37 protein-coding genes and 1 pseudogene (1 of these 38 running past the window's edge) are annotated in these 44,488 nt (G+C 39.5%); 18 read left to right on the forward strand and 20 right to left on the reverse strand.

Annotated elements, in window-relative coordinates:
• On the reverse strand, positions 1-699 hold the 5' portion of the coding sequence (gene fumC / locus HMPREF0013_RS12925) for a class II fumarate hydratase (protein ID WP_002115609.1). 696 nt of this gene lie to the left of the window's left edge; 699 of the gene's 1,395 nt are visible here — the first part of the coding sequence; its start codon is at positions 697-699; its stop codon lies off the left edge, out of view.
• A 116-nt stretch (positions 700-815) separates the two neighbouring features.
• Positions 816-1,823 carry a UDP-glucose 4-epimerase GalE gene (gene galE, locus HMPREF0013_RS12930; protein WP_002115594.1) on the reverse strand — a complete coding sequence of 336 codons (1,008 nt, stop codon included), beginning with the start codon at positions 1,821-1,823 and terminating at the stop codon, positions 816-818.
• Between the two features lie 65 nt (positions 1,824-1,888).
• Between galE and tusD the strand changes: the two genes are divergently transcribed.
• Genes tusD through HMPREF0013_RS12950 form a run of 4 tightly spaced genes read left to right on the forward strand, consistent with a single transcriptional unit; the run spans position 1,889 to position 3,283 of the window.
• Positions 1,889-2,257 (forward strand): sulfurtransferase complex subunit TusD, encoded by a 369-nt coding sequence (gene tusD, locus HMPREF0013_RS12935; protein ID WP_005803478.1) that lies wholly within the window; start codon positions 1,889-1,891, stop codon positions 2,255-2,257.
• 44 nt (positions 2,258-2,301) lie between these two features.
• Entirely contained in the window at positions 2,302-2,652 is a 351-nt protein-coding gene (locus tag HMPREF0013_RS12940; protein WP_002115699.1) for a hypothetical protein, read from the forward strand.
• A 17-nt stretch (positions 2,653-2,669) separates the two neighbouring features.
• Positions 2,670-2,954, forward strand: coding sequence for a hypothetical protein (locus HMPREF0013_RS12945; protein ID WP_002115665.1), 285 nt, complete (start codon positions 2,670-2,672; stop codon positions 2,952-2,954).
• Positions 2,955-2,971: 17 nt separating this feature from the next.
• Positions 2,972-3,283 (forward strand): TusE/DsrC/DsvC family sulfur relay protein, encoded by a 312-nt coding sequence (locus tag HMPREF0013_RS12950; RefSeq protein WP_002115694.1) that lies wholly within the window; start codon positions 2,972-2,974, stop codon positions 3,281-3,283.
• Positions 3,284-3,285: 2 nt separating this feature from the next.
• On the opposite strand, the gene HMPREF0013_RS12955 is transcribed toward HMPREF0013_RS12950, so the two are convergent.
• Entirely contained in the window at positions 3,286-4,149 is an 864-nt protein-coding gene (locus tag HMPREF0013_RS12955; RefSeq protein ID WP_002115647.1) for a DMT family transporter, read from the reverse strand.
• Positions 4,150-4,272: 123 nt separating this feature from the next.
• Here HMPREF0013_RS12955 and HMPREF0013_RS12960 point away from each other — a divergent pair, with 123 nt between their 5' ends.
• Positions 4,273-5,661 (forward strand): PLP-dependent aminotransferase family protein, encoded by a 1,389-nt coding sequence (locus HMPREF0013_RS12960; protein WP_002115639.1) that lies wholly within the window; start codon positions 4,273-4,275, stop codon positions 5,659-5,661.
• Between the two features lie 16 nt (positions 5,662-5,677).
• Here the strand turns inward: HMPREF0013_RS12960 and HMPREF0013_RS12965 are convergent, their stop codons facing one another.
• The 12 genes from HMPREF0013_RS12965 to HMPREF0013_RS13020 all read right to left on the reverse strand — a co-directional run bounded on the left by HMPREF0013_RS12965 (position 5,678) and on the right by HMPREF0013_RS13020 (position 20,885).
• Positions 5,678-6,160 (reverse strand): winged helix-turn-helix transcriptional regulator, encoded by a 483-nt coding sequence (locus tag HMPREF0013_RS12965; protein ID WP_002115697.1) that lies wholly within the window; start codon positions 6,158-6,160, stop codon positions 5,678-5,680.
• Positions 6,161-6,376: 216 nt separating this feature from the next.
• The gene (locus HMPREF0013_RS12970) at positions 6,377-7,612 is read right to left on the reverse strand and encodes a molybdopterin molybdotransferase MoeA (RefSeq protein WP_002115656.1); all 1,236 of its coding nucleotides are present in this window, start codon (positions 7,610-7,612) and stop codon (positions 6,377-6,379) included.
• Positions 7,612-8,535: a bifunctional molybdenum cofactor biosynthesis protein MoaC/MoaB gene (gene moaCB, locus HMPREF0013_RS12975; protein WP_002115707.1), complete on the reverse strand. Its 924-nt coding sequence runs from the start codon at positions 8,533-8,535 to the stop codon at positions 7,612-7,614. The genes HMPREF0013_RS12970 and moaCB overlap by 1 nt, the downstream gene beginning before the upstream one ends.
• A gap of 23 nt (positions 8,536-8,558) precedes the next feature.
• Positions 8,559-9,047 carry a molybdenum cofactor biosynthesis protein MoaE gene (locus HMPREF0013_RS12980; RefSeq protein ID WP_002115677.1) on the reverse strand — a complete coding sequence of 163 codons (489 nt, stop codon included), beginning with the start codon at positions 9,045-9,047 and terminating at the stop codon, positions 8,559-8,561.
• Between the two features lie 3 nt (positions 9,048-9,050).
• Positions 9,051-9,305, reverse strand: coding sequence for a MoaD/ThiS family protein (locus tag HMPREF0013_RS12985; RefSeq protein ID WP_002115720.1), 255 nt, complete (start codon positions 9,303-9,305; stop codon positions 9,051-9,053).
• Entirely contained in the window at positions 9,306-10,346 is a 1,041-nt protein-coding gene (moaA, locus tag HMPREF0013_RS12990; protein WP_005803484.1) for a GTP 3',8-cyclase MoaA, read from the reverse strand.
• 229 nt (positions 10,347-10,575) lie between these two features.
• A complete protein-coding gene (locus tag HMPREF0013_RS12995) occupies positions 10,576-12,849 on the reverse strand; it encodes a molybdopterin-dependent oxidoreductase (RefSeq protein ID WP_005803486.1) in 2,274 nt (757 codons plus the stop codon).
• A gap of 148 nt (positions 12,850-12,997) precedes the next feature.
• Complete coding sequence (gene mobA / locus HMPREF0013_RS13000) at positions 12,998-13,627, reverse strand: molybdenum cofactor guanylyltransferase (protein ID WP_002115739.1); 630 nt, start codon at positions 13,625-13,627, stop codon at positions 12,998-13,000.
• The gene (locus tag HMPREF0013_RS13005; RefSeq protein ID WP_002115596.1) at positions 13,624-16,404 is read right to left on the reverse strand and encodes a nitrate reductase; all 2,781 of its coding nucleotides are present in this window, start codon (positions 16,402-16,404) and stop codon (positions 13,624-13,626) included. The genes mobA and HMPREF0013_RS13005 overlap by 4 nt, the downstream gene beginning before the upstream one ends.
• An 18-nt stretch (positions 16,405-16,422) precedes the next feature.
• Positions 16,423-18,045, reverse strand: a complete 1,623-nt coding sequence (gene nirD / locus HMPREF0013_RS13010) for a nitrite reductase small subunit NirD (RefSeq protein ID WP_002115654.1) — start codon at positions 18,043-18,045, stop codon at positions 16,423-16,425.
• Between the two features lie 12 nt (positions 18,046-18,057).
• Positions 18,058-20,604: a nitrite reductase large subunit NirB gene (nirB, locus tag HMPREF0013_RS13015; protein ID WP_002115616.1), complete on the reverse strand. Its 2,547-nt coding sequence runs from the start codon at positions 20,602-20,604 to the stop codon at positions 18,058-18,060.
• An 11-nt stretch (positions 20,605-20,615) separates the two neighbouring features.
• On the reverse strand, positions 20,616-20,885 hold the full coding sequence (locus HMPREF0013_RS13020) for a hypothetical protein (protein ID WP_002115692.1): 270 nt from the start codon (positions 20,883-20,885) through the stop codon (positions 20,616-20,618).
• Positions 20,886-21,340: 455 nt separating this feature from the next.
• On the opposite strand from HMPREF0013_RS13020, the gene HMPREF0013_RS13025 reads away from it, so the two are divergent.
• A complete protein-coding gene (locus tag HMPREF0013_RS13025) occupies positions 21,341-21,931 on the forward strand; it encodes an ANTAR domain-containing response regulator (RefSeq protein WP_002115726.1) in 591 nt (196 codons plus the stop codon).
• The gene (locus tag HMPREF0013_RS13030) at positions 21,932-22,954 is read left to right on the forward strand and encodes an ABC transporter substrate-binding protein (RefSeq protein WP_002115599.1); all 1,023 of its coding nucleotides are present in this window, start codon (positions 21,932-21,934) and stop codon (positions 22,952-22,954) included.
• Between the two features lie 5 nt (positions 22,955-22,959).
• On the opposite strand, the pseudogene HMPREF0013_RS25300 reads toward HMPREF0013_RS13030, so the two are convergent.
• Positions 22,960-23,045 (reverse strand): annotated as a pseudogene (locus HMPREF0013_RS25300) (hypothetical protein).
• Between the two features lie 537 nt (positions 23,046-23,582).
• Between HMPREF0013_RS25300 and sbnA the strand changes: the two are divergent.
• From sbnA to accC, 11 genes are all read left to right on the forward strand, one after another.
• The gene (gene sbnA / locus HMPREF0013_RS13035) at positions 23,583-24,587 is read left to right on the forward strand and encodes a 2,3-diaminopropionate biosynthesis protein SbnA (protein WP_005803491.1); all 1,005 of its coding nucleotides are present in this window, start codon (positions 23,583-23,585) and stop codon (positions 24,585-24,587) included.
• Between the two features lie 21 nt (positions 24,588-24,608).
• On the forward strand, positions 24,609-25,622 hold the full coding sequence (gene sbnB, locus HMPREF0013_RS13040; RefSeq protein ID WP_002115662.1) for a 2,3-diaminopropionate biosynthesis protein SbnB: 1,014 nt from the start codon (positions 24,609-24,611) through the stop codon (positions 25,620-25,622).
• Positions 25,623-25,693: 71 nt separating this feature from the next.
• Entirely contained in the window at positions 25,694-27,334 is a 1,641-nt protein-coding gene (locus HMPREF0013_RS13045) for an IucA/IucC family protein (RefSeq protein ID WP_078210267.1), read from the forward strand.
• A 3-nt stretch (positions 27,335-27,337) separates the two neighbouring features.
• Positions 27,338-28,543 carry an MFS transporter gene (locus tag HMPREF0013_RS13050; RefSeq protein ID WP_002115668.1) on the forward strand — a complete coding sequence of 402 codons (1,206 nt, stop codon included), beginning with the start codon at positions 27,338-27,340 and terminating at the stop codon, positions 28,541-28,543.
• On the forward strand, positions 28,540-32,067 hold the full coding sequence (locus tag HMPREF0013_RS13055; RefSeq protein ID WP_002115686.1) for an IucA/IucC family protein: 3,528 nt from the start codon (positions 28,540-28,542) through the stop codon (positions 32,065-32,067). The genes HMPREF0013_RS13050 and HMPREF0013_RS13055 overlap by 4 nt, the downstream gene beginning before the upstream one ends.
• Positions 32,060-32,833, forward strand: a complete 774-nt coding sequence (locus HMPREF0013_RS13060) for an HpcH/HpaI aldolase family protein (RefSeq protein WP_002115630.1) — start codon at positions 32,060-32,062, stop codon at positions 32,831-32,833. The genes HMPREF0013_RS13055 and HMPREF0013_RS13060 overlap by 8 nt, the downstream gene beginning before the upstream one ends.
• A gap of 154 nt (positions 32,834-32,987) precedes the next feature.
• On the forward strand, positions 32,988-35,237 hold the full coding sequence (locus HMPREF0013_RS13065; RefSeq protein WP_002115621.1) for a TonB-dependent receptor: 2,250 nt from the start codon (positions 32,988-32,990) through the stop codon (positions 35,235-35,237).
• Between the two features lie 266 nt (positions 35,238-35,503).
• The gene (locus HMPREF0013_RS13070) at positions 35,504-36,829 is read left to right on the forward strand and encodes a Y-family DNA polymerase (RefSeq protein ID WP_002115586.1); all 1,326 of its coding nucleotides are present in this window, start codon (positions 35,504-35,506) and stop codon (positions 36,827-36,829) included.
• Positions 36,830-37,064: 235 nt separating this feature from the next.
• A complete protein-coding gene (aroQ, locus tag HMPREF0013_RS13075; RefSeq protein WP_002115614.1) occupies positions 37,065-37,520 on the forward strand; it encodes a type II 3-dehydroquinate dehydratase in 456 nt (151 codons plus the stop codon).
• 17 nt (positions 37,521-37,537) lie between these two features.
• Complete coding sequence (gene accB, locus HMPREF0013_RS13080; protein WP_000354611.1) at positions 37,538-37,957, forward strand: acetyl-CoA carboxylase biotin carboxyl carrier protein; 420 nt, start codon at positions 37,538-37,540, stop codon at positions 37,955-37,957.
• A 17-nt stretch (positions 37,958-37,974) separates the two neighbouring features.
• Complete coding sequence (accC, locus tag HMPREF0013_RS13085) at positions 37,975-39,342, forward strand: acetyl-CoA carboxylase biotin carboxylase subunit (RefSeq protein ID WP_002115704.1); 1,368 nt, start codon at positions 37,975-37,977, stop codon at positions 39,340-39,342.
• Positions 39,343-39,388: 46 nt separating this feature from the next.
• Here accC and HMPREF0013_RS13090 read toward each other — a convergent pair whose 3' ends face one another.
• The 4 genes from HMPREF0013_RS13090 to HMPREF0013_RS13105 form a co-directional block, all read right to left on the reverse strand.
• Complete coding sequence (locus tag HMPREF0013_RS13090; protein WP_002115710.1) at positions 39,389-39,892, reverse strand: hypothetical protein; 504 nt, start codon at positions 39,890-39,892, stop codon at positions 39,389-39,391.
• Positions 39,893-40,047: 155 nt separating this feature from the next.
• Positions 40,048-41,214 (reverse strand): MFS transporter, encoded by a 1,167-nt coding sequence (locus HMPREF0013_RS13095; protein ID WP_153570161.1) that lies wholly within the window; start codon positions 41,212-41,214, stop codon positions 40,048-40,050.
• A 548-nt stretch (positions 41,215-41,762) separates the two neighbouring features.
• A complete protein-coding gene (locus HMPREF0013_RS13100) occupies positions 41,763-42,791 on the reverse strand; it encodes a spore coat U domain-containing protein (protein ID WP_002115712.1) in 1,029 nt (342 codons plus the stop codon).
• On the reverse strand, positions 42,782-44,488 hold a 1,707-nt coding region (locus tag HMPREF0013_RS13105), incomplete at its 5' end, for a fimbria/pilus outer membrane usher protein (protein WP_005803498.1). The genes HMPREF0013_RS13100 and HMPREF0013_RS13105, both read right to left, overlap by 10 nt.

Raw genomic sequence — 44,488 nt, forward strand, 5'->3', positions numbered from 1 at the left:
TGTACCTACCGCTGTGCCACCTAATGGCAACTCATATAAGCCACTCAAAGCTTGTTGTAGTCGAACCAATCCATGCTCAAGCTGTGATACGTAACCACTAAATTCTTGACCTAAGGTTAATGGAGTAGCATCTTGCAAATGGGTACGGCCAATTTTAACAATATCCTGAAACTCATCTGACTTTTTTTGCAAAGTCGCTTTAAGCTGCTCTACAGCAGGAATGAGCAACTCGTTAATTTGCAAACTTGCTGCCACGTGAATGGCCGTTGGAAAGGAGTCGTTTGTTGATTGAGCACGATTAACGTGATCATTTGGATGTACTGGTTTTTGGGCACCTAAGGCTTGCCCTAATTTCTGGTTTGCAATATTGGCAATCACTTCATTGCAGTTCATGTTACTTTGCGTACCAGAACCTGTTTGCCAGACAACTAAAGGAAATTGGGAATCCCACTTGCCATCAATTACCTCTTCAGCAGCACCCACAATATATTGACTCAAATCTTGTGGTAGTTGTTCAAGTTCAGCATTGGTTATTGCAGCAGCCTTTTTTACCAAACCCATCGCTCGAATCATGGCACGGGGTAATCGTTCCTGCCCGATTTTAAAGTTCTGTAAGCTGCGTTGAGTCTGTGCCCCCCACAATGCTTCATTTGGAACTTCAATCTCACCCATAGTGTCATGTTCAATTCGTGTTTGCATAGAAACCTCGGTTATCTCAATAAAGAACTCACGGGCTGAAGCAAGTGTTTGCTCTGGCTAGTTAATTTTGAATATCGTACTCAAGCATACCAGTATTGTAAATAAGAATCATTATCTCATCTTCCATTTAAAGTATTTTGATAAAAGCGCCATTCATCTTCGATCATTTGTTTTAATGGGCGCTTCGGTGTCCATTGCAATAAGGTTTTTGCTTTCTCAATATTAGCGCCAACTTGATCTAACTCGACATGTTTATAAATTGCTGATTGTGTAGGAACTTCAGCTTTAGTAACTTGTGAAATTTCATCGAGTAATTGACGAATTGAATAAACTTGGTCATGTGCAATATTAAATGCTTCACAACAATGCGTTTGTTCACGCAGCCAATGTAAGCTCGCAATGACGGCTTCACATAAATCTAAAACATGTAAAAAACTACGTTCAGTCGTATGATCTGACGTTTCAGCTTGATCTTGTAATTCAATTAAATCACGTTGCATTGCTGCGACTTGCATCGCAAGCGGAACAATATTTTTAGGGAGCTGAGCGACATACTCTCCGAGTACCCCATGTTCAAATGCACCTACGATATTAGACAATCGTAAAATCGCAATTTTCCACTCATGGTCAATTTTATAAGTATCACGGATAATTTCTTCAATCATCTGTTGAGACTTAATGTAGGGATTAGGATAAGCATAATTAAATTCTTCTGTTTCGCTCAATTGCAAACCAGATTTCCCATAAGCTGCAAGGCTAGACAGATGAATGAAGTGACGAACACCCGTACGTTGCATAGCACGTAGTAAACTCATGATGCAGCTAACATTATCATTATAATATTCAAGAGGTTTAAGGTTAGATTCTTCAATTGATTTAAATCCGGCAGTATGAATAACTGCATCAATTGAATATTGCTCAAACACCTTATTCAGCGCTGGTGTATTGCGTACATCAAGTTTGACAAATGGAACGTACATACCAGAAATAAATTCTAGCCGCTCCAAAGTTTGCAAGGTTGAATTAGCCAAATTATCGACGATTACCACCTCTTGCCCTTGAGCCATTAGACTCAACGCAATGTGTGAACCGATAAAGCCTAAACCACCTGTCACTAAAATCATTGTATACTTACCTTTCTCTTAATGTATCTACGCCCATTTAGACGTATGACCATAGTGAATTCTCAATGAGTACATTACTACTAATTACCTCTGCTCCTACTTCCATTCATGCTTGGCATGCGTTAGGACTTGCTCAGGCACTCAAAAGTAAAAATGAAGACTTCCGTGTATTCTTTTACCAAGATGGCGTGCAGGTTGCTAATGATTTTCAATGGGTTCCTGACGACCAGCGTAATTTAACGCATGAATGGCAAAAGCTTGCGATTCGTCTTCCTGTTTGTGTGAGTGCTGCCCTCGCTCGTGGTATTACAGATGCAGAAAATGCCAGTCGTCATCACCTTACTCATCACAACCTTGCCAAAGACTTAGAACTTGTCGGGTTAGGTGAACTTGCTGATGCAGTACAGTCAGCATCTCGTCTTATTCAATTTTAAGTTACTTTGTTTGCTTAGATTGTTGCTTTTAAAAGGTATATTGTGTGAAATCTGTACTCGTCATTTTAAGCCAAGCCAATTTAACCAGTCTTCAAATCAATGAAAGCCTTTCTGCTACTATGGTTTTAGCAACCTTTGGCTCACCAGTCAAAGTATTATTGAAAGATGCTGCTCTTAGTCTTTTGCAAAATGATTTGAGCTTTGATCAGTTTCGTCAGGCTTTCAAAGTGGCCTCAAATATGGTCGAAAGTTTTGAGTTCTACGACTTGAGCCCTATTCTGATTGAATGTAAAAATCAGCAGCATCCTCTTGTACAAAAAACCGAACAAGAAATTGAATTCGTTCAGTTGAATGCTGAGTTTATTCAATCTTTTGATCATGTTCTATATTGGTAGATAAAGGTGTAAGTTTAATGAATCCGTCAACACTTTATCTTGTGCAATCTTCTTACCATGCTACACCTAAGATTATTGATGAATTACGCAATCTTTTTCAGGTAGGTGACCAAATTGTTTTTATGGGTGATGCAACTGCACACCTTTCTGCTGAAATGATTCAACCATTTGAATCTGTTTCATGTTTAAGCATCGAAAAAGAGTTAATCGATACGGATACTTTAGCTCAGGTGAAGGTATTAGATTATGATCAATTTGCTGATCTAGTTTTAACGTTTAATCGCTGTATTTCTCTTAAATAATTATTTAGGCTGGTTTCATGAATTTAGAATTAGACCAAGATGGTCATTTGGTTGATTACACAATCTGGAATCCTGAAGTTGCGCAAGAACTTGCCAAATCGCTTGATCTTGAACTCACCGATTGGCATTTTGAAGTTTTAGCAGCTGTACGTCAGTTTTATCAGCAATTTGGACACTCTCCAGCAACTCGCCCGCTGATTAAATTTTTAATGAAAACGGTCAGTCCAGAGATTAATAATGCAGTTTTACAGCAACAATTTAATACTGGTTTAGTGGCGCGTCATTTAAGTCGTTTAGCAGGGATTCCTAAACCAGCAAATTGTTTATAAGATTAAGTAAATTTCTTGGCAGCAGCGACGCATAAAATTGTTGCTGCTGTAACCACCAACATTGACCAACTTACTTGTTCGTGTAACAAGACCGCAGCAATACCTAATCCCATTAAAGGTTGCAAGAGTTGTAGTTGGCTAATCGCAGCAATTCCTCCTTGCGCAAGCCCTTTGTACCAAAAGAAGAAACCAATCAGCATACTAAATAAAGACACATAAATAAGACCTACTAAAGCTGATGTAGATATGTTCTGAAATGAAGCTGGCATATAGAAAATAGTCAGAAATAGCATAAAAGGTAGTGACAAAATAAGCGCCCAACAAATGACCTGCCATCCACCAATTTTTTTTGAAAGTACACCGCCTTCTGCATAGCCAAAGCCACAAAAAATGATCGCCATCAACATATAAAAGTCTCCTATCCCAAGTGAGGTATCACCAGAAATCAAAAACATATAAGTGAAGACAACCGCACTCCCTAAGACTGCAAATATCCAGAAAAATTGATTCGGTTTTTCACCGCCTCTCAACACAGCAAATATTGCAGTTGCGAGAGGTAAAAGGCTAACAAAAACGATTGAATGAGCTGCATTCATGTATTGCAGAGCAAGCGCTGTAAATAGAGGAAAACCTATCACCACGCCTAAAGAAACGATGGCAAGAGGCAACCAATCTTGCTTGGCTGGTTTTTTTTGTTTTAAAACCAAAATAAGAATAAGGCCTAAAATACCTGCAATTGCCGCACGTGCCGCAGTTAGAAAACCAGGATCGAAACCCATTACGGCTACACGTGTTGCTGGTAGTGATCCCGCAAAAATAGCCACGCCAATAAAACCATTCACCCAGCCATTCATAAACCTAGTCATAATTTACTCCGTTACTATACGAATAATTTAAGCTGTGCTAAGGTGAATAAACCAGATACAAAGCAGTACAATTTAAAAGAACTGTAATGTATTAATAACCAATACAGTTCGGATTGTAAGTCAGTGAACCAGAACAAAACCAAAATTGAAATTGTCATTTCAGAGATTGAGCGACAAATAAAAAATCGGTCTTTATTGCCGGGAGCACGCTTGCCTTCTGTTCGTAAGTTAGCAAATAACCTTGGATTTTCTGTATCAACAGTTGTAGAAGCCTATGAAAGATTAATTGCTCTAGGCAAAATCGAATCAAGAACTGGATCTGGTTTTTATATTGTTGGTCCGCTTGCCCCTCTTTCTTTAAGCGAATTAGGCCCTAAATTAGATCGCTCAGTCGATCCATTATGGATTTCACGTCAATCTTTAGAAGCAAAAGCAGATGTTTTTAAACCCGGCTGCGGTTGGTTACCTGATGACTGGATGCCATTAGATAGTATTCGTAAAGCATTAAGGTCGGCTGCAAGAAGCCCAGATGATTGTTTGATGGGTTATTCAACGCCATTAGGATTACCAGCTCTACGTGATTTACTGGCAAGACGCGCTCAAGCAAAAGGTATCAATGCAAATCTTAATCAAGTGCTTTTAACAGACTCTGGAACTCAAGCAATTGATTTAGTAGGCCGATTTTTACTAAAGCCCGATGATGTCGTTTTGATTGATGATCCTTGTTATTTTAACTTTCATGCATTACTTAAGGTTCACCAAGTCAAGGTTATTGGTGTTCCCTACACACCAACAGGTCCTGACTTAGAAGCATTTAAAGAAGCAATTGAAACTTATAATCCACGTCTTTATATCACCAACTCAGGAATTCATAATCCAACTGGCGCAGTACTTTCTCTTTCTACGGCGCATCAATTATTAAAACTTATTGAACAATCAAATTTGATTGTTGTTGAGGATGATATTTTCTCTGATTTTGAATATAGCCCTGCTCCTCGGCTTGCTGCTTTGGATAATCTTTCTCGTGTAATCTTTATTGGAAGTTTTTCTAAAACGTTATCCGCATCTATTCGTTGTGGCTATATTATCGCTAAACCAGAATGGATTGATCAGCTCACTGACCTGAAAATTGCCACAAGCTTTTCTCACAATGGCGTATCAGCTGAAGTTTTATTAAGTGCTTTAACAGATGGGTCTTATCGTAAACATATAGAATTATTAAAGGTCCGATTAGCAAAAGCAATGCACGATACCATTACTCAGTTAGAACCTTTGGGTATAAAACCATGGATTAAGCCTCAAGCGGGAATTTTTGTTTGGTGTCATTTGCCAAAGGGAGTTGAAGCTTCAGAAATTGCAAAATATTGTATTAATCATCAGGTTATTCTTGCACCAGGAAACGCGTTTAGCCAAGCTTCCAATGCTGGCCAATTCATCCGCTTTAATGTAACACAGTCAAATCATGACCATATCTATAAGACTCTAGCTGATGCAATTCAACAAGAGTCTTAGTTGGCAATAAGAGAAATTAAGCTTGTTTCTGTTTTTGCTGCATATATGCAAAATAACCCGGCCCAGCTGAAACCTGAACTTGTTTTGCATGTAAAGGTTCACGGCAAACCGAACATACCATGACTGGTTCAAATTTATGGCCACATGTTTTATGACGATATTCTAAAGGTTTGCCTAAGCCTTGATCCATCCATTTGTCTGCCCAATTCGCCATAGACAAAATAATTGGATAAAGTTCAAAACCTTTATCAGTCAATTTATATTCAAAGCGTTCCTGACGATCAAAATAAGGAGATTTGACTAAAATTTCATATTCAACCAACCGCTTTAAACGATCCGAAAGGACATGACGAGTGACACCTAATGACTTTTGAAAATCGTCAAAACGGCGTATTCCCATAAAAGCATTACGTAATATTAGCATCGTCCATCGATCGCCAATCACTGATAGCATACGAGCAACCGAACAAGGTTGATCACCGATGTCGTCCCATTTCATCTTTATGCATTCCTCGATATTTCCTAGCCTAATGGCCCTATTGTTTATACCCTAAACCACTTAGCACGATTTATGCAAGATTCATTATTAAAATAACTTCTTATCAAGCTTATGAAAGAATTTTCATTATAAAAAATTAAAAGTTATTATTTAAAATTGCTTAATAAATATAACTCACTCAATTATATAGTGAGTTATATTTATCATTACTGGTTATTAATTTGAAATAAATACGCCCTTCAAAATATGACCTGCTTCTAATTTCACACTTGCCGGAATTCGCACCAGACAATTGGCCTGCATTAAATTACTGAGCATGTGTGATTGCTGTTTTGCCAGACTTTTAACTTTAAGTTGTCCATTGTCAAAATAAGCATGCATTCTTAGAAAACGTTCACGCGCATCTTCTTTTAAATCATGATCTAAAATTGCACTAAACCATTCTGGCCCTGCTTGATTTCCCTGCAAAGTGTCAAGCAATGCTTTACCGTAAACCTGCATAGAGACATAGACCGCAGCCGGATTACCCGGTAACCCAAGCAAATAACAACGATGATCTTTTTCCGTGTGAGAATATTCAGCAAAAAAGAGTGGCTTACCCGGCTTTTGTTTAACTTTCCAAAAGATTTGTTCAAAGCCAGTCTCAAAAGCGCATGGCCGAACAAAGTCATAATCACCTACTGACACTCCGCCTGTGGTTATAATGACATCATGACTATCTTTTAACTTATTAAAGTAATGCGTGACTTGCACCGCCTCATCTGCCACATGAATGAGTTCAACCTCTAAGCCGTAATCTTCAAACCAAGCTTTTAGTAATGGACCATTTGCATCAAAGATTTTACCTTCTGCAAGATCTTCAGCTTTTTCGGCAACTTCATCACCAGTGACTAAAACAGCAACTTTCGGCGCACGGTAAACGTCAACCGTTTGTACACCCGCCATACTTAAGGCAGCCAAGCTTCCAATATTTAAGAACTGTCCTACTTGAGCAAGTAACTGCCCTTGTTGGATTTCTTCTCCGGTAAAACGGATATCGGCTTTAGGGCGAATATGTTCAGTTAACAAAATTTCTTGTGCTGACACGACCTCTACTATTTCTTGCCTCGCAACATGCGTTGTGCCTTCAGGAATTTTGCCACCAGTAAATATACGAATTGCCTGTCCTTCACTCAGAATGTCATGACTTTCGCTTCCAGCACGAATCTCGCCAGTAACCTGAAACTTTTGGTTATTTAAATCATCTACATGGCTACAAAGTGCATAGCCATCCACAGCACTTTGAGAAAAGCTTGGTAGGTTAATTTCTGAATAAATTTCTTTAGCAAGACACCTACTTAGGCTATTTTGAAGAGGTTGCTGAATTGAACCTAATTTTTTAGGTCGGTTACTAATCAGCTCAATTGCTTCATCTACGCTAATCAATCCATGTTCTGCACCACAACCAGTCATTACTCATAGCCTCCCGGATGTGGTAGATCACGGCAAACATCAAAAATATGCACTAAGGCAGGTAAAATAGCAGCCATTGATTCGCTTGCTCCACCACGGCTTCCCGGTAAAGTCACCACTAAAGAGCGATCAATAAAACCAGCTACTCCACGCGACATTGCAGCATATGGCGTGCGTTTTTGTCCAAATGAACGCGCAGCTTCCATTAAGCCATCTAGCTTACGCTCAAGAAGTGGTTCTAGCGTATCAACTGTAATGTCACGCTTACCAATTCCTGTTCCACCAACCGTCATAATGCAAGCATATGATTTGCTCAACTCAAGCACTAAGTTTTTTAAAGTATCCGCTTCATCTGGCAAAATTTGGTAATGAATTGGATCGAATCCTGCTTCGGTTAAAGTTTCAACCACAGATTTTCCGGCAGTATCGGGCTTTCTACCCGCTGCGACGGTGTCGGACAACACAATAACCGCAGCCGAAACGGGTTGACGAAGAACTCGCTTAAAGTGTGATTTCCCACCTTTTTTCTTAAGCAATTTACATTGATCCATCCAGAGCTCTTCTGGTTCACAATGTGGTTTTAACATGTCGTAAATGGTTAAGCCGGCAAGACTTGCAGCCGTTAAAGCTTCCATTTCTACGCCAGTTGGACCAATGGTTTCAACTACGGCAATGATCTTTACAAAATCATGTTCTAGTTCATATTCAATATCTGCCCGATAAATCGGCAGTGGATGACATAAAGGAATCAGCTCATCAGTACGTTTTGCTGCCAAAATTCCTGCAACACGTGCGGTTTTTAATGCATCCCCTTTTTCGGTATTCCCTTGTCTTAATAATTCAATACAGTGCGATGGTGCATATAAAATTGCTTGTGCTTCAGCAACACGATAACTCTCTGGCTTCATTCCTACGTTTTTCATTATTTATCCTAGTCTTGCTTATTTCAGTGTGAGTGCTCATGGCCGGCATGATGATGGTGATGTTTGTGGTCGTGCGGTGCATCCTTACGAATACAACAGCCCTCTACATAATGACTTGTGCCATCTGTAAAAAACTCTTCTTTAAAGACAGGTACTTCATGCTTTACCCGTTCGACCGCTTCCTCACATGCCTGAAAAGCTTCACGGCGATGGGCTGCATACGCAATTGCAATAATGGCTGTTTCACCGACATCCAGATATCCAATTCGATGAACCACTCGCACATAAGATACCTGATACTTTTTCTCAATTTCCAGTTCAATTTCACGTATCATTTTTTCAGAAAGCGGTTTATACGAGGTATATTTTAGTGCTTTAACAGCTTTACCTTCATGATGGTTACGAACCGTACCCATAAAAATATCGATACCACCACATTCTGGAAAAGATTGAATCGGATCAAAGATATCTAGGCTTAAAGCCTGCTCTTGAATACGTGCAAAATCTCGCATGACTTACCCTCCTGCAACTGGTGATAATAAAACCAAAGTACATGGCTGATTTAAGGCAGATTGCCTGGTTATGACATTATCGCCAATAGCGCATGCACATTTTTCCATGGCCTGTGTACATTCTGGATGCAATGAAACAATTTCATCTAAGACATCTTTAACTAAAATATCGGTGGGGAAAACTAACGAAAGATTTTGTGGAAGCAATTTTTCAATTGCACCAAATGATTCGATTTTAATTTGGATAGATTGCTGCATTTATCCCCCAAGCATATGCATACTGATTTTACGGGTTTGTTGATGTTGTAAGGCATGAAAGCCTTTAGCTTTATGCCAAATATAAGGATGGACCAAATTCTTTAAATTTTGGATATACATGTCGTATTCCGGTGTACGTTGTTTACTTACCAGCGTTTGAAGCTGTGGCTTAATATTTAAACCCTGCGGGGCAAAGAGACAGTTATAGAGTTCACCTTGTGCCGTTAGTCGTATACGGTCACATTGATGGCAAAATGAATGAGTAATGGTAGAAATGATGCCTAGCGCGTAGCTATTGTTAAGTAAATATTGGCGTGCTGGCTCATGTTGCTGCTCAATCACTTGTACTGAATAATGTGGTTGCAACGCTTGTAAAATTTCAGCTTCACTCACCACATCTCTATTTGACCAAAGTGCATCACCATCAAGTGGCATAAATTCAATAAAACGTAGCGGAATATGATTGGCGATAGACCATTTCACCATCGGTAGGATTTGATCGTCATTTTTATCTTTCATTAACACGCAGTTAATTTTAAAAGGTAGCCCTGCATCTTTTGCAGCTTGAATACCCTCAAGAACTGGTTCTAACTTTTTCTTAGTGAGCTCTTTAAATTGAATCGGATCTAGGCTATCTAGACTAATATTTAAATCATCTAGACCAGCATCTTTTAATTGCTGAGCGTATTTTGCAAGATAATGTCCATTGGTGGTCATTGAAATGCGTTTTAGACCTAATGCTTTTAAAGCTTGTAAATCGCGAACGAAATGAACAATACCTTGACGCATTAATGGTTCACCACCCGTAATACGGATGCTTTCAATACCTTGTTGCACCATAAAACTGCAAAATTGAATGAGCGCCTCAAAACTAAGCAAATCTTGTTTATTTAGCCATTCAGGATGTTCAGGCATGCAATACACACACTTAAAATTACAGCGATCAGTTACTGAAATACGTAACTTTCGCTTGATGCGCCCATATTGATCTTGCAAAAGCATTGGCGCAGTTTCAGAGTGATATTGTTTCATTATTTGCACTCATATCGAGAACAGTTCAAATATTGCAAGCACTGATTATGAGCAATTAAACTTTTAAAATTGCGCCTTAGTAGTGCTTTGATCTTTATTGCAAAATTTGTTCCAATTCTATTTATCATCCATAACTTTTTGGGCTGTATTTGAAATTTCGACCGTACCGTTTTAGCTCAAACTTTAAAGCTTTATAAAATCAGTGCGGCGTCAACCTTTTATATGCCCTACTTTATTTCTAGCACTTTTCTAAACGGATGGGTACATATTTATGGTACGGTGTTTTAGATAAAGGGTCACAATGCTCACCAGAAATGAGCATGTTTAATTGTGGTCCAATAGGTCCTCCACCTTGAAAGCGCATGCCATAACCATGTGGAAGCGAAACAACTCCTTTTCGCATTCCCTCATCAAAATCTACAGTAACCTGAATTTCTCCATGTTGTGAGATACATTTGATTTGATCACCCACAGCCACACTTAAGGCTTCTGCATCTTCAGGATGAATTCGTAAAGCTCCTTCAGCATCTACTTTTCGCCAAGCTGGATCACGGTAAATTTGATTGGCGTTATAGCTACGTCGCTCACCTGATAAAAGTATGAATGGAAATTCTTCAACATTAACGTTATGGCTTTTCAATCTTGCGAGCTCATTTAACATCTCTGGAATAGCTAGACGTATTTTCTTATCTTTATAAGCTACCAGTTTCCAGACTTCATCATATTCATGTTGCGATAACACCATACCTGACCGCTGCTTTAAAATTTGTTCAAATAAATGAACACCTAAAGTTAAAGGGTTACCTTTGTAACCTGCACGGCGTACCGCTTTTGTGTGTAAAACAGCATATTGAATCGACAGTGGTAATAAAAAAGCAACTGAACCAGCTGATTTTTCTAAGTGTTTACCTAAAGTGCGATAGAGAATTGAGGCTGCAAAAGGAATGTATTTTTTATTTCGTGCAAAAGTAAGTCCCAATGCCAACAAGTAAGGTAAATAGGCTGTTTTTTTCGAGTCGACCGCAGCTATTTTTTCTAAAATTGGAAAGCGTTTTGGAATCACCTGCATGGCTTCAAGTAATCGTGTATAAATTTCTGCCTCTGGCAAAGTATTCGTTTGAGCGGCCAATACAGGATGACGTAGGTGAAAACCATTTTTAGGAAATTCCAAATTAAAACCAGTAAATTCCCATTTTTCAAACTGGGTATGCGCTGGCAAAATGTAGTCCGCAAGCCTAGCGGTTTCTGTCATCGCAACATCCACCACAACCAACAAATCTAATGCTTTAAATGCTTCCTCATAAGCTGGTGTATCAGGATAAGTTAATAGTGGATTACAACTATCTACAAACACAGCACGAACTCGCTTTTCCCCTGCTTTTAAGATTTCATCGGGTAAAATATTAGGCGGGAAAAACCCAGAAATGGGGAACATTTTATGGTAAACACTCCGTCTATATTTCGGCTTTCTTTCATCTGTATCACTTAAGATTGGAATAAACATGGTATGTAAATTATTGGTACCCTGCTTTCCAAAGTTTCCAGTCAGTAAGTACAGTAGTTTTTCTAAATACCCGTTTAAGGTAGTATTTAAAGTATGTTGAATACCTAAATCGATACGTACACAGCCTCTTTTTGCCTTGGCAAAATCTCGAACTACCTGGTAAATCAAATCGACTGGAACATCTGCTTTGGCAATATAGTCTTCAATCGGCACACGACTAAATGCTGTTTTTACGTCTTCAAAACCTTGTGTGTGCTGCTCAATGAATGCTGCATCATAAAGCTTTTCTTTAATAATGATCGCAATCATGGCCGACATTAAAAAAGCATCTGTCCCCGGTTTTAATTGCACATGGATATCTGCTTGTTTGGCCGTTTCGGTAACACGCGGGTCAAACACCACCATGGTTCGGTTCGGATCTTTCTTAATATGTTTTAGCGTGTCTCGGGCGTTAGGGATACCATGTGCCTGAAAAGGATTTGTTCCAATGAAAAGTACATAATCTGCATATTCAACATCTTCTGTGGTATGGCAAGCCTGACTACCAAACAAACGTCCATTGAGCCAAAAATCACCCGTTTTTTCTTGGGCAAGTGAGTTGTAAGCATAATAACTTTTCATGGCCAGCAAAAGCTGTCGGCCATACGCTGCGCCGAGGTGGTTACCCTGACCGCCGCCCCCAACCGAAGCAAAAGCAGTCCCACCAAAATCATCTCTAATCTGCACTAATCGATCAGCAATTTCTTGTATGGCAACATCCCAACTTACTTCTTGAAATGATCCATCAGGTTGACGTTTCAAAGGTGTGGTCAAACGGTCTGCGTGTTGCTGGTAATGCTGTAATCTGGCAGCTTTTTGACAAATGTAACCTTGAGAAAAAGGATGTTCGGAATCACCTTTAATTTTGACAAACTGGTTATCTTTAATTTCGACACTCAAACCGCAGTTTCTAGAACATAAGATACATGCGGTCACATCTGTTTTACTTTGCTGAGCTGCGTCCATCATTTTTCTGGCTCCGTTTATTTTTATACATCTAGCTAGAATTAAAACAACAGGTTCCAAAATAGAACTTATATATTAGATAGTCAAGAACGCATCATTTTAAATTTGTTTATAACATCACTTTAGTTTGTAAATTGATAGAATCTAATGTTTAACTCGCGGTAAATATCTCTTTAAAAGCATTGATTTGTTTATATTGTTGAAGCTCATCCAAAGAGTTAATGCTATGAAAAAATAAGTTTTGTTTTTGAAATACGGCGACTTGTGCATGTAAAAGCTTAAAGCACTCTTTTAAACTTAATCGTTGTTTGTCAATTTGCTCTCTTATCGTAAGCAGGCTTTCACGCTTTAATAAGCAAAATGGGTATAAAGCATCCCCATTAATTGAAACATAGGCTGCCTGAGCTTGTTTATTTTTGCGTAGTGCGCTGTGTAATTTCGCAACGACTTGCGTAGGTATATACGTCACATCACAGGGAATACACAAAACATAATCTGCTTTTACATGTGACCATGCGCTTTTCATGCCCATAAGTGGGCCGAAAAAACCGGAAGCATCATCTTGAAAACACTTAATATCAGGCACAATACTTTGATAAATCGAATAATCACGATGACTATTTACCCAAATTTCAGATACAGATGACTTTAGTTTTTGATGAATTTTGAGTAGTTGCGTATCGCCATCAAATTGCTGCAACAGCTTATTTAAACCATTCATACGGCGGGCTTGTCCACCCGCCAAAATGACCAAATCAGTTACGGGATATCCCTTATTCACACTTCCACCTCTTGCTGGCAAGCTTTAATCAAGCCACGAATCTCAGGTAAACATGAACCACAGTTCCCACCTGCTTTTAAACATGCAGTAACCTGTTTTTCATGGGTAATGTTTTGTGTTTTTATCACGTCGATAATTTTATTCTTACCTACTTTAAAACAACTACACACTAAAGGCCCATCATTATTAGTAGCCGACATTGGCATACCCGCTAGTAAAGCTTTTCGGTGCAAGGCGCTCAAACGTTCTCGTTTAAACAGACTCGCTACCCAATCACGGTCTGGCAATAAATCTGGCGGTGCAATATATAGACTTGCAATTACAATGCCATCTTTCAAAATAACGCTATGGCTCAGTTGTGAAGAGATATCTTCTATGCTTAACCATTCAAAGGTTTCATCGGCAAATGGTAAAAAGCTTTTCAGATTCTTTTGAGTATCGTGAAAAGTTTGGCGGTCTGCAAGTTCATAACGGTTGGTTTTAACCATTTTGACCTTGGTCCACCATGCACAGTGATGTAGCGATTCTTGAATATGCGAATCGTATCCTTCACGAATATAGAGCACGCCCTGCCAAGTGGTATAGAACGGCTGAATGATTACAGGCGTATGTTTGAACTCAGGTTCACCTGAAATTGCATCAACTTCTGGATTAACGACTTTACCAATGCGGGCGTCGGATGCAACCTGTTCAGTCCAGTGAATCGGTGCAAAAATTTGCCCACGACGTACCCCCGATGAGAAGGTCACACGTAGTACACAACTGCCCCATTTCGAACGAACTTCTACTAAGCCTTGGTCGCGTACACCAAATTTCAAGGCATCACTTGGATGAATCTCACAGAATGGTTCAGCGCGGTGACTGCTCAAATTTGGTGACAAACCAGTACGAGTCATGGTGTGCCATTGATCACGAATACGTCCCGTGTTCAAAATGAGCGGATAATCTTCTGAAACTGCATGTACCGGATCAATTGCAACAGTCGGAATTAGTTTTGCCTTGGCATTTTTATGACTAAACTGGCCCTTGCCAAACAGTTGTTGAACGGCTTTAGCGTCTTGGGTTTTATTCCATACTGGCCATTGCACTGGTTGTAGAGCATCGTACTCAGCATTACTTAGGTTCATTAAACCTTTCAAGTTGAAATAACGAAAATTATTACTCTCTTCTCGCATATCCATGTCTGCATTGTCTTGTGCAGATAGCGCTGCATGCTCATTAAAGATGTCACTTGCACTCGCAAAGTCAAAACCATTAAAGCCTAATTTTTTCGCGACTTGACTAACAGACCACCAATCTGCTTTTGCTTCACCCGGCGCAGGTAAGAATGCGCGCTGACGTGAAATACGACGCTCAGAGTTAGTAACGGTTCCATCTTTTTCGCCCCAACCTAAAGCTGGAAGCAAAATATCGGCGTAAGCTGTAGTATCCGTATCGGTACAGATATCTGACACAACGACCAATTCACATTTCTCTAATGCACGTTTCACCTGATCGGCATCTGGCAAACTCACCACTGGATTAGTTGCCATAATCCAGATGGCTTTAATTTTTCCAGCTTCAACCGCATTAAATAAATCAACTGCTTTCAAACCAGCTTGAGTTGCAATAAATGGGCTGTCCCAAAAAGTTTGCACTACTTTTTGATGTAGTGTGTTATCTAAATCCATGTGTGCCGCTAGCATGTTGGCTAAGCCACCTACTTCACGGCCACCCATTGCATTGGGCTGGCCTGTCATTGAGAATGGTGCAGCGCCGAGCTTACCAATTTTGCCTGTTAGTAAATGGCAGTTAATAATGCTGTTGGCTTTATTTACACCCTGACTTGATTGATTCACACCCATTGAAAATAGCGTGATTACTTTTTCAGTCTGCGCAAATTTCTCAAAGAACTGCTGTAATTTGTCTAAAGAAATACCACTACGTTTGGCAACATATTCAATATCACTTTCTGGCTGACTACTTACCAAAACATCTTGCAAACCTTCAGTATAGGTATTTACAAAGGCCTGATCGGCATGACCATTTTGATATAGATATTGGAATAGACCGTTGAACAATGCGACATCTTGGCCCGGTAAAATCGGTAAATGTAAATCCGCTTGTTCACAAGTACTGGTAAAACGTGGATCAATCACCACAACAAACATATCTGGATTGTGGCTTTTAGCCTGCATAATCCGCTGATACAGCACAGGATGGCACCATGCGGTATTGGAACCAACCAAAACCACCATGTCTGCATGTTCAAAATCTTCATAACTTGCTGGCACAAGGTCTTCACCAAAGCTGCGTTTGTGACCTGCCACCGCAGATGACATACAAAGGCGTGAGTTGGTGTCGATATTTGCAGTACCCAAATAGCCTTTTACAAACTTATTCACCACATAATAGTCTTCAGTCAAAAGCTGACCTGAAACATAAAATGCAATGCTGTCACGACCATATTGATCGATACAAGATTGGAATTTATCGGCAATTTTATTGATTGCCGCATCCCAAGTGGTTACAGTCCGATGTGGCTTACGACCAAACATCGGTTGAAGTAGACGTGTTTCTAACCCCAAAGTATCCGCAAGACGGCTACCTTTAATACATAAGCGTCCAAAGTTGGAAGGATGATCAGCATCCCCCTCAACTTGTACCAGAGGTCCTTGAGGTTTTTGTTGGACGTTTACGCTAACACCGCAACCCACCCCACAATATGGACATGTTGTTTTGATTGTTTTTGCAACATGATCGGAGCTATCGACTTCAACGCTTGGAATACTATTCATAACTGCTCCTTTCCCTATTTAGCCTGCATTTTTTAATGCAAAATCTCGACCAAATAGCAGTTTATTTCTAAATGAAGAAACAGGTGTTTGGTCTGCAATTAATTCTGCATACCACATGCCATCTTCAGTATCACCAAACAGTACTGCACCGATTACCCGATCGCATTGAATGATAATACGCTTATAAATCTGGCGTTTTTCATCGTTCAGGATAATGTCTTCATAATCATCTTTCGGCTCAAAATTACCAGCCGAGAATACATCGACACCACTGACTTTTAACTGAGTCGGTACGGTCGGCGCTTTAAAAGTTAAGCTGCCGTGCTCTGCTAAATGGGTCGCGCAAATAAAAGCTTGCCCCCATAGTGGTTCAACCAAACCGAAAGTTTGACCACGGTGTTCGATACACTCACCCACCGCGTAAATACTTGGGTCAAATGTTTGCATGGTGTCATTCACCAATACACCACGGTTACAACGTAATCCTGCACTTTGCGCCAAAGCAATATTTGGACGAATGCCCACGGCGAACACCACAAGGTCTGCATCTAAGACCGTGCCATCTTTCAAACGGATTTGCTTCACATGCCCATTTTCATCACCAATTAACGCCTCTGTATTGGCTTCGGTAATGATTTGAATGCCTTTTTGTTCAATGCTATGACGTAATAACTGGCTCGCACGACCATCAAGTTGACGTTCCATAATACGGTCCATCAAATGCAATACTGTGACATTCATACCGCGTTGTTTTAAACCATACGCCGCTTCTAAACCGAGTAAACCGCCACCAATCACCACTGCATTGGTTTTTGAATCGCAGTATTCAATCATGGTGTTAACGTCATAGATGTCGCGGAAAGTTAACACACCCTTTAAGTCAACACCTTGAACTGGTGGAATAAATGGTGCCGAGCCTGTTGCCAGAATCAAACGATCATAATCAACTGTCTGGCCTTTTTCGGTGTAAACCACTTTACGTGGACGATCAATTTTTACGGCTTTATCACCGGCAATAAATTTTATACCTTTATCGTCGTACCACTTCGGTGGATGCAACATAATGTCTTCAATGGTTTTTTCACCCGATAAAACCGGAGACAACATAATACGGTTATAGTTACCCCATGGCTCTTCACCAATCACCGTAACTTCATAACGGTCTGGTGCCATATCCAGTAAATCTTCCAGGCAACGCATCCCTGCCAAACCATTCCCGATCAGCACCAGTTTAAGTTTGTCTTGTGATACACCTGTATTGGTAATATAAGTTTTTTGCGGCACCGCATTGACCCAAACACGGCCATCAACAATTTTGCTCGGATAAACTGCCAATTTTTGGTCTTTATCTTCTAAACAACGGCCCGTAGCTAAACTGAAATGTTGTTTATAGATTGGCGATGCAATGACACGCTCACCTTGTAAATCACCAATAATGCCGCGGCTCATCACATTCGCTTGGCTAAACGGATCTTTATTACTCAGCACGTAAACACGTTTTTCATGCCCTACACGGAAGATTGCAACCGCTTGACCGCCCACTAGCGCTCCTGCACCAGTGTTTGGGGTTAAATCATCGAGTGCACAAACGTCAATCCATTGATCATCAGGAAGCATATTTTTGTCTTGTACAATATTCATATAAGTTCTCCTTTACGCTTCAACCATTGGAATGCGGTCTTCTGAACGTTCAGCTTCGGTTAATGGACGGATTTGACCACGTTCAGTTGTAAATTGAATGTGTGGATCGGCCTGTTCATTTGCTCCTGCGTTGATATACGTTTGGAAGCGTTTGCGAACTTCAGGATTTTCCACCGCAGTACGCCATTCGTCTTGATATGTGCCAATAATGTGTTCCATACGGCGCTCAAGCTCGGCAGCCAAACCAAGTGAATCATCCACCACTACAGATTTAAGATAATCTAGACCACCTTCCATGTTGTCGCGCCATACACTGGTACGTTGTAAGCGGTCTGCGGTTTGAATGTAGAACATATAGAAACGGTCGATATAACGGATGAGCGTTGCTTTATCAAGGTCAGATGCAAGTAATTCAGCATGACGTGGTTTCATACCACCGTTACCACAGACATAAAGGTTCCAACCTTTTTCGGTAGCGATAATACCCACGTCTTTACCTTGCGCTTCCGCACACTCACGAGTACAGCCAGACACTGCCATTTTTAATTTATGCGGTGAACGTAAACCTTTGTAGCGGTTTTCAAGCTCAATCGCTAAACCAACTGAGTTGTCTACCCCGTAACGGCACCATGTGCTACCTACACAAGATTTCACGGTACGCAATGATTTACCGTAAGCATGACCAGACTCGAAGCCCGCAGCATTCAGCTCTTCCCAAATGAATGGAAGTTCATGAACTTGAGCACCAAACATGTCAACGCGTTGACCGCCAGTAATTTTGGTGTACAGGTTATATTTCTTTGCAATTTGACCAATCGCGATTAAACCATCTGGAGTCACCTCACCACCTGCCATACGCGGTACAACCGAGTAAGAACCGTCTTTTTGGATGTTCCCCAAATAGTAGTCATTACTGTCTTGTAAGCCTGCATGACTTGGCTCAAGTACGAAATCGTTCCAGCAAGATGCCAAAATATTTGCGGCAGCAGGTTTACAGATATCACAACCTAAACCATGACCATGTTGATGAATCAAATCATCGAATGTCTTAATTTCATTGACACGGACCAAGTGATACAACTCTTGACGCGAGTACGGGAAGTGTTCGCAAATGTGGTTATTTACAGTCACACCTTGACGTTGCAACTCTGACTTCAATACTTGTGTCACTAATGGTGCACAGCCACCACATGCTGTTGCTGCTTTGGTGCATTTCTTTAATGCACCTAAAGAGGTCGAACCATCGCTAATTGCTTGGCAGATGTCCGCTTTTGATACGTTATTACATGAACAAATGGTCGCGCTGTCTGGCAGCAAATCGACTCCGCTACCACCAGACTTACCTGCTGATTGTTCAAAGCCCGGCATGATCAAGCTTTCAGGTACTTCAGGTAAAGCCAGACCGTTTAACATCATTTGTAAAAGGTCATTGTACTCTTTCGCATCGCCCACCAAAACCGCGCCCAGCAATTTGGTTTTATCTGCATTTACAACAATCTTTTTATAAACCAGTGCATGCTCATCTGCATAAAAGTAGCTTAATGCACCCGGAGTCATGGCATGCGCATCACCTACAGAAGCAACATCAACACCCATCAACTTCAATTTAGTGCTCATGTCTGCACCAGCGAAGCAGTGACATTCTTCATTTAAAATGTGTTTTGCTGCAATACGTGCCATGTCATAGCCCGGTGCAACCAAGCCATAAATTTTGTTTTGCCAAAGCGCACATTCACCAATGGCATAAATGTTTTGATCTGACGTTTGGCAATAATCATTAATGACGATACCACCACGTTCACCAATCGCCAAACCACTGTTACGTGCAAGTTCATCACGTGGACGAATCCCAGCAGAGAATAAAATGACATCTGCTTCAAGCTCGCTACCATCTGCAAATTTCATTACATGTGTAGTGCTGTTGCCACATTCGATAGATTGCGTCGCTTTTTGTGTATGAACTTTTACACCAAGGTCTTCAATTTTACGGCGTAAAACTTTACCGCCCAAGTCATCAATTTGAACTGCCATTAAACGTGGCGCAAACTCAACAACGTGCGTTTCTAGATCTAAATCACGTAAAGCTTTTGCAGCCTCAAGTCCAAGTAAACCACCACCAATCACTACACCTGTTTTTGCATTAAGACTCGCTGCACGAATCGCGTCTAAGTCTTCAATCGTACGGTAAACGAAGCAGTTTTCACGGTCATTACCCGGAATTGGTGGAACGAATGCATACGAACCAGTTGCCAACACCAATTTGTCATAGCTAATGACATCACCATGATTGGTTGTGACTGTTTGTGCAGCTGTATCAATTGCAGTTGCTTTGGTATTTAGACGTAAGTCAATACCATGAGCATCAGCAAAGTCAAAACGCGCCAAAGATAAATCTTTTGCTGATTTCCCAGAGAAATATTCTGTCAAATGTACACGGTCATACGCGATACGAGGTTCTTCCGCGAGAATCGTGATTTCCAATTCATCATCTGCTTTTTCTAAAATGGCTTCGATGAATTTGTGGCCCACCATACCATGACCAATCATTACCAATTTCATAGTGTTTCTCCTCAAATCACGTTGCTTTTAAGCTGCGTTATTGCGTTCTCAAATAGACGTTGTTTTTTTGCCTTGTGTTCTACCGAGAAGCGAATCAATCTCACAAAGCATGTAGCTGCTTGGAATCCATTTTTCCCACTCATTAATGACACCCAATGCACAGCAAAGTCATAAAAAGAAATAAAAAAAGCGAGCCCCCTCATAGAGAAGGCTCGCATCGCTGGAACTGAAAAATTAGATAATTCAGATGTAACTTTTTTATGCAATAAAAATAAAGACATGGCCTTCACTCCGACTGAACGTAAATTCTTTGTGTGCACAGTTGCACTCACAAATTCGATCAGAACGGACATCGTTGGCCGTCTTTAAAACTTATGGTCGTCTTCGACCTGTAATTAAGTAAGCATTTTGCATGCCAATCCTTATATAAATTTAATTTAAAAAATTTTATTTTTAATTTCATATAGATATAATTTCGCCAGCTATCTTATAAAAATAATGTCTTATTCTATTTGCTCCATCGCGGTACACTTAAATGGTTAAGATAAAAATATGTCTTGCCACAAAATGAATCGTATTTGTGCACCAAGACTGACCACATTAATTCTTTAGCTCGCTGAAATGCCACTTAAACTGGATTTTTTGTTTAGTTTTGGATGGCACTAATCTTGCTTAAAACCTGATAACAAAAAACGCGTCGAATTGGCGCATTTTCTTAGCCTGATTTTCTGAACTTATGCCAAAACTCAAAATAGCCCTTATTGATGATGATCATGCGCGAGCAGACTATATAAGAAAAAGTCTGCTTGAAAATGATTTTGAAGTGGTCGCTTGCCTTACTTTGGACCATTTAAATATTTTTCGTCTCGAGCATTTACAAGCCGATGTGATCTTGCTCGATATGGATCATCCTCATCGTGACATTATTGAAAGTTGTGTGAGTAGCTATGACCTACCGACTGTCCTGTTCACTAAAAATTCAGATAAAGACACCATCAAACAAGCCATCGATGCGGGAGTAACGGCTTATATCGTAGATGGCATAGACCCTGCCCGTTTACATACCATTTTAGAAATCTCGATTGAGCAATATAAAAAGCACAAAAAACTCGAAGGTGATTTAAAAGAGGCTCAAACCAAACTGGCTGACCGTAAAGATGTTGAAAAGGCCAAAGTGTTACTCATGCAACTCCACGGGCTGCCTGAAGATACAGCTTTCCAACTTCTTAGAAAAAATGCCATGAGTCACCGTATAACGATTGGAGAAATGGCACGGCGGTTACTTGATGCCCAAAAATTACTCAACAATCAACTAAAGGATGAATAAATGAGCACATTAGAAAAGACTCAATTACAACTCGGCTATATTCCTTTGCTTGATTGTCTTGCATTGCTTTGGGCAAAACAAAGAGGCTTCTTTGAGGAAGTCGGTTTAGATGTCACTTTAGTTAAAGAAGCATCATGGGCAAGTCTTCGAGACCGTCTTGCTTTTGGTCTATTAGATGCAGCGCATTGCTTATCTGCAATGTTACCTGCGGCGGCTGTCGGCACAGATCAAATTGGCACGCCACTGCAAACATCACTGGTTTTAAGTGAAAACCGTGCTTTCATTAGCTTAAGTCAAAAACTTACTCATCAACTTGCAATTCAAAAAAATGATACGGCCCAAGTAACAGCGCAAAAAGTGGCAAGCTATCTTGAACAAGGTCACTCCATTTCTTTAGCGCATGTATTTAAGCATTCTATTCACCATTATTGTTTAAGAGAGTGGCTCGCTTTAGCAAACCCTGAACTTGCTCAATCTATCCAGCTTAAAACATTACCACCACCTTATATGGTAGAAGCATTAGACAAACATGTGATTGATGGTTTTTGCGTCGGAGAACCATGGAATACTCAAGGCGAACTTCTGGGATTAAGTAAAATGATTTGCTCAAGTCAAAACATTATTCCACCTGTGGCTGATAAGGTTCTAGCCGTAACTCAAGAATGGGCTGAACAGCATCCACAAACACTGGTCGCACTCACCACGGCAATTATGAAAGCCCAGCAAGAATTGAGTAAGTTAGACGATTTTGCTCCAATTTTAAAATTATTAGTCGAGTTTGGAATTGTGCGCTTCCATTGTTCAGAAGAAGTACATGTCGACAAATACTATATGATTCAGGATATTGTTCGTCATTTAGTAAAAGAAAGTGCACTTCCAAAAGTAGAAGACTTTTATTGGCTGCTCGAGCAAATGCAAAAATGGGATGAACTTCAACTCGACCAAGCACAAATCACAAGCTTGGGTGCTCAATGCATTAATCTTGAGGCTTATGAACAAGCTAAACAACGCTATCGTTCATAAATTTTCTACTCATCAAATCGCCATAAAAAAAGCTGTCTTTTATGACAAAGACAGCTTGAAAGACCCATAAGACAAAATGCGAAACACGCATTACTATATTTTCTAGGCTTAACTGATCCGTTGAAAATATAGCGCTTATGGAAATGATCATATCTATCTAAACGTATCATTTTCAGACATTTTCATATCAATAACTGCCACTTGATCAATTTCAGTTCATTATTCAAAGCATCTTAAGTCAGTCTTTAAATACCTCTCTCTTTTTTAAGCCTTAAATTTACCCATACTCACTACAGAATAGTGATGCATCAATTACGCGGGTGAGGTCATAAATTTCATTTTATTTCTTCAAAATAATTTCTCGCATCTGTCTTAATTAAATTAATTTTTTTAGCTCTAAAGTAATTTATTGCCTATGTCATTATATTTAAAAAGATTTATTTATTAATTCTTTTGTAAAACTTAAATATTACGATTCAAATAATTAGATAAAAAAAATTAGTGAAAAATCCTCTAAGTCCCTCCTGTTTTCAGTTACAAACCGCAACAATCATGGCACAAATGGTAATAATAATTAAATTAATAATCATTATCATTCACACCACATAAAAACCTGAGAAGATCTACCATGATCCATGAAAATATTCTCGACTGCATAGGTAAAACGCCACTACTACAATTATCAAGGCTATTCACGCATCAATCGATCTCAGTGATTGCGAAAATGGAATTGTTAAACCCAGGAGGAAGTATTAAAGACCGTCCGGCATTATTCATGCTACAGGAAGGCCTGAAATCTGGAGTGATTAATAAAGATAGTCACATTGTTGAAAGCTCATCAGGGAACTTAGCGATTGCGCTTGCAATGGCTTGCAAAATATATGGATTAAAATTTACTGCCGTTATTGACCCAAAAATTGCCTCAGCAAACTTACAAATGTTGAAGCTCTACAAGGCCAATATCGAAATGGTCTCTGAAAAAGACCAAAACGGCGGTTATTTAAAAACCAGAATTGACACTGTAAAACGACTCTGCCAACAGCTTCCAAATGCTGTTTGGATTAATCAGTATGCAAACCCAAATAACTGGAAAAGCCATTATTTTGGAGAAGCAGAAGAAATCCTAAATCAAATTGATCGCAAGATTGATTACCTCGTGATTGGGGCAAGTACCTCTGGCACGATTATGGGCGTATCTCGTCGCCTTAAAGAAAGATTTCCAGAATTAAAAGTGATCGCAGTCGATATCGTCGGCTCTGTGTTGTTCGGTGGTACATCTGGTCCACGCGAAATTCCTGGAATTGGTGCAAGTACAGTCCCACCACTGCTCTCCCCCGATGAAATTGATGATGTCATTTATGTAGATGACTATGAATCGGCACTCGGTTGCCGAGAACTTCTTGAACACGAAGGAATCTTTGCAGGCGGTTCGAGCGGCTCGTCAATTTCAGCCATAAAAAAACTGATTCCAACCATTCCTGATGGATCGTGCGTCTTAACACTGTTGCCCGATCGCGGCGATCGTTATCTCGATCTTGTTTATGAAGATGAATGGTTCGAAATGATCAAGAAGCGTCACTTCAATCGAAACGTACGACGCCAAGAAAACCTTACTTTACAAAATGCTGTTTAACCTTCTCCTTAGGAAATATTCATGAGCAATTTGGCTACCCTTCGCTACTTAAGTCAATCAGATTTATTAAATCTTGGCGCAAATCATAGTAATTCATTTATTGAAGCAATTACTGAAGGTTTAACCCTGCATGCAAATAAACAGTTTGTTCAACCTTTAAAACCTTATCTTCGCTGGCAAGGTGCTGACCATATTGCCGACCGTATTATCGCAATGCCTTGTTATTTGGGCGGCAACGACCCGATTGCCGGAATCAAATGGATTGGCTCAAGACAACATAACCCTAAAAAATTCAATATTCCGCGTGCCAGTGCATTAATTGTTTTAAATGACTCAGAAACAAATTATCCAGTTGCAGTGATGGAAGGCAGTCTCATCAGTGCCATGCGAACTGCGGCAATTACTGGTGTCTCGATTAAGTATCTAGCAAAAAAAGACTTTTCAGACATTACCGTGATTGGCTGCGGTCCAATTGCTCAAATGCAGATTAAAACTGTACTTGAGCAATACGCTCAAGTGAAAAAAATCCATTTATTTGATGTGAACCCTGAAGCAGCTGAAAAACTCAAAGCGTTGTTCTTATCAGAATATCCGAATTTAGAAATTGAAATTCATGACAGTGCCAAGTCTGCGATTCAGCAAGCTGACGTCCTCATTACCTGCACAGTCTCAGATAAACCTTACATTCCATTTGAGTGGCTTAAAAAAGGCTGCTTTGTTTCAAATATTTCAATTATGGATATCGAGCCTGAAGTCTTCTTAAAAGTCGACAAAGTGATTGTAGATGACTGGGACCAATCAAACCGAGAAAAGAAAGTCATCAATGTACTGGTTGAAGATGGCTTATTCAGCCGTGAAAAACTACATGCTGAACTTGGCGACATCATTATTGGTCATAAAAACGGCCGCGAACACGAAGATGAAATCATTTTGCTCAACCCAATGGGCATGGCGATTGATGACATTGTCTGCGCTAAATGGTTCTTCAATGCTGCACAAGAACAAAACGTTGGCACGGTTCTACCGCTTTTATAAGAATAGGAATAACTAAAATGTTAGATCGGATTTACACAGCACAACTACAAAAAACCATAGATGCACTCTACATGGAGAATTATGGAGATTTTAGAGATCATATTTCCTATAAAAAGCCTTATCTGGCAATTACTCTCAATGATGAGTTAGAACTCTATTTCGGCTGTTTAAAAGTAGATGGTGTAAATCCTTTCTATGTTACCCAACCTGAAGTTTTGCTTCATAACGTCTTAAACAATACAACGTCTGAAATTTCTATTTCTGAAGTTTTTAACTATTTAACCCAAGCAACTTGGTGGCCATCGCCACACCATCAAAAAGCGATTAATTATTGGCTCGACAACTTAGTAACGGCTGAAAAAATTCCTCAAATTTTACAGTCAGCCCTTTCATTTTCTTCGCCTTTAATCAAAAGCGAGTTGCTATCGCTGGTAGCTGACCGTCCATTTCATCCATTCGCTCACTCAAAAGGTGAACTTACACCACTCACAACTCAAAAAGAAATTGAGGTGTACTGGTGGGCATTTAAGAAAGATGACGTGATTAATAATATGAAGTCGATTCCTCACAAAGAGCTTCTGTTATCAGAAGTTGAGGAAAGTCTTATTGCTGACAAAATGGCTCAGCTTTCAGATGATTACTTAGCCCTGCCTTTGTTAGAGACGCAACATCGCTATTTAAAGTTTGAAGACAATAAGTACAGCGGTATTGACCTAAACCATGTCACCACAATTGGTTTACCAACTTCTTCTTTAAGAACGCTTATTCACAACGCAAACCCTACTCTGCACTTAAAACTCTCGACCAATGCCAAAACATTAGGTGCAATCCGCTCTATGCCAGGCCGTTATTTAATGAATGGGTATACGGCTTATGATTTTTTAAATGACGTCATTAATGAAACTGCTTTATTAAAAAATCGCCTCTTTTTGAGTAATGAAACACATTGGTGGGTGCTCGGTAAACAAGAGCCTATTGTAAAGAATTTAGGTGTAATCGGCTGCCAAGTCAGACATTTACCCGACTTTTGCCAAGATAAAAACGTCACGCCAATCACTATGTCAGCTTTAAGCTGTACGTATGTCGACCCTTGGGAAACTTTAGGCGTTGAAGGTGACAAATGGTCATTACTAAAAGACTTAAGTGTTCATTTTATTCAAACATTCTTAACGCTTTGGGCAAAAGGAATCATGCCTGAATGCCACGGGCAAAACACTATGGTGTGTTATGAAAATAATAAGTTTAAATGCTTTGTTTTGCGTGACCACGATACCTTAAGAATATGTACCACAGCCATTGAAGAAAGTGGTTTTACACCTCCGGTTTATACCATCGATACCAGCACACCAAACAATCTTATCTTTACTAAAAATGAAGACTTATTTAATTACTTCATTACCCTAGGGATTCAAATTAACCTCTACCCGATTGCTTTAGCTACTTTGAAATATACGGATCGTACAGAAACCGATTTCTGGGAGATGGTTCAAGACATTATTCATGATTTTGTAGAAACGCAACCCATTTCAGAACAAACAAAATCGCAAATTCAAACTTATCTTTTTGACAATAAGACTTGGCCATTCAAACAGCTACTTACGCCTTTACTTGCGCAAGAAAGCGACTCAACAGGCATGCCAAGTAAAATCGGAAGTACGCCAAACCCTTATCACAGCTTATCTGTTTCTAGCTATGAGACCATGGATATCTAAATCATGCGCTCATCTCGCCTAGATCATTTCATTATTTTGTTCTGTCAGTTTTTTTCTACTTTTGGGCTTATGGTGCTTATTCCGATCATGCCGCTCTATATGGAAAAACTGACGGCGCATATGAGTGCTCCCACTATTTGGGCAGGTTTGGCACTCGCGGCTCCGGCTATTGGCAGTTTATTTACCGCACCGATTGTGGGTCACCTATCCGACACATTCGGCCATAAAAAAGCCTTGTTACTTTCTCTGGCAGGTTTCTGTATTTCAATACTGCTCATGGCGAGCGCCCAGCATTTATACCTGTTTATTTTCGCGCGAATTTTACTCGGTTTTTGCGGTCTTTCTGTGATCTTAAATGCCTATGTTTCATATCTTTCTAATGAACAACAACGTGGTACCGCTTTTGGGCAACTACAAAGTAGTGTTGCGCTCGCTTGCCTATGTGGTCCCGTGCTCGGCGGGATATTTATGGATCAATGGCGGGTTGAAGTATTACTCAACGCGACAGCATTTGTTGTGATGACCTTAATTTTGATTGCGTCATTTGTATTAACCAATCCCGTTAAAACCGAGGCGCCAAAAACCAAAGAGAAATCTAAGCTTCCAGCTTTCTTTGATAGAACAATTTTTTCATGGTTAAGCGCTGGAATTTTGGTTCAAGCCGGTGGCTTTGGTTTGGTGTCTTGCTTTGTTTTATACATTAGTGAAATAAGCCAAAGCACTCATTCATCGTTATCTGCTGCGAGTTTAACGGGAACCATTCATGCGCTTTCATGGGGAGCAGCCTTTATTGCTGCAACCTATTGGGGAAAACGAAATGATGATAAAGGAGATTCTTTTAATAACTTCATTTACGCATCTTTAATTTGCGGTATCACGATTTTCGCATTGATCTGGGTTTCTAATCTCTGGCTGATTCTTGTATTACGACTCATACAAGGCTTCTGCTTTGCAGCCCTTATTCCTTCGATCTTGCACACAATTTCTCTAAAAGCCGGCGCTCAAAGCCAAGGAAAAGTGATTGGTATTTCTAACAGTGCCTTTGTCTTAGGACAACTTATTGGCCCAATCACGATCACGCTCACCTACTCATTTTTCAATATTACTGCTGCATTAGTCTGCACCTCACTATTTTTTATCGGTGCGGGATTAGTGGTGATTTTGGACAGATTCTTAATGGATACAATTTTAGAAGAGGCACAAGAATGAACTCAATTATTACAACCGATGCATGGTCTTATAAACTTTTCGAACAGTACCTGAATACTTTCTTTCGTGAACTCAAAGTAAATCTTGAAAAGCATATTATCCCAGCTCAAGATTCTCCTTTATTCACACTGTATGCAGAGCGCCCAGACACCCTGTATTTTGCTTATACTTTTAATGCATCTAACACGATTGTTTATGGTGCAGTTCAGCATCTATCCACCACTGGTTATCATAGATATCAACGTGGTTTTACCCTGCAAAATTTAAGCGAAAATACTTTTGACTCACTCACCGACCCTAAAAAATTAGTGAAGCTGATTACAGATGAATTGAATAGCTTATTTAAAGATAAAAACCAAAATAAGAATCTATATTCTGATATTGCCAATAGTATCGAGAATACAAAATTCTTTTTAGAAAATAAGCCTTCCCAAACAGTAACTAAAGCGTTAAGTGGTTTTCAGGCAACCGAACAAGGCATGTTATATGGGCACCCTTTTCATGTGACTTCTAAAGCCAATTTAGGTTTCTCTAAAGAAGACATGAAGAAGTATAGCCCTGAGTTAGGCGCAAGTTTCCAACTTCATTACTTTGCAATTCATTCTTCTTTAATCCAAAAGCTTGTAAGTGAAGAACAGTCTTCTCATCGTGTTGAAGATGAAGTTTTAGAAACAGCAAAAGAACGTTTACAAGAAAACTTAGCAAATTACGAGCTAATGCCAACCCACCCTTGGCAAGCCAACTTCTTACTTCAACATCCATCTTTAAAGAAACATTTAGATAGCCAAGACGTGATCTATCTGGGAGCTTTAGGTCAAACCGTATGGCCGACCTCATCCGTTCGTACAGTGTGGTTGCCTCAATCGAATCTATTCTTAAAGCTATCAATTGATGTACGCATTACCAGTTTCATTCGCAACAACCCAATGGACGAAATGGAACGCGCGATTGATGCGAGCAAAATTATTATTAATCACAAGATTAATGAGCAATATCCAGACCTTATGATTCTGCCGGAGTTAGAGGCAAAAACAGTCAAAATTCCAGAGCTTGAAAGTTCATTTGGCATCCTTTATAGAGCTGGGCTCACGCCAGAGGTATTAGAAAATACCAGAATGCTAGGTGGCTTGGTTGAAGAAAATGAAAATTATGAGATCCCGCTTTTAAGCATTATTCAGCAAGCGGCACCCAACCAAAATCTACAATCGAAAGACGCGAAAGACTTCATTACTTTCTGGTGGAAACAGTACGTTAAAGTTTCACTCATTCCATTAATTGAGTTGTTTGCAAACAAAGGCATTAGTGTAGAAGCGCACATGCAAAATAGTTTAATGGAATTTAAAAACGGCTATCCACATCGCCTTATTCTTCGAGACATGGAAGGCATTAGCATTGTTCCAGAAATGATAGAAGATGACTCATCTATTTCTGAAGATAGTACCGTTTGGTTCTCTCAGAAAGATGCGTGGACCTTTTTAAAATATTACCTTGTGATCAATCACATTGCTCATCTCATCAGTGCAATTGCACGAGTTACCGTGATTGAAGAATCTGAACTTTGGCAAGCCACACGCCTTACGCTCACGCAAGGAAATTTTAGCGCCAAAGGTGAGCAATACCGCGATTTATTAATTAATTCACTCACATTACCAATCAAGGCAAATATGTTAAATACGCTCTACCACAGTGGTGGCAATCCTATCTGGATTGAAGTTGAAAACCCTATTTATAAATATCGCGGCGCAGAAGCACTTTGCCCTCTTCAACCAACACAACAAACCAATTATAAAACCCTCGCGGAAAATCGCGTGATGGGCCAATTATTAGAAGCACTCATTTTTGAAAATACTTTTAAATACGAGTTTTCTAAAGGTCAAATCAAGTTCTATATTTCCGATACCGTTTTTTATACCTGCGCGGCCAAACGACACTTTAGTTTTAAACGAATTAAGTTAGATCCTTCAAGCTTAGTCCGTTCTGATATTACTTTAGACACTGAAACTCGCCCTAACTTAAAAACATTACTTGCCGATCTAAAAAATATTATTGAAGCTGACCCAGTTAAATGGCAAAACTTTAATGATGAACTCAATTTAACTTACGTTAAACATGCGCAAACTTTAAGCCAAGCCCCTGCTCAACCTTTAAGAACCTTGTCTTATTTAGAACAAGAAGCACGGATTACCAATGCACATTTATATCACCCAAGTTTTAAGTCTCGTATCGGCTTCGATTTAAAAGAAAACCAGAAATATGCACCCGAGCTTTCTGAAGGTTTTACGGTTCAATGGGTCGCGACTCATAATAGTTTATGTAAACTGGTTTTAAGTGAAACCATTAACTTAGAGCAGCTTTATAAACAGCATTTTTCAGAAAAAGATCTACAAGCCATTAACGATCAATTGAAAGAGCAAAATGTAGATTTTAAAGATTATATCCTCACTCCAATTCACCCGTGGCAGTGGGATAAAATTATTGAATTATATTATCAAGATGCAATCAGCAACCAACTGATCATCCCGTTAGATATTGAAGGTCCGACTTATTTACCACAGCAATCGATTCGAACCCTATCAAATATTAGTGATATCTCGGCGCTTTCTCTTAAATTGGCAATGAACTTGGTCAATACTTCTACCTCTCGTGTATTGGCGCCACATACCGTTCAAAATGCGGCAAAAATGAGTGATTGGCTTTATAACATTGTTGAACAAGACCATATTTTAGAAAAACAGCGTAAGCCTGTTATTTTAAGAGAGATCGGCGGTCTTTCAGTTAACCAGCAAATTGCGCTACCTGTTCAATACGGTGCACTCGCCTGCATTTGGCGCGAAAGTATTTACAGCTACTTAAAAGAAGGCGAATCAGCAACGCCTGTAACGGGTCTAATGCAAGTTGATACGGACCAAATACCACTAATCGATGAGTGGATTCAAGAGTATGGTATTGAATTCTGGTTAGAAAAATTACTTACCAACGCTTATTTACCTATCATGCATATTTTATGGTGCCACGGTCTGGCTTTAGAGTCACATGCACAAAACATGGTACTGATTCATAAAAATGGCCTACCAATTAAGGCAGCCTTGAAAGATTTCCACGATGGTATCCGTTTTAGTCGTCATCTTTTACGTGAGCCCGAGCTTTTACCTAACTTACAAGATGCACCAAAAGAACATGCCAAGATTAACCCAAACTCGTTCTTGGAAACCCATTCTCCAAATGAGTTAAGAGACTTTACCCAAGATGCGCTTTGGTTTGTGAATCTGGCTGAGTTAGCGATTTTCTTAAATGAACATTATGACTTCGATGAAATCAAATTCTGGACCATGTTAAGAACCATTATTAATCAGCATAAAGAAGCTCACCCAGAGTTTACCGAACGATATGAGTTGTTTAACTTTACAGATGACACTATTGATATTGAACAGCTCGCAAGCCGCCGTTTCCTTCCGGAAATTCGCTTAAGAGTACAAACCACGCCGAACCCGCTCAGTCTCATTAAGGAAATTGAATATGAATAAGCTTTCGATTTCTTTTAAGAAACGAATAGCACACGGCGAGACACTCTACGGAATATTTTGTTCCGTAGCCTCTCCCATTAATGTCGAGCAACTGGCACTTGCGGGCTACAACTTTATTATTATCGACTTGGAACATACTTTATTTAGTACGTCTCAAGTCGAGACCATGATTTTAGCTGCTAGAGCCATGAGTCTTGATGTCTTTGTGAGGGTGTCGTTAAACACCAACCATTTAGTTCTACCTCTGCTCGATGCAGGGGTAACGGGTATTGTTTTTCCGCGTATAGAAAATGCTCAGCAAGCACAAGAAGCCGTGAACTATTGTCACTATATGCCTCTTGGGCAAAGAGGTCTCAACTCGACAAGGTTAAATCGATATGGCATGGATGATTTAGCTAGTTTTGTTCAATACGCAGCAAACGAAACTGTTGTCGTTGCCATGATTGAAAGCTTGGAAGGACTAGAACAACTAGATGAAATATTAAAAGTTGAAGGTATTGATATTATTCTAGAAGGTGCTGCCGACCTTTCTCAATCTATGGGAATGCCATGGCAATCTAGCCATCCAAAAGTGAAAGAAAAAGTTCAAGAGATGTATGCAAAGACTAAAAATAGTCAAAAGCATTTCTGTGCTATTCCCCGACAACCTGAAGATATTGCGGCATGGAAACAACAATCCGTTCAGCTGTTTGTACTGGGCGATGACCGAAGCATTATTCGCCGTGCCCATCAAAATCATTTGAATTCTTATAAAGAAATCTCATAAATTTTCAGTTGTGTAGAGCGATGGATGCACCTTTCTCTACACAACAATTAATAAAAATAAATTTTATTATTTTTTTGTCCAACAACGATATTGTGAATTACAATCATTCTCACTTATAATTCGACAAATTTAAAATCACTCTCAGGGCGAGACAATGGGAAATAAGATAAAAAGTCACAAACTTTTTACGAGGAAGTCTGAAGTAAAAAATATCATTCCACTCCTTTCACTTGGTGGGGCCATCTTTCTCTCAAACTCGGCCTTTGCAGCCTCAACCTCTGAGACAACAGATGTTGAAAAAAAGCCTGAGGCACTTCCTACAATTATAATTACCGCTTCACGTGCAGATGAACTTTCTACTTCTGCCAAGCAAGTGACCAAGCTAGATGAAAAACAAATTGAACTTTTAAGAAATGGTTCATCTGGCAGTATTGCAACCGTTTTAGCAAAAGCCGTACCGGGCCTATCAGACTCAAGCCGCACCATTACCGATTATGGTCAAACTTTACGTGGTCGTAATGCTCTCATCTTGGTGGATGGCGTTCCAATGAACCTGACACGAGACACATCAAGAGGACTTTCAGCAATTGACCCTGAAAGCATTGCCAACATTGAAGTGATTCGAGGCAGCAACGCAATTTATGGTGGCGGTGCTTCTGGCGGTATTATTTCAATTACCACAAAAGCTGCGGGTGGCGAACCTACAGCAAAAACAGTCGTTGGGCTTCAAACACCTTTAACAAATTTCCGTTCTAATGCTTTAAGTGGCGATATTCATCAATATTTCACAGGCAGCTTTAACGCTTTTGACTATGCACTCGACTTTGGTTACCAACGTATTGGTAGCCCGTACGATGCAAGTGGTGACCGTGTTGCACCTGAACCTAGTCAGGGCGATTTATATGATGCCGATGCTTACAGCGTAGGTGGTAAACTTGGTTATCATATTGATGACAATCAATACTTACAATTTGCTGCAAACTACTATAATGCCGAGCAAGACTCAGATTATGCATCTGACACAAGTGTTAAGAATACCCCTGCCGGAACTGTACCAGCCAAAGCCATTAAAGGCTTAAAGCTTAAAGACCAGACTAAAAACGAAAACCAAATCTACAATTTAACCTATAACCATAAAGACTTTTTTGGCAATAAAGTTGATGCTCAAATTTATTACCGTGACTTCTTTACCCGTTTTTCACCATTTGACGCACGTGTTGCTCCAGGTAAAGTCAGCCCACGTGGTGGACAAGTGGATCAGGTTTATCAAGAAAATAACGTACTCGGTAGCCGCTTAACTGTGACCACACCGCTTGAGTTTTTAGGTGATACATCCCTAGTTTGGGGTGGTGACTTTAGCCGCGAAAAAAGCGAAATGCCTTTAGATATTTTCGATCCTGATATTTATGATCAATCTGGTGGCTTAGAGTTTGTAAAAATTGGCAAACTTATTTATTTACCTGAACTTACCACGCAAAGTTTGGGTGGCTTTGTACAGTTAAAACACCGCTTTAATGACCAATGGTCAGCAGAAGCTGGTACGCGTTATGAAGACAGCTATGCCCAAATTGATAGCTTTGTTCCATTATCACAATTAGGTAAGCCTAACCCTTACACCGTTGAGGGCGGAAAAGTAAAAGCTGATGCATGGTTATACAATGCTAATGTGACTTTCTCTCCAAATGATCAACACTCGATTTATGCATCATTCAACCAAGGTTTCCAGTTGCCTGATGTCGGTGTAGTCATTCGCAATGCCAGCACAGGTTTTAACCTTGGTTCGTCATTCTTAGAACCTGTAAAAGTTGATAACTATGAGTTAGGCTGGAAAGGAAACTTCAATAACTTCTCTTCAAGTTTAGCTGTATTCCACTCTACTTCTGACCTTGGCGCTGTGCAACCAGTAAGTAATAGTTTGGATATGACTAGAACGAAAGAGAAAGTCACTGGTGTTGAAGCAACTTTTGACTATCTTGACGATTCCAATGTTTGGGGAACTGGTGGTAGCGTTACTTGGATGAAAGGCCGTGAAAAACCGCAAAACGGTACAGAACAAGACATGACAGGCTTCCGTATTCCACCATTAAAACTCACAGCTTACGTTTCTTATAGTCCAACTGAAACTTGGACGAATCGTCTACAAGCTACTTACTTCGGTTCAGAAGACTACCGCTTAAACGGTGTAAATAGTTTTGGTCGCTATGATGTAAAATCTTATACAACAGCAGATTTAATCAGTAGCTTTGCGCTTAACAAAAAAGACACTGTGACGATTGGTTTAGAGAACATGTTTAACCGCAAGTACTACCCTCTCTATAGCCAATTATTAAGATCTGGTAATAACACTAGCCATTTAGTAGCAAATGGTGCAACGCTGAAAGTTTCTTATAGCCATAAATGGTAATCAAAAACTGACATTGAATGTGTCACAAAAAGGAGATCCATGCGATCTCCTTTTTTATTAAAAATATTAATTCCTTATCTATTTTTTCCATTATTAACCTGAGGTAAACCCACAGAACCACCCTAGCATTCTGCTAAAAATTTTGTTAACTTGATTTTGTTACATATTCAAGATGCAACTTTTTCATCCAACACCCCTCATCGCTGTGTTTATGAAAACAATATCAATATGTAGTTTTACCAATATTTTTCATGGGGCAAATCATAATGGAAATCTCACACCGCGAAATTTACGCCCTCGTAGACATTAATAATTGTTATGTGAGTTGTGAGCGACTATTTAATCCCAAACTTATTGGCCTACCAGTCGTAGTACTTTCTAATAACGACGGATGTGTTGTATCACGTAGTGAAGAAGCAAAAAATATGGGTATCAAAATGGGTATTCCATGGTATCAAATCGAACAAGAAGCTCTTCAAGCAGGTGTACACGTCTATTCAAGCAACTACACTTTGTATGCTGAAATGTCACGTCGCTTTTTTTCAGTTCTTGGTGAGTTTTTCTCGCCCGATGATTTAGAAGCTTATTCTATAGATGAATGTTTTATTCGCCTTACCCCTTACCTTCAATCTCTAGATATTCATTCTTATTGTGTCAAAGTCGTAGAAACCTTAGAAGAATGGCTAAGCTTACCCTGTTGTATTGGCATCGGATATTCAAAAACTCAAGCAAAATTAGCCAATCACTACGCTAAAAAAATTAGAAGCTTTAATAGAATTTGTAATTTCACTACTTTAGATCCTCTGCTTCTTGAAGACCTCATGCAACACACTCCAGTCAAAGAAGTCTGGGGAATTGGCTATCAATTAGTCAAACAATTAGGTAGCTATGAGATTTATTCATGCTTAGACTTAACTTTTGCCAATGAGCATCATCTAGCAAAAGCTTTTTCTGTGGTTATGGCACGTACCATTCGTGAGCTAAAAGGCCAATCCTGTATTCAACTCGACGATCCTGCAATTGTCACCAAACGAATTTTAGCATCACGTAGTTTCGCTCAAGCTTTATCCAGTATTGAAATTATTAAGCAAGCACTTATTTTTCATCTTAACCGAGCTCATCGCCGTTTAATGAAACAAGAACAGCTCTGTGCCTGCGTTCAAGTCATGCTTTATGAAAAAATAGATAAACCACCTTATAAAAAAGCATCTTCTCAAGCGATAGGCTTAAATTATGCAACAGATGATTTATGCATATTAACAAAAGCAGCCATGCAGCAAATAGATGTTTTATATAAAGAAAATAAAAAATATATAAAGATTGGAGTTTTATTTTGTGGTTTGCATCCTCGTCAACATCATATTGATGATTTATGGCAACCTCTTGAGTTGATTCAGCAAAGACAACAATTAATGCAAACCCTCAGCACAGTTCGTAACCGATTTGGCAGTCACTATTTACAAGTCGGTTATCATTCCCGTAATCCATCTTGGCACATGAAACAATGCCACCGTTCAAAAAATTATCTAACTCGATGGAATGAGTTATTGGTGATTGGAGAGAACTCTATAGCCGTTACACAAAATACATGAACTGTTTTTGTCAATTCAGTTTAAAATAAGCTCCATTAAATTACTTGAAATTTTGTCATTTTTTAACATTGCTAAATCATCGCAAAATTTACAATATATAAGCCGAATTTGGTATACCCTTTCTGCGACGATGAAAACAAATTATAAAAAAATTGTAGAAACATATGCCATAATAAGCAAACTTTGCAGACATCTTGCAAAGAATATTTGCAACTTTAGAGCTGGAGCAATCTGAATGAGTTCGACCATTTTGGTGATTCATGGACCGAATTTGAATTTGCTGGGAAAACGCGAACCAGAAGTATATGGTCATCTTACCTTAGATGATATTAACCAACAACTTATTAGCCAAGCTCAACAAGCTTCAATCACATTAGATACTTTTCAAAGCAACTGGGAAGGTGCCATTGTTGATCGTATTCATCAGGCACAAACTGAAGGCGTAAAACTTATTATTATTAACCCTGCTGCCCTCACCCACACTTCAGTTGCTCTACGTGATGCTCTACTTGGCGTTGCGATTCCATTCATTGAAGTTCATTTGTCTAATGTCCATGCAAGAGAGGCATTCAGACATCATTCTTATTTATCTGATAAAGCAATTGGCGTGATTTGTGGTCTAGGTGCAAAAGGCTATCGTTTTGCGCTCGATTACGCTATTGAAAAAATTCAACCATCTAACCCAAACTAGTTTAGGAATAGTCGCCCATGGATATCCGCAAAATTAAGAAACTCATCGATTTAATGATTGAGTCTGACTTGCAAGCGATCGAAGTTAAAGAAGGTGATCAATCAATCGCTTTAACTCGTCGCAATCCTGTCGTTGCTGCGGCTGGTGTAGCACTTCCGGCTGCTCCTGTTGCAGAAGCACCAGTTGCAAAAACACCGCGTGGAGCAGTTGAAACTTCTCCAATGGTTGGCGTGTTCTACGCTGCTCCAAGCCCAGGCGAAGCACCATTTGTTAAAGTAGGTCAAACAGTATCTGCTGGTGAAACTTTGGGTATTATTGAAGCAATGAAAATCATGAACCCAATTGAAGCAACTCAAAGCGGCGTGATTGAAGAAATTTTAGTGAAAAATGGTGAAGTTATCCAATTCGGTCAACCTTTATTCCGTTATCGCGCGTAATTACCCCGGGGACGTCTATGTTGCAAAAAGTTTTAATTGCAAACCGTGGTGAAATCGCTTTACGTATTACCCGGGCTTGTAAAACATTAGGAATCAAGACTGTTGGTATCTATTCAGATGCCGACAAGGATTTGATGCATTTACGTTTTGTTGATGAAGCAGTATGTATTGGTCCGGGCGCAAGTAGTGATAGCTATTTAAATATCCCGGCAATTATTACTGCTGCAGAAATTACCGGTGCTGATGCTATTCACCCGGGTTATGGTTTCCTTTCAGAAAATGCTGAGTTTGCTGAAATTGTAGAAAGCTCAGGCTTTACTTTTATTGGCCCACGTCCAGAACATATCCGCCTTATGGGGAATAAAGTTTCTGCGATTGTTGCCATGAAAAAAGCTGGCGTACCTACTGTACCAGGTTGCGACCATGCAGTAACCATCCACAATGCCTTGGCAGAAGCGAAAGAAATCGGCTTCCCGCTTATTGTTAAAGCGGCTTCTGGTGGTGGTGGTCGTGGTATGCGTATTGTTGAGCGTGTAGATACACTACTTGAATCAGTTCAAGCAGCGCAGCGCGATGCAGAAATGTGGTTCGGTGATGATACCGTTTACATGGAACGCTTCTTACAAAAACCTCGCCATGTCGAAGTTCAAGTTCTTGGTGATGGTAATGGTCATGCAATTCATTTATATGACCGTGACTGTTCATTACAACGTCGCCATCAAAAAGTACTAGAAGAAGCACCTGCACCAAACCTACCAGAGCAAGCTCGAGCTGATATTTTAGAAGCTTGTGTTCATGCATGTCAGTTGATGCAGTATCGTGGTGCTGGTACGTTTGAATTCTTATTTGAAGACGGTGAATTCTTCTTTATTGAAATGAATACTCGTGTTCAGGTTGAGCACCCTGTAACTGAAATGGTTACCGGTGTCGATATTATTGAACAACAGTTACGTATTGCTGGTGGCCTAGGACTAGAGCTTCAACAAGAAGATATCAAAGTTCAAGGACATGCAATTGAATGCCGTATCAATGCAGAAGATCCTACAACCTTCTTACCTTCACCAGGTAAAATTGAAAGTTTCTATGCGCCAGGCGGCGCTGGTATTCGTTTAGATTCTCATATCTACCCAGAATACAGCATTCCACCTTACTATGACTCTATGATTGCTAAATTGATTTCTCATGGTAAAGACCGTGAAACTTCAATTGCTCGTATGCGTCAAGCACTAGATGAAATGATCCTTACGGGAATTAAAACAAATATTCCTCTACATAAAGATCTTATTTTGCAAGATAAGAGTTTCTGCTCTCAAGCAATGGATATCCATTACCTTGAAAAACACTTGTTAAAGCAAGTGGAAGAAAAGAAAGCTGAAACTGCATAATAAAAAAAGCCTCTTATTTTTAAGAGGCTTTTTTATATCAACCATTTTATGGTAATACCCGACGTAAAGTGGCAAAGCACTGCTCACCCTTAGCTGTTGAACAGAAATTGATTGTATGGTCGTTTTTCCATTGTACAAAATATTGTGAGACATCACCTGTTTGGTCTTGTTTCTGACCAGAACAATCTACTTTATTATTATCAAATTTAATTTGCATTACTAAAGCAGCTAGCTGTTCTTTAGGATCATCAGATGGTTGATATTCATAAATACCATAAGACCATTCCTGACCGCTTTTGATCACTACATCATTACTACTACGAAAGTTATAATATTCCACACATTTCTTATTATTTGGAATTTCCATTCCCCATAATCCCATAATTTCAGGGCGCGTAACAATACGTATAGCATTAGGATTACTTGCGGTCCGAACGGGTTGTTCAGCTGGCTGTTGAGTAGCCGTTTCTGCCACAGCTAAACCAGAACAAGCCCACAATAATCCAATAATATAAATATTTTTCATAGATTTATTAATCATTAAACGCATGAAGTTAAGTTAGCATATTTTTTGACAAAATCACTGCTCCATAACCATATAAAAACAATATTTTTCAACTGTAACGTGTCACAACAAGTCATCAAACAATTTTATATTTACTTGCTTTTTTCAATATAAATTCTTTGTTTTGCATGATCTCAGGCTTAGGTAGTTGAAGAATCGACTTGTTTCGGAAGCCACTTTACAAAGCACAAACCTAAGAGCACAACCACGCTGGCACACATAAAGATGAGTTCACCAGAAAGAATTTTCCAGAAATGCCCAGCCAGAACACTACCGAAAGCTACACCTAACCCCCACATGGTACTATAAAGTGCTTGTCCACGCCCTTGCTGTCCAGCAGAAAAGTTTTGAAAAATAACTCTCATTGCGATCAAGTGAAATAAACCAAAACTAAAGGCATGTAAGCACTGCGCAAAAAGTTGACCAATAAAATAATGTGAAAATACTGCAACTAGCATCCAACGTATGCTCGTCACTAGCAGACACACTATCACTAAACTGCGCCACGAAAAACGTTGAAAAATCTTTGAGGCAATTGAAAACATAAAAATTTCAGCAAAAACGCCCATGGCCCATAAAAATCCAATTTCAGTCGTACTGAAATTCAAAGATTTCAGAAAATTACTATAAAAACTATAAAAAGGCGCATGTGAAAAAAGTAGAATAAATTCAATTGCAAAAAATGCAGCCACTGTTGGGCGCTTAAGAACAGGAAATAAAGGTTCTAAATATTTTTGGGAAGTAGGCGCGCTATCAGGTTCGCGGATTGTGAAAGACCAAATAAACGCTAGAGACGCGATAATTAATAGTAAAATTGGGAGCATTGAAATATGCACTATTTCTAAAATAGCCCCAATAGTGAATACCCCAACAATAAACCCAACCGATCCCCACTTACGAATTTTGCCGTAGAGTTTAGCTTTTTGATCACCCAACCAAAATAAAGTCACTCCCTCAAATTGAGCTAAAATCGCATTTTGAAAGAAACTAAAAATAAGCATAAGCAAAGCAACTGATTGAAAAGTATTTGGCACTATAAAAATAGCCAACCATATACATGACTCCATCCAAGTTGCTATCCGAACAAGCAACATCCGCTTACCAGATTTATCAGCAATCCAACCCCAAACTAAAGGCGCAAAAAAACGAGTTACAATCGCAATTGATGATAAAACACCAATTTCTTGATAATTAAATCCCTGATCTTGAAGATATAAATTCCAATACGGCATGAATGTACCTACAATGGAATAGTAGAAAAAGTAGAATCCACCGAGTCGAGTTTGGATAGTAAGTGGTTGAAACAATTTATAAACCTTTGTATTTTCATGAGGTTAAAATTCGGGATAGCTGTCACGCATGTAGCCATTTGTCTTTAGTACTACTAAGCATCCACAAATTTCGATTCGTAGATTCACCGAATAAAATACAATTAAACATATCAGAGCATCTCAGCCTTTCAATTTTAACACTTTGTTTTCCAATACAAATCATTAAATTATTGAGAACCGACTTATCTCTATAAGTATTTTTTATTGATAAGAAAGAATAAATAAAGAAAAGAGAACTGTAATTTAATTTGTACAATCTGTTAACTTGTGTAAAAATACATTTAATATTCATAAGGTATATATTTATCAGATGTTTTTTCTTATTTTTTTAATTTGTCTTTTTCTGTTTTTACTCATCCTAAAACAACATTACCGCTAACCACTTATCACCCCTACTTTTTAAAAACCTAGCTGCTTCTTTTAAATTAGAACAATTAAACACCAAATTTATAGACCACTTTTTAAATGCTAAGTGTTCAACTCAAATCCTAAAAATATACTCAACATAAAATTCCAATAAATTCTTAATAAGTTACTGTAACAACTATCGCATCTGAGTAATTACCCGGAGCTGTTGAAATAGTGGTACCTTGCGGAATTTTTCCATAGACATTTGTACCCTGAGAATTACCCGAACCTGTTTTAGAAACACCTCCAGAACCTCCAACTGCGCTTACACCACCAGTAGTATCCCATACCGCACTATAATTCGAGTTCTGATATAACTGATACTGAATGTACTGACCACCACCATTTGTCATCTGCCTAAAGCCACCGGCAATACGGTTATTCCCATCCCCCAAATAAATACTATATGGCAGTCCATTATTACAGGTCGTATTTACCACCCCTTGAGCTGTGTAATCACGAGTAGTCTTACCAATATCATTAATATTTCCAAAATCGACATTTGATGTTGAATCTATTTGACACAAACTTGGCACAACATAATTAGCAGTTATAGTGGTATTACCCGAGTCCCAACCTCCACCACTATCCCCCTCACACACAGTGCTAGAGCTTGCTTGCATGTCCCAAAATAGCTGAACCGTACCAGTATAAGTTCCTTTAGGGTATGCCATGAGCGACCCTGTTCGGGCAGGTACTTTTATATTTACAGAGTAACTAATAACATTATTTGAAGCGACTGTTCTTACTGGACCATACCAGATATTCGAATTTTGATTAGTGGTAGAAGACCCTGCTCCACCTACAGTTGCTGTGACGGTGTAAGGTAATGAAAAATTATTATTACTACTCGTTGTTCCAGTAAAGACGGTTTTCATACACATATAACCTGAAATTTCTGGTGTTGTACGTCCCCCATAACAACGTATTGTTCCCGTGTATGTCAGAACTGCATCATTGTTAATTGTTGCGGCAGTGTATGTGTATGTACCAGAAGTTGTCCCTGTAGGTGTGCAAGTTGCATAGGCAGAGTTAAAAAATGTAAAGATCAGGCATAGCAAGCTCATTCCCAAAAAATATTTCAGGATAAATGAAAGACCTTTAAAAGTTGTCGGCTGGTTAAAGCTAGCAATATTTATCGACATACATAAGGCCCCAATTTTTTAGTACTGTACTGCGTATTTTTATAGGCAAAATCAACTTGGCATGAACCATGGTCTAGAAGATCAACTTCAAGTTTGTTTTGCTTTAATAGATTTGGAATAAACACTTCACCGTCATACCCAACCATCCCATCTTGCTGACCATTAATTCGAACGGTATAACCTGGCATTAATGGTGAGTTGTTTTGATCAACCAGTTTCACTAATCCTGAAATGACCTGATGAGCACCAAAGTCAACCAAAGTTCCTTGACGATAACCCACAAACGCTGTCTGATTCGTAGAGCTAACTTCCCACTCTAAAGGTAAATATGATGGGTCTAGGTAGATGTGATGAGACATGTAGGGTCTTAAATTTGCAATTAAGAATCGGCCAGACTTATCGGTCGTACCTAAATTAACACCACCATTTAAAATTTGGCTTTGTGGCCCTGCATTGGTCACAACTGCGTAGCCATCTCCAATTTCATTGGCCGCAAAGATACGTCCCGCCGCCGCAACCAATGAACCCGTCGCCGAAACTGCAACCTGATCGTTGTCTCCAAATCGGTTATAGCGTCCCGTCAGGTAAGCCGCTCGTGCTCGGTAAGATGCATAGACCGATGCATTGTTTTCATTGGCATCCTGATCTCTTTCAACATAGCCCCCCCAGCCAAATGAACCAATTTGTGGTTCTGACAAACCGAATATTTCTTGGCGATACCGTAGGCTACCGCTGTCACTAGATACACTCGTGATCGCATTCACTTTACTGGACGGGGTATATCTCAGCGCAAAGTAAACTCCATAGTCCTTGTGATTTTCATAATCTTTATACGCTGATGCATAAAAGCCCCAGTTCTTGTCCAGACTTCCACTTAAATTGGTAGACAGTAATTTATAGGAGTTGTCACTATATTTGATCTGGTTATAGCCCAGATAAATCCCATAGCCTGCATAAAAGTTATAGTTAATCCCCGCCCTAAAAATCTCATCGGCCAGTGCGCTGTAGTTCAGGTAGTTCTGTGACTCGGCATTGATCTGGTTATCTTTTAAATATCTCACTTGAGATACACGGGCTAGGTCAAAATAGTTATCGAATACTTTGCGGTAACTGGTGTTAAATGAAATGTTCTTACTGATGCGCCCTTCTAAACCCAGCAAGGTAGAGTAACCGTTTTCATCTTTATACTGGCTCGCTGCAATGTCGGCATTGATCACCCCAATCCCCAAAATATTCTTGGCAAATCCTGTGCCGAGATTGGACAGGCCATCTGTCGAAGCCTCTGCACCGCCGCTTAAAGTCAGTGAGTTGCTATAACCATATCGAATTGCACCTGAGGCAAAGGTGGCATCATCATAATCATTTGAATAGAGTCCATAGTTATAACGCGGAATACCAACATCTACTGAAAACTCATTAATGCCTTTTGCCAGAATCTTCGATGAAAAATAGTACGGCTTTTTGGTAATGCTCTGCTGACCCGTTGCATCGGTAGTCACAAGGGTGACTTCATTTCCTGAAATAAATGGAAGCTGTTTAATATCAAATGGACCAGATGGGACTAGTCCTGAATAAATCTTTTGCTGGTTGACGTATAAGTCTAGGGTTGAAGGCAGTGCTGCCGAGCCAGAGAATTGCGGGAGTGCCGAGGTGACAATATCCCCGCGTTGGCTATAAGCACTCGACCACTGAAAACC

The organism is Acinetobacter sp. SH024 (assembly GCF_000163635.1).
In the GTDB taxonomy this organism is placed as follows: Bacteria; Pseudomonadota; Gammaproteobacteria; order Pseudomonadales; family Moraxellaceae; genus Acinetobacter; species Acinetobacter pittii.

Excerpts from the sequence above, each read along its gene's own strand:
- galE (WP_002115594.1), bottom strand. The coding sequence starts at position 1,823 with ATGATTTTAGTGACAGGTGGTTTAGGCTTTATCGGTTCACACATTGCG.
- tusD (WP_005803478.1), top strand. The coding sequence starts at position 1,889 with ATGAGTACATTACTACTAATTACCTCTGCTCCTACTTCCATTCATGCT.
- HMPREF0013_RS12945 (WP_002115665.1), top strand. The coding sequence starts at position 2,670 with ATGAATCCGTCAACACTTTATCTTGTGCAATCTTCTTACCATGCTACA.
- HMPREF0013_RS12950 (WP_002115694.1), top strand. The coding sequence starts at position 2,972 with ATGAATTTAGAATTAGACCAAGATGGTCATTTGGTTGATTACACAATC.
- HMPREF0013_RS12955 (WP_002115647.1), bottom strand. The coding sequence starts at position 4,149 with ATGACTAGGTTTATGAATGGCTGGGTGAATGGTTTTATTGGCGTGGCT.
- HMPREF0013_RS12965 (WP_002115697.1), bottom strand. The coding sequence starts at position 6,160 with ATGAAATGGGACGACATCGGTGATCAACCTTGTTCGGTTGCTCGTATG.
- HMPREF0013_RS12970 (WP_002115656.1), bottom strand. The coding sequence starts at position 7,612 with ATGACTGGTTGTGGTGCAGAACATGGATTGATTAGCGTAGATGAAGCA.
- moaCB (WP_002115707.1), bottom strand. The coding sequence starts at position 8,535 with ATGAAAAACGTAGGAATGAAGCCAGAGAGTTATCGTGTTGCTGAAGCA.
- HMPREF0013_RS12980 (WP_002115677.1), bottom strand. The coding sequence starts at position 9,047 with ATGCGAGATTTTGCACGTATTCAAGAGCAGGCTTTAAGCCTAGATATC.
- HMPREF0013_RS12985 (WP_002115720.1), bottom strand. The coding sequence starts at position 9,305 with ATGCAGCAATCTATCCAAATTAAAATCGAATCATTTGGTGCAATTGAA.
- HMPREF0013_RS12995 (WP_005803486.1), bottom strand. The coding sequence starts at position 12,849 with ATGATGGACGCAGCTCAGCAAAGTAAAACAGATGTGACCGCATGTATC.
- HMPREF0013_RS13005 (WP_002115596.1), bottom strand. The coding sequence starts at position 16,404 with ATGAATAGTATTCCAAGCGTTGAAGTCGATAGCTCCGATCATGTTGCA.
- nirD (WP_002115654.1), bottom strand. The coding sequence starts at position 18,045 with ATGAATATTGTACAAGACAAAAATATGCTTCCTGATGATCAATGGATT.
- nirB (WP_002115616.1), bottom strand. The coding sequence starts at position 20,604 with ATGAAATTGGTAATGATTGGTCATGGTATGGTGGGCCACAAATTCATC.
- HMPREF0013_RS13020 (WP_002115692.1), bottom strand. The coding sequence starts at position 20,885 with ATGTCTTTATTTTTATTGCATAAAAAAGTTACATCTGAATTATCTAAT.
- HMPREF0013_RS13025 (WP_002115726.1), top strand. The coding sequence starts at position 21,341 with ATGCCAAAACTCAAAATAGCCCTTATTGATGATGATCATGCGCGAGCA.
- HMPREF0013_RS13030 (WP_002115599.1), top strand. The coding sequence starts at position 21,932 with ATGAGCACATTAGAAAAGACTCAATTACAACTCGGCTATATTCCTTTG.
- sbnA (WP_005803491.1), top strand. The coding sequence starts at position 23,583 with ATGATCCATGAAAATATTCTCGACTGCATAGGTAAAACGCCACTACTA.
- sbnB (WP_002115662.1), top strand. The coding sequence starts at position 24,609 with ATGAGCAATTTGGCTACCCTTCGCTACTTAAGTCAATCAGATTTATTA.
- HMPREF0013_RS13045 (WP_078210267.1), top strand. The coding sequence starts at position 25,694 with ATGGAGAATTATGGAGATTTTAGAGATCATATTTCCTATAAAAAGCCT.
- HMPREF0013_RS13050 (WP_002115668.1), top strand. The coding sequence starts at position 27,338 with ATGCGCTCATCTCGCCTAGATCATTTCATTATTTTGTTCTGTCAGTTT.
- HMPREF0013_RS13055 (WP_002115686.1), top strand. The coding sequence starts at position 28,540 with ATGAACTCAATTATTACAACCGATGCATGGTCTTATAAACTTTTCGAA.
- HMPREF0013_RS13060 (WP_002115630.1), top strand. The coding sequence starts at position 32,060 with ATGAATAAGCTTTCGATTTCTTTTAAGAAACGAATAGCACACGGCGAG.
- HMPREF0013_RS13065 (WP_002115621.1), top strand. The coding sequence starts at position 32,988 with ATGGGAAATAAGATAAAAAGTCACAAACTTTTTACGAGGAAGTCTGAA.
- HMPREF0013_RS13070 (WP_002115586.1), top strand. The coding sequence starts at position 35,504 with ATGGAAATCTCACACCGCGAAATTTACGCCCTCGTAGACATTAATAAT.
- aroQ (WP_002115614.1), top strand. The coding sequence starts at position 37,065 with ATGAGTTCGACCATTTTGGTGATTCATGGACCGAATTTGAATTTGCTG.
- accB (WP_000354611.1), top strand. The coding sequence starts at position 37,538 with ATGGATATCCGCAAAATTAAGAAACTCATCGATTTAATGATTGAGTCT.
- accC (WP_002115704.1), top strand. The coding sequence starts at position 37,975 with ATGTTGCAAAAAGTTTTAATTGCAAACCGTGGTGAAATCGCTTTACGT.
- HMPREF0013_RS13090 (WP_002115710.1), bottom strand. The coding sequence starts at position 39,892 with ATGCGTTTAATGATTAATAAATCTATGAAAAATATTTATATTATTGGA.
- HMPREF0013_RS13100 (WP_002115712.1), bottom strand. The coding sequence starts at position 42,791 with ATGTCGATAAATATTGCTAGCTTTAACCAGCCGACAACTTTTAAAGGT.